Source organism: candidate division Zixibacteria bacterium HGW-Zixibacteria-1 (genome assembly GCA_002838945.1).
Lineage (GTDB): Bacteria > Zixibacteria > MSB-5A5 > GN15 > PGXB01 > PGXB01.
In genome coordinates this window covers 1-57,671 of sequence record PGXB01000014.1, presented here as the reverse complement: position 1 = coordinate 57,671, position 57,671 = coordinate 1, and the positions used below count along the sequence as shown (strand labels likewise).

Here is a 57,671-nt window from a genome sequence, read left to right as displayed (position 1 = left end):
GCATGCCCCAGCCGTAAGTGTTATTGGGAAGCGGCTCGGGGTCGGGCGCGGCGCTCGCCCCGGCGATAAGCGCCTGCTTGATCTCATCGACCGTGGCATCGGGAGCATACTGGCGCAAAATCGCCACTGCCCCCGCAACGTGCGGCGCGGCCATCGATGTGCCATTGGCGCGAGACATAAACTGTGAACCGATCGATGACCAGATACTGTCGCCGGGAGCAGCCAGATTCGGTTTGATCATGTCAATCGAAAGCGGATTGCAGTTCGACGGCCCGCGTGAAGAATAACGGGCGATAAGGCTGTCACCATAGTAAATCGAGCCGACCGCAAAGCAGTCGAGAGAATCATAGGCCAGGCAGGCCGGATTGGACATTGTCCGCGCATTCGGCCCGCTGTTACCGGCGGCAAAGATATTAACAACGCCGAGCGCCTCGACATTGTCGATCATCTCCCTGAAATAATCGCTGCAGCCCAGGTTCCGGTACTCCCAACTGTGATTGATTACATCCGGCACATCGCTGATCGTGTTCGGGTCGCCATCGGGATCGGCCGCCCACTCGAAAGCATCGATAACCGAAGCTCCGATCAAACTGATGACCGCCGCGGAGATCCATTTCGCCCCGGGAGCCACACCGATACTGTCTTTACTTAGATATAAATCAACCCCTGCCCCCACCATGATACCCATCGCATGCGTTCCATGGGTGGCATCAGGAAGATACGCGAAAACATGCGGAAATGGCTGCATGCCGATCGGATCGAACCAGGCGGCGGCCGAGTCGCCGTCAAGCCCTTTCCATTTATCCTTAAGAGCCGGGTGGCCGCCCTCGACACCGGTATCGAATGAACAAACAATCCTGCCCTCTCCGTTGTAACCCAGCGCCCAGGCGGAGTCGGCTCCGACCATCCTGATATTCGGCTCCGGCGCCGACGGCAGTAAATTCGGCTGAGAAGGGGAGATATAGGTTGGTCCGACAAGCTCTAATTGCGGCAGCTCATACATGACATCGACATCCGATCGGGAAGATATATTTTTCAATTTGGAAACTGAGAGCGAAACGGTGACGGCATTGACTATCCAGTGACCTTTAATATTTTCCGCCAGATCCGACTGCTCGAGCTGTTCCAGGGCGGCCAGTAATCCGGTCTGTGTGAACGATGCTTCACCTTTAAGCCGTTCGACTCCGGCCAGATGCCGGGCTTTGAAAGTATGATAATTGGATTGCAGGTCACTCTTAATGTTTGTTTTGGAAACCGGCTGTTTGAGCGTTATGATAACCGGAATTTTATCGTAGGCGCCCGCCCCGGATATTTTCGCCGCCAGCTCCGGCGCCATTTGACCGGATAATACCGGGCGATGCACTATTATCATCACGATAAACACCATTGACAAAATCATCAATTTCTTCATACTATTCATACACCCTGCTTATGTTGCCATTTAATTATGGTCATATTCGACAATAAGGCCGATTAAAGAATTTTTTCGCCATGCATTACTTTATTGTCTTCCAACGGGTTAAGTATAATAAAAAATTCCCAAAAGGCAAGCAGAATTGATATCAATTACATTTTTAATCGATTTTATACATTTTGATGCCGTTCGAATACTAAACCGGGTTTTAAAAATCCAACTTTATTGTTATATTATCAAAGTATTTACGTCAATTATATAAACGGGAGAAAATAAATGATGCCTGCAAAAATAACGATTTTAGCCATAACCATTCTGATTGTCGGATTAGTCGGGCCCGCCGCGGCCGGCTGGAAATTTTATGATTCTGAGAATAACGATCTGATCGACAATTATATTAACACGCTTCATGCCGATACTTCGGGCTCCATCTGGATCGGAAGCAACGGCAGCGGTGTCGAAAAATTCGACGGCACTCACCACGAGCCATATACTCAATTAATCGGGTTAATTAGTAACACCATTAACGATATTACTTCCGACTCATCGGGAACATTATGGTTCGCCTCTTTTTACGGCTTTTGCAGCTTTGACGGTTTAATTACCTGGACCCAATACGTTCAGGGGGTCGGTCTGGAGCATGTCGATATCAAAACCATGGTTGTCGATGATTCCGGTTTCATGTGGCTGGGGACATTCGGCGCCGGCGTTCTCAAATATGACGGCGATACCACTCTCGCCCATTACACGGTGGACAGCGGCCTGGCCGACAACAGTACACTGTCATCGCTAATTGATGCCGACGGCAACGTCTGGTTCGCGACACGGGGGGGAGTCTCAAAAATCGATCACGACGGCATCTGGACCTCGTACACTCAGGATAACAGCGGCCTGAAGGGCGACCTTGTTTATGCGATGGTTCAGGATCCTTCCGGATATTTCTGGTTAGGCACCGACTCCGGGCTGAGCCGTTTTGATGGCGCCGCCGACTGGGTCAATTACACCGAAGCGGATGATGGTCTCGCGCCCGGAGCAGTGATGGCTGTCGCTGTTGACAGCCTGGGAAATATCTGGGCCGGTCATGCCTGGACCCAAGCGTTTGAAGTATGGATATCGGTCTTCGACGGCGCCGACTGGACAACCTACAACCGCTACAATGGTGTCGGGAGCAATGCCAATGTCACCGATATCGCCGTCGATACCTCGGGAAGAGTCTGGATCTCCACTTTTGGTGACGGGTTGACATCATTCGAACATGAGGCATCCGATGTCACCGATGACAGTCACGGTAATCTGCCGGCCACTTATAAGCTTTCGCAGAATTATCCCAATCCGTTCAATGCTTCGACAAAAATCAAATACTCGCTTTCATCCCGCGCCCATGTGGATATATCGATTTACAATATACTCGGGCAAAACATTAGACGATTGGTTAACAGCGAATATGCCGCCGGAGAATATTCAGTCATCTGGGACGGCACCGACCGTAACGGCAATCCGGCGCCATCGGGCATATATTTCTATGAATTGAAGACCGGCGATTTCAAGGAAGCCCGGAAGATGGTGCTGATGAAGTAGTTTTATCCTGTTTTAAAATAATTCTGTCTATATTAAAAAAAGGACGGGTTGAAAACCCGTCCCTGCTGTAATCCATAGAAAGTTTTCTAAAACTCGAAGGTTAACCCGATCTGGGCCGTCATCATGTCGGTCTTGGACTTGCTGATATCATAGTAAGCCTGCCCATCCTCGACAACGATCGACCCTTCTTTCAGATATTCGGCTTCGCCGCCGATCAAATACCGCAGACGAAGATCCATCATCAATCGCCACAATTTGCCGTGGGTCGGATCGCCGGAATATAAATTTATCATGACACCGCCCCCGGCGCCATAGCTGAAAACGGCGTCATCCAAATTGGTCGAACTGGCGATATCCTCACCATCGCCGATATCTTCGATGGTTGTTTCGGTGAAAAGGTAATTTAATCCGATCAGCCCTTCTCCATACGGGCGAATCGGGCCGGTTTTCGGCTGGACCCGGAACAAAAGATGCCCCAGGATAAGATTGTTATCGGTGGTCACATCCACAAAAACATTGGGGATAGTAGAGCTGAACGGTTCCCGGTGTGTTTCATGGCCGTAAACCATAAAACCCATCGAGGCGCCGATTCCAAAAAATGAATTGCCTGGGGTATAGAGAAATTCGCCGCCGATCCCGACGCCGGTTTTGTCAAGCTCATCCTTGAAATCGCCCTGCGGGAAACCCAGAAGCAGGTTGACTCCACCCTGAAAATTCGTGAATGCCCCGGCCGGAGCCGCCGACATAAGAAACGCCCCCACCATCATCAGACAAGCCAATTTGATTACTTTCATACCGACCCTTCCTCTCTTAAATAAACCATCTTTAGTTCAAAATGTAACGCGTCATATTAATAAATCAATAAGAGAGACGAAAGAAATAAAATATTGTTTCAGCCGTTTCCTGCCGCCGGTGACTGGAAGCAAAAATACCGAAAAAAAAGGCCGGTAATCAACCGGCCCCTTTAATTTCTTCAATTAAAACTCCAGTCGAGCCAGAATCCGTAATAACCGCGGACGGCTGTAGTTATTCGGATCATTCAGCCTGAGCGCATATTTCTCGGCGAAGGTAAGACCGGAGTTGTCATAAATGTTTTCATCCGTAGCCTGCAAATCATAGTCAATCGTCTGGTCATAGGCGTCATAATCAGCCCTGCCGGTGGCGTCATACACATCAAGAAAATTATCCCGGTCGAGTAGATTGAGCACCTCGAAACAGAGCGACATTGATGCTCCCCTGAAATCGGCAACCCGCGCCGACAGGGCCAGATTCACCTCGAAGAAGTGACGCGCCTTCTCGGAGAAAAACGGCGATACCGGTGTTACCTGAGCATCGCCGAACGAAACCTCGTCATAAGGAGCCATTTTGGTATAGCGCAGGCCGCTCTTATAATCAAACGATATATTCAGACCAAGGCGGGAGAGAATCTTTGCATATAAGCGGTCGTGATCAAGATTGAGGTTTCCAGGGTGGAGCCCGAAAGTTCCGCCCAGTTTATAAGTATCGAATTCGATTGATGAAGCAGGAATACTGGCTGGGTTGCTCCATGCAATATTGTAATCATGATAATATCTTAAGACTATATCCCTGTCCCATTTGCGCCACACAACTTCGCCATACAGGGCGGTATTGATAAAATGTTTTCCCGAATACTGATAGCTTAGTACCAGCGCATTCTCGGTTCCCTTCACGTCCCGATTTTCCAGCATATCATATGAGTACGGTATCGCGGAAAAATGATAAAAACCATAAAATCCATCCGACCTTCTGTACTGATAAGACAAAGATAAAGAATTATCATGAGTTGTGAATCTTAATCCAGATTCAAGTTGAGTATGCTTTATCGAACTTAGGTTGGCATTGGGGAATGGATAATATGAACCCGCTGAAATTCGACTTTCCAGAAATTCAAAACCGACATAAAGACTGTCATAGGAAGGATATTCATAGGTTCTGACCGCGTTGGCGAACAAATCAAGAGAATTCCGCAAAGAATACCCGCCCGAAAATCTGAATCCCACATCGGTGTTTACCTCAGTTTCTTTCATATCCACCGCTTCCAGGTCATAATCATCTATACCGTCGGGATCAAGCGGATTAAGAGGATCGCGGAAGACCAGCGCACCGGGGTCGAACCTGTAATAATCGACAGTGCCTTTTACAAAATATTTCCGATCGATTATTTTTGCACCAATTGAAAGATTCAGCTTCTTTGGATGGGGAATATCGGCGAAGTAGTTATTCTCAGTGGTCTCATCGCCCAGCGAGTCAAACCCGATGACGTCAACGAGTGAAGCACTATATCCCTGTGTTGCATCCAGGCTCACGTATTTTCTGAAGGTTGAGACTGAATATTGAACATCCGACCATACTTCAATATTGTCTGAAAATTGCTTTTTCAACTGCACAAAAGCTTTCTTTTCACGAGTCTGATATCTGCTGTAAACACTATAATAATGCGACTCATCGAGAGTGTCGGTAATTTCTTCCATATCATCCCAGGCATAGAACAGATAGTGGGGATCATAGCTTGGATTCGAGATTGTCCGATCATACGCCGTTAAATTGTCGAAAAATTTGCCGTCGCCTTTTCTGCTTTCGTCGCCGGAAATTCCGACTCTGACATTCATGAAAAGATCTTTCATCAGCCAGCCGCTCACCGACAAATCGCCGCCATAAGCATTCAATTCCTCACGAGGCGAGTGCACATAATCAAAATAATAGGCATGCTCATAGTAGTCCCGCTTGATCGACTTGTAATAAATGCTGACATCAGATTTGAAGCGCGTCAGAATATTAAACCCGATCCCGCCCAGCAGCTCGACATTTTCGGCGCCGTTATGCGGCAGCCGGCAGTCAACATTCCATTTCGGGTCGGCGTCACCCAGATTGTCAAAACTGAGGGCGCCAAAGGCCGAGCCGACTCCCCTCGGAAGTTCATGCCGCGCCACCACCCGGTAGTACCTTTGATCCCTGGTTCCGTACGTATATTCACCGCCCATTTTCTCCGGGCCGAGATAATTGTTGATCAGGCTGATATTTTCATCGCCGTATCCCGCAAACGGGTCGCTGATATTGACCAGCGCCAGGTCCGGCATTGTTTTCGAGTTGGGCGCAAAAACCCGCCCCTGTGTTTCTTCCGCGATATTCAGTCCTTCATATGAATACCGCACACTGTCGCGGCCCGCCGGGGCCAGTATCCCGAGACCGTCCGACAACTCACCCGGCATGCTGTTAATCTCATTTCGGTCAAAGGTCAAAATATGGCCGCCTTGATCAGCGAAACCATCGTTGTGCAGAAGATATTTTCCGTCGCTATTCCGAATAATAATTTTGCTGGTCAGTCCGGGCAAGACCTCCGCCTTAACGGAAACAGCCCCGCGATCATCCGGAAAAGCCAGTTGAATATCATAGTGGCCGGGATAAATATCCCAGAATATCATCTCTCGATTTTTATCGAAATATCGAACCATCGGCTCGCCTTCAAGCTGGATACTCATCCGCGAGAAATCTTCCGTAATCGATTTATCCAGATATATCGCCATGTTTCCGAATTCCGCCGCACCGGCGATCATAGCCGGCTCCGATATCATAATAATGATAAAAATCAACGACAGCTTTTTCATCTGAAAACCTCCATCCGGCCTTGATAATACGGCAAAAGGTACTCAAGAAATATTACAAATGCAAACAATATTCGAGGAACGAGTAAATCGGGCTCCTTATGCCGCCTTCCTATGTGGAAATTAATATGGATTTTAACTAAAACTTGTACTCGAAGCCGGCCACCGGCAGGAAGCTGAGTTGATGATTGAAGTGTGTTCTTTCTTCCGCCTTGCTCCAGTCATAAGTGGCCACATTTTTCCGGTTATAAAGATTCCATATGCTCAGGTACATCCTTAGATTGGAATGCGTGAAATTGAATCTGTGGTCGATGCGAACCGACATGCCATGATAATCGGGCAGCCTCTCGCCGTTAATATTATTGCGATCCAGTATGCCGTCGCCCTGCTGCACCGATGCCGATGAATCGTATGGCGTATATGGCCGCCCTCCGGCAAATTCCCAGCGTATTTTGAACTCCCAATTATCATCCGGGCGATAACCGCCCTCCGCCGTAAGGTTCACCCTGTTATCGTTGACGCGGTTGCGCCAGATATCATCAAGACCGCGATATCTGGCTTCGTAATAGGTCCCTCCAAGCAGCCCGTACAATTTCCCGGAAAATTTTTTCTGAAGAACAACCTCGATCCCGCGGCTGGCCGCCCGGCTGCCACCGACCAGTTCCCGGTGACTCAGGAAAAACCCGTAATATTCCAGAACCTCATCAATAAGAAATATCATCGGTTGATTGACATCGATCGGGAAATTGCGGTACTGCTTCTCATAATACTCGACCGTCAGGCGCGTATCATCGGCAAGAATTTGATTGATCCCGATGATATAGTGGTGCGAGCGCAGATCGCCGATATCATCGGCGTTATCGTACTGGCCGAGGAATATCATCGGCAGGTTCTGATAATAAGTTCCAAATGCCCCGGTCAGGGCCGTTCTTTCCGACAGCCTGTATGAAAACGAAAGGCGGGGGGACCAGTGATGATCCATATTGTAGGAGAAATAATCCGATCGAACCCCGACCGTAGTGTTCAGTCTTTCGCTTATTCTGAAAGTGGAACTGAAGAAATACCCGACACTAAATGTTTCTTCGACGGTCTTTATGTATGTCTCGGGAAGACTCATCAAATAATTATCGCGCATTGCCGCGAAATAATAATCTATGTCGGCATGATTTAATCCCAGGCTAAGACCGAAATCCAGTAATATCGATTCGCTGACCCTCAGGTGCTGCGAATTTTTCAGCTGATAATAATCTTCCAGCGACTCTGTAGTGAAATGCAGTGAATCGTTTTCATACCATCTGCTGAGGAAGTCATACTTCATATGGGTCCTCGATAAGATGAGATCCGAATAGCCGTTCTGATTCCAGAGATACCTCCAGCTCAACCCCATATCGAACTCCGAGTCGGCGGCATCACCATAATTGGAGCCGCCGAGGACATCGGCGTCATCTCTGGCAACCGACACATCACTTGAACCGGCAATAGCCAGGGCGCTCAACTTATTGTTCGGCGATAAATCATAGGTTAACTTTGTTTGAATGTCCCAGTGCTTGGGCGCCATATCTATATCAAGGATATCCATAAGAAGATCAAGAAAACCGCGTCGTGCCGCCACCAGCCAGGCGCCTTGACCATGATGCAGTGGCCCCTCCGCAATCAGTCCGCAGCCGCCCAGATCCAGGACCGCCTTGCCGTCGAACTCTTCGCGATTACCCTCACGATACTTTATATCCATATAGGATGACAAGCGGTTTTCGTACCACGCCGGAAAGCCGCCGGTGTAAAAATTGAGTTCTTCGAAAAGATCGATATTCAGCAGCCCGATTATCCCCCCGGGCGCCCCATAGGATGCATAATGATTGACATTGGGAATCGGAACCCCGTCAACCAGAAAACCGTTTTCTATGGGGTTGCCCCCGCGGACGATAAGATTGTTGAACCGGTCATCAAAGCTGGACACGCTCGGCAGGGTGCTGATGACACGGGTAACGTCGGAGGCAAAGCCGGGGGACCGCTCTATTTCGACCTTTGAAAAATTGATCGCGCCGACCGGATTACGGTCCAGGGCGGGAAAATAACCCGAGGTTACCCTGATTTTTCGTCCCGGCACGGCGGCCGCCTTCAACTCCGGATAAACATATGTAATCCGGTCAGGTTTGATATTTATATCGGTTTTCATTACCGGAGTATAGCCGATATGGGTGATCCGAAGGCTGTATTTCCCGACCGGCAGATTCGCGAAAGTGAAAAAACCGGCCGTGTCCGTGACGGTTCCGAAATCGGAATCAATTATATAAATATTGGCTCCGACCAGGGCCGCCCTGACATCGGCATCGACTACCCGCCCTTTGATTGTACCGTGCAATGAGGCCCTGTTGGAAGCATCCGGATAAACCCGGGGGGCCGTTAATATTTGTAGGAGTATTAAAATAACAAAAGAAGATAAATCACAGGAGCATTTAAATATCCTGCATATTTTTCGCAATCATTCACCTTCGGGTTGAATCAGATTCAGCATCTTTTGCGCAGCCTCGGGATTGCGCACCACCAGGCTGTCATACACCTTTTCCGCCTCTTCCGTCATATTATTGTACATTAAAGCCGCCCCCAGAAACACCTGAGTATCAATGTCGCCGGGTCTTATCTTGGCCGCCTCCCTGAACTGTACCAGCGCCTCGGGAAATTTTTCCTGAATAACATAGAGAACACCCAGCCGCTGATGCGCTTCAAAGTAATCGGGGTAAAGCTCCAGCGCCTTTTTGTATATCACTTCCGCCTCATCGCGTTTCTTGAGCCGGTCCTTGGCCTGCGCCTGATAAAAAAGATAACGGGGCTGTTTCGGTGAACGCTCGGCCGCGATATCAAAAAACTGCTCCGCTTTGACATAGTCTTTCCGGGTCAGGTAAATGTTGCCCATTAGGAAATGCGCCTCCGTATCGGTCGTATCCAGTTCGATCATCTTCTCGAGAGCCTTCCGGGCCTCATCGTGCCGCCCGGATGTCAGGCAGATGGAACCGAGATTATGAAGAAAATCAAGATTGGTTCCTTCCATTGACACCGCTCGACGATAATTGCTTATTGCTTTAACCGTATCGCCGATGCTGGAATAGGTGATTCCCAGGCTGTTGAAGATCTCCGGGTCGGTCGAGTCCTGCGCCAGGGCCTTTTTCAGATATTCCAGCGATCTGGCATAATCCTTTTTCATCGAGTAAAGAACCCCCAGATTTCTGAGAGCATTGACATTCAATGAATCAAAATCGAGCGCCCGGTGAAAAAGCTCCAGCGCCCGGGGATAATCATTGGCCCCGAAAGCGCCGCCCGCTTTTTTCAAATAAACACTGAGACTGTCCTCGGCATTGCCGATTGATGCCATAATTACCAGGAATATGACTACTTTAACCAATGATGTGCGCAATTTTATTCTCCCGAAAAAGACTTTTTATATTATACCCTTAAGATTATCGGCTGTGGCAAAGAAAGTCAAGTAATTGCTTGGCCGCCCCCAAAATATAAATACGAACGCCCATCCATCCGGATGGGCGTCGTCAAGGTGATCCTTGAGAGAGGTAATTCCGCTTCGTCCCATGAAACGGAATACTATTTTTATATCAGTTGTCGCCGGTGCCGTTCCTCAGATTACTCAGGGCAAACGATAAATATTCCAGCTCCATGGACATGTTCTCGTTTCTCAGAAAAACATCGTCCGGGACCTTCAGATTGACCGAGGCAAAATTCAAAATGCCCTTAATACCTGCCTTGATAACATCATCGACAATATACTGGGCAACTGTCGCCGGAACCGCCACGACGACTATTTCAATGCTATTATCCTTAAGGTCTTTTTCCAGATTCTTTATATCAGAAACGATGATTCCCTTGTGATTCGAACCGATTTTGCGCTGATCGTTATCGAAAATCAACTTTATATTAAAGCCCTGTCTCTGAAATTCCTTGTATCCCACGAGAGCCGATCCAATATTACCGACACCGATCAAAGCCACGTTCCAGCCCCGGTTCAGACCGAGAATTTCCGCAATCTGCTTTTTAAGTTCGGAGACCGGATAGCCCAGACCACGGGTACCGAAAGAGCCAAAAAACGATAAATCTTTTCGTACCTGCGCCGGAGTCAGCTTCTTTCGCTTGGCCAGTTCTTTAGATGATACCGTTTCATAATTCTCCTTTTCGAGAATCGATAAAACCCGATAATACAAGGACAGCCTGCGTATGGTTGATTCCGATATTTTTTTCTTCTTCGATTCAGATATCACAATATAACCTCTTGTTCGACATCATGCCCCAAAATCAGCATGTGAATCAATTCACAAATGTTAAATTAGGCAGACTTGCCGATTATGTCAAGTGAAAAATATCACTAATATAAAATTAGATTCACAACTCAAAATTAATATATATTGTATTTATCTACTATAATATGCCAATATATGGTATTATTTGATACTAAAAAAATTAAATTGTTTTCGCAATCAAATTATTAGCCGCGGAATGTTTCCGTTTATTCGGCTGATAATCTCATAATTTACGGTTTTGGCCCAGTCGGCAATCTGATCTGCCGTTACTTTCTCTTTCTGATCGCTGCCCAATAACACGACCTCATCCTCAAGCCGGACACCTTTGATATCGGTAATATCGACCATGGCCAGATTCATACAGATTCTTCCGCGAACCGGCGCCCTTTTGCCTTTTATCAGAACATAGGCAAGATTGGACAGTGAACGGTCATATCCCTCATAATACCCGATCGGCAAAATCGCCAGACGGGTTTTCGAGGTGGTTCGGTAAGTACACCCATAACCGATAAACGCATCGGAAGGCACCTCCTTTATCTGAATAATGCGCGTCTTCCACGTCAGGATCGGCGATAAAATATTATTGGAGCCTCCCTGCAGACGGTAGGAGAGATAAGTTTCTTTGGATGGCCAGAGACCGTAAAAGGCGATTCCGGGACGGACCAGCTCGAATTTCGTATCATCGAAGAGCAACAGCGCCGCCGAGCAGGCGGTATGACGATACACCGGTTTCAAACCGTGCGCCCTGATGGCCGATACCAGCCGATTGAATTGTTTCAACTGGTTATTGGCATACTCATGGTTGGTTGTATCTTCGATATTGGCAAAGTGCGTCGAGACACCTTTCAAATTCAGTCCCGGATGTTTCTTGATAATCTCGATTATTCCGGGCAGCCGGCTTTCCTCCACGCCCTGACGGTTGGTGCCGGTTTCCACTTTGAGATGAATGTCGATTGTCTTTTCGACCCGCTTTGCCAGCCGTCCCAGGCGATTGATTGTCTCGGCATTGTAAACGGTCGGCTCCAGATTCAGGTCGACGACCGCTTCAAGATCGGATAGTGCAATATATCCGACAACCAGGATGTGGCGTTTCCACCCGAAGGCACGCGAGGCCGCGGCTTCATCGAGCGAATGAACCGCGATATATTCGACATCTTCCGCTTCCAGCAGCGAAATAATTTCCTTCAAGCCATGACCATAGGCATTGGCCTTGACCGCAACCGCTATCTTTCTTTTTCCGGACAGGCGCCTGATGGTGGCAATGTTTTTTCTTAAGGCTTTGGAATCGAGTTCAATCCAGGTGAGATATCGTTTATTCATAAGGTTTAATAAAATCTTTCAAATGATGCGCCGCAAATAAAAAAAGGCCCGTTGATACGGGCCCTTTCAAATATTCTCTGTCAACCAAGCCCGGCCATCATCTTCTTTATAATTTCGACATGCGTCTGCTCGAATTTCGACAAATAGTCAAAAGTATCTTTGGCTTCTTTGGTCTCGGCCTTTTTGGCCATGGCCGAGAAATGATCCCTCGCCTCATATTCCAGGCGAAGTGCTATCTCAAGAACGGCCCGTTTGTCAGCCGCCTTTTTGACTTCATTTATCAACGGCCGGTGCTTTTCGGCCATTTCTTCGCCGATTTCGGGCAGCCCTTCTTCCTTAAGAATATCAGCCGTGCTGATCCATTTCTCGGAGCGGATCAGCGAATCATACTGGCGCTCGAGAACATGAAAATGCCTTTTTTCCTCCAGAGCCAGCTGTTTAAGGGCTGCCTTGAATTCGGCGACGTCTGCTCTTTTGGCCGCTTCGGTATAAAAAACATAGCTGGCAACTTCGGATTGAATGCCGGTCGTCAATGCTCCCAGGATATCAGGATGAACAGCCATTATTTCTCCTCTTTATATAAATAAAATCAGTTTTGCCTACATTTCATAATGCAGATTCTCATCCAATTCGGCCTGCAGTCTCTCCTCATGCTTCTTTTCTTCTTTGGCAAGAAAAAGAAACATCTCTTTGGTCGCCTTATTTTCGAAAAGATCGGCATGGTTTTTATAGAATTCGTGGGCCTCGCGTTCGCGTTTGATGGCGATTCGTATAGCTTCCTGGGGATCCGTGGTCTTGTCAATCATCTTAAATACTCCTTAAAATTACTCCTTGCAGTCTGTCTAATTAAATCGCATCGGCCCAAAATGTCAAGTTTTTGACCTGGAAAATGATACGATTATGGGCCGTGAATCACAAGCGGTATATTTTTTATTGATATTATACCGCCGGACGGCATATAATAGACCGGAGGTAAGTTGGCGGAATGTTCGACCATATCAGGGAAAATCTCGAAAAAATAAATAAAAATATCTCCGAAGCCGCCCGACGCAGCGGCCGAAAACCCGAAGAGATTACTCTGGTGGCCGTATCCAAAACCTATCCGGCCGAAGCTATCACGGCCGCGGTCGGATTCGGAATTGCCGATGTCGGTGAATCGCGCGTACAGGAAGCCGAGCCAAAAATACAGAGTCTCGGGAAGATTGCGCGATGGCATATGATCGGACATTTACAGACCAACAAGGCCAAGAAGGCTGTGGCCGTTTTTGATTTTATCCAGTCGGTTGATTCGCTGAAACTGGCCGAAGAAATCAACCGCCAGGCCGGTGAAATTAATCGAAAAATCGACTGCCTTATCGAAATCAACTCGGCCGGGGAGAGTTCCAAATCGGGCCTTGCCCCGGAAATGGCCGCGGAATTAATTGAAAAGGCGGGAAAACTGGAGAATATCATCCTGCGGGGAATAATGACCATCGGCCCGCTGACCGACGATAGACAACTAATTCGCAATGCTTTTCGTAAAACAAGAAGGCTGTTCGAGGATGGGCGAAAATCGGCCGGAAATCAATTCGACACACTCTCGATGGGGATGTCGGATGATTATGAAATCGCCATCGAGGAGGGTTCGAATATGGTCAGAATCGGAACCGCCATTTTCGGCAGTAGAAATAAGTAAAATGGGATTGATTAAAAGTGAGGTATATCAGGTGAGAATGAATATTAAATTAGAAAAATATAAAATTGCCATTGAAATGATGAAACATGAAAATAGTATATTATGGCAAACCTATTCCATATTTACAGCCGCAAATTTGATCTTATTGGGTATGTTTCTAAAAGAAATCATAATAACCCCATTTTTTTCTTGTCAGCCAAATTTATTTATCATAAGTATTGTGGGATTAATTTTCTCAGCAGTCTGGATGTTCCTAGTATTTAGACAAGTCAAGTATTTCGAATTAAGAATGGCACAAGCACGAAATGCTGAACCGCCCGGTTGGAATATACTTGTAAATACTGGGCAAAGATTCTCCAAAGGGGAACAAGTGACTATTGGTAGAGAGAATTATCGGTTGGGGCTTTTAGCTGGAATATGGAAAAGGCTAAAATTGAAATGGGCCCTTCCCATAATTGTGGTTATAATATTCCTCTGCGCAATTTTTCTTTATGGCCCATGGTGGCCAAATAAGCCGCGGAAAATTCAAAATGAGATTAAACTAGTTTGTCCTTTTGGGGATGGGATTTCTGAATCCCGTTTCATGCGGGAAATCTATCACTGTAGTCATACTAATAAGAAAGTGGACAACAACTTATCGGGCTATCATTATATGATTACTATGTTATATTAAAGCAAGTTTTTTCCTTTTATGCCGATTAAAAATATATATAGAAATTAAATGCATTTTCAATAAACGAGGCTAATCATGGAAACCACACCTAATGAGATGAGAAATCATCAGTTTGCTTCCTCTATGCGCGGCTATAATAAGGCCGAGGTCGATGCCTTTGTGCAGGGCGCGGCCGATGCTCTGGAAGCGGCGCGGGCCGATTTGCAGAAGCTCAAGGAAGACAAAATATCAATGGCGGCCAGGCTTGAAAATCTGGTAAAACTCGAGGATTCGATCAAAAATGCTGTGGTCGAGGCCCAGAAAACCGCCGACCAGATACGCACCAACGCCCGGAAAGAGGCGGAACTGATTATTACCGAGGGCAAGCAAAACTATAATCGAGCCGTCGCTGAACAGCATCATAAAATGGCCGAGCTGGAAGCCAAAGTGCACGAAATGGACTACACGAAACGAAGTTTTTATGCCAAACTGCGCGCCGAAATCCTGGCTCACCTGAAACTGGTAGATTCGATCGTCCCCCCTGCAAAAACTGAAAAAGAACCAAAACCGGCGGCCAGGGAGACATCGACTTATGAAACAAGAACGGAACAGCAGGAACCTCCTCAAATGGAACAACCGGCGCCGGAACCACCGCCGATTGAAATGAAAGAGGAAGAGATTGAAAGTGTCGTCGACCATTTCGGCGAATCATCGGAAGAACTCAAGGAGGAAGTGAAGAATGGACAATCTCAGGGAAATGATTTCTGAGGCAGCGGCATTTATAAGAACCAAAGTCGACATCATACCACAAATAGGAATTATTCTCGGCACCGGTCTGGGCTCATTGGCCGATGGAATCGAAATCGCCGCCACCGTCAATTATCAGGATATACCACATTTCCCGGTTTCAACAGTGGAATCGCACGCCGGAAGACTCTTATTTGGACATCTTCGCAACAAGCCGGTGGTCGCCATGCAGGGCCGGTTTCATTATTATGAAGGTTACTCCTTGAAACAGGTGACTTTCCCGGTACGGGTCATGAAAGAGCTCGGTATCGAGACTCTCATCGTCTCCAACGCCTGCGGCGGTCTTAATCCCCAGTTCAATCGCGGCGATATTATGATCATTACCGATCATATTAACCTGCTCGGCAACAACCCGCTGATCGGGCCCAACGACGATTCGATCGGCGACCGGTTTCCCGATATGTACAATTGTTATGACAAGGATCTTGTTAAACTGGCCGAAAATATCGCTCTCGAGCAGAAACTCCCGGTCAGAAAAGGGGTCTATGTCGCTGTCGCCGGACCCAATCTGGAAACCGCCGCCGAGTACCGTTTCCTGAGAATTCTGGCGGCCGACGTGGTCGGCATGTCAACCGTCCCGGAAGTGATCGCCGCCCGCCACCAGCACACCAAAGTCCTGGCCTTTTCGATTATTACCGATATGGGCCTGCCCGATGCGCTGGGGCCGTGCTCGCTGGATGAAATCATCGCCACCGCCAACAGTGCCGAACCCAAACTCCGCGAACTGATCGCCGGCTGCGTGGAAAAAATGTAGTTAATAATATTCAGTACTATTAAAAAGGCGCGGCCAACCGCGCCTTTTTTATAATCCATTTTGCAACTTGACAATTATTATCAATAAAGATAGTTTCTTCTCAATTAATCAGGACAAATAATCGTATAATTATTATAGTCTATCTTGTCCAGTACTTTTCATCATTGATTTTGCATCGCGGACAATACCAAAACATCTAAGCTCATGGCTTTCATTATCTGGCTTTGGTCAGAAGGAATAGCATGGTTGAACTAATTGAAACGCCTGCTTCGATTGAAGGGGGTGATATGGAAAAAATATAACAGCATGACGGAGTCTCTCTAGCTCATTAATTTAAGGAGGAAAGAATAATGCAACGCAAAAAAATCCTTTTTTCAGTGAACCTTCCGGCCGCCCTGATGACACTCGCCGTTTTCCTGATTCTCGGCTGTGCCCCGGTGATTTATAACTTTACACCTGAACAAGGGAAGGCCGGAACCGAAGTGGAAATCAACGGGAAACGTTTCGGCGATACGGTTGCCAAGAATGAAGTCACCTTTGAAGGGGTGAGTGTACCCGCGTCAGATATACTCTTTGCTTCAAAAAATAAGCTCAGGGTTAAGGTCCCGCCCGGCGCAAAGACCGGATTTATCTTGGTCAGGACTTCGAGAGGAAGCGATGAAAGTGATAAAAATTTCATTATCCCCGGTGATGCATCCTGGACCTTTATGGTGTATATGGCCGCCGACAATGATCTTGAGGGGGCGGCGATGGATGATTTCCTGGAAATGTCGTCTGTAAAAAATTCGGATTCAATCAATATTATAACGCAATTGGACCGGGCGTCCGGTTACAACCAGGCTTATGGTGACTGGACTGATACCAGACGCTTTGCAATTCGGAATGGCAACACCCCATCAATCGCGCCGGTGCAGAACCTTGGTGAAGCAAACATGGGTGACCCGGCGGTGCTTCAGGATTTTGTCGAGTGGGGTATTACCAACTATCCGGCCGCACATTATGCTCTTGTAATTTGGAATCATGGCGACGGCTGGAAGGCCATGAAGCAACGACTGGACAGCCTGTCAATTACAGCCAAGTCCGTTGCCAACCCTGACTGCGGAGTGGCGCGCGCCATTGCGATCGATGTGGATGCCAATGACAGGCTGTACATGAAAGAAGTGCAAACGGCGCTTTTGGGAGCCAAGCAACGACTGTCAGAACGATTTAATACTCAGGTCAAACTCGATCTGGTGGGTTTTGATGCCTGCCTAATGGGTATGATCGAAAATGCCTATGCCCTCAGGGACATCACCAATTATATGGTCGGCTCCGAAGAAGTGGAGCCGTGGGACGGTTGGCCTTATGATTTAATTCTTCCCAGATTGGTGCAGGACCCTTCGACCACACCGCGCAAACTTGCCGAATATATTGTCGATGATTATGCTGCATCGTATGCCGGCCAGGGCGGGATCACTCAGGCTGCTGTCGATATTTCAAAGGTCACTGATCTTACAACTAAACTGAATTTATTCACAGCTGCCGCCAATGCCGAATGGAATCTCATGGCTGATGCCAGAGACAATGCCCAGCAGTTTCATCCATCATGGTCCAATTCCTGCTGGGGAACCGATCTCTGCGGTTTCATAAAAAATGTCAAAAATAATGTTGCATCCCAAAGTATAAAGGATGCGGCCGAGGCGGTTCATCAAGCAGTTCAAAACTTTGTTATCAATTCCAAGTGCAGCGGGAATATGCCAGACGTTCATGGAACAGCTATTTACTTTCCGCCGGACCAGGCGGCTTATAACAATGACCCTGACCACACTGCATACCAGGATGCCAATACCTTTATGCCTGTTGATTTCGTCAAGTATAACAATTGGGATAATTGGCTGCAAAATTTTTACGCCAACATCCCTCAATAGAAAACTCCAGAATAAAGGATAACAGACAATGTTGCGTTACATAAAAGCGAAGGATTCTGCAACGGATACGGTCTATTATACCGGTTGGCTGCCACCCATGTATGATTTCAGAGACTACCATCCCGAAGCGGAGGAAATTATCAAGCTAACCAAGACAATTAAAATTACGCCCGGAATTAAAGCGCCCGCGATACCGGATAAAGTAGATCTCCGGCAGTGGTGCTCAGGCGTTGAAGATCAGGAGGATCTCGGCTCCTGCAGTGCCCATGCTGCAGTCGGCATGGTTGAGTATTTTGAAAATCGGGCCTTTGGCAAGCATATTGAGGGGTCACGGCTTTTTGTTTATAAAACCACTCGCAATCTCATGGGTGTACTCGGTGATACCGGGGCCTGGTTGCGGACGGCTATGGGTGCACTGGCCCATTGTGGTTTGCCCAACGAAAGGTACTGGCCATACACTACCAAGCTGGTGGCCAATCAGCCCGGCGAGAGAACATTTGATGACGAGCCATCGCAGTTTGTTTATGCCATTGCCGACAATTACGAGGCCTTGAAATATTTCTGTCATGATCCTTTGGGGAAAAATATCCCTAAAGACAAGGTCCTTAAAACAATCAAGACATTTCTCGCTGCCAAGATTCCATCAATGTTTGGTTTTTTCGGTTACCAGTCGTTTGGTCATTCCGACGTTAAAGGGGGTGTTCCAATACCTTGCACCGGGGAATGGCAAATCTGGGGTCACGCCGTCTTGGCAGTCGGCTATGATGATAACCTGGTCATAAAAAACACCATTTGTAATAAAAAGAGCAAGGGAGCCTTTTTATTCAAAAATTCGTGGGGGGCATCCTGGGGCGACAAAGGTTATGGCTGGTTGCCATATGAATATGTCTTAAATGGAGATGCCCTTGATTTCTGGTCGCTTATTAGTATGAAGTGGCTTGAAACCAAAAATTTTAACATATAATTGTATTTGAAAATCTCAGGCGGCGGACAACCCGCCGCCTGAGATCATTTGAAACCAACGATCCTTGCTGTTTCGTTTCTGTCATTTATAAAAATGAATGTTTGACAGAAGCACACGATTTATTATCTTACCCTCCACATGGACTCAATTGATGAAATCATCCGCCAGCAGGTTGACCTGGTCCTGATGGAAGATATCGGGCAGGGCGATATTACCACGACCGCCTGTATCGAACCGACCCTCGTCAAGGCCGAGATTATGGCCAAATCCGAAGGCGTCGTCTCCGGCTTGATGGTCGTCGAGATGGTCTTTCAGTCGCGCGATAAAAATGTCCAAATCGAGATCGTCAAGACCGATGGCGAGACTTTTGCCAGGGGCGACAGGATTATCGGTATCGAGGGCGACAGCCGCGCCATTCTGACCGGCGAACGAACCGCCCTGAACTTTCTGGGACATCTGTCCGGTATCGCCACCCTGACCGCGAAATTCGTGGAGGCTGTCAGGGGTACCGGAGCCACCATTCTGGATACCCGGAAAACCACCCCGGGGCTTCGTCTCCTCGATAAATACGCCGTGGCCTGCGGCGGCGCCTCCAACCATCGTTTCGGCCTCTATGATATGGCCCTGATCAAAGATAATCATATTGCCGCCGCCGGATCCATTACCAAAGCGGTCGAAAAAATGCGCGCCTTTCTGAAATCCGACGAATACAAAAAACAATATCTTATTAAGCCAGAACACATCGAAATCGAAGTCGAAGTGGAAAATGAGTCGCAGCTCAGGGAAGCCATCGCCGGCAAAGTCAAAAGGCTTTTGCTCGACAATCAATCGACAGAACAGCTTGCCGAATTGGTTAAAATCGCCCGTTCCCTTGATGCCGGCGTCAAGCTTGAAGCCTCCGGCAATGTCAATCTCGCCAATGTCAGGAAGGTCGCGGAAACCGGCGTGGATTTTATCTCCATCGGCACCCTGACTCATTCGGCGCCGTCATCGGATTTTTCGCTGAAATTTCTGCCGCAATAAGACTATTTTTTATGACTAAAGACCAATTTGAAGCTCTCGCTGAAAAAATAATTGAGAAAATTCGCGCCCGGCCGAAACACCGTTTCGATCCGGTGAAGCTGGCCAAAGGTTATAAAGTCACCCGGGAAGATATAATCAGCGGTCTGGGCCTGCTCCAGCAATGGGGCTATAAATTCAAAGCGGATCAGAACGGTTTTTTCAGTTTTTTATCGGCGCCTGACAAGCTCCTTGCCCGGGAAATTGCCCACCGCCTTAAAACGAAAATAATCGGCTGCAAAATACATAGCTGGCAATCGGTTCAATCAACCAATACTCTCGCCGGTCAACTGGCGGCGATCGGCGCACCGGAGGGGACCGTCGTTGTGGCCGAACAGCAGACTCGTGGGCGGGGCCGATTCGGACGGACCTGGCATTCACCGGCCGGGCTAAGTGTATATTGTTCAATAATTCTCCGGCCGAAAATTCCTCCGACGCTGGCTCCAGGTATATCGCTGATCACTGCCGTGGCCGTCGCCGACACAATCGCTTCCTACGGGGATATCGACGTTAAGATAAAATGGCCCAATGATATTCTGATCTCGGGCAAAAAAACGGCCGGTATCCTGACCGAACTTTCGGCCGAAATCGGCCGCACCAATTTCGTCATTGTGGGCGTTGGCATTAACATTAACCACAAAATTTCCGATTTCCCGGAGCCGCTCAGAAAAAGCGCCACAGCCGTCAGAATCGGCCTCAAAAGAGAGATTAGAAGGGTCGATTTTCTTAAGAATTTTATGGCTAAATTCGAAAAAGAGTACCTCGGCTTCAAAAAACGCGGATTGGCCGCTTCCAGAAAAAGAATCTTGAAGTACTCTTCTTTGATAAATTCTTCAATCACTCTGAAAATAGGTCGCAAGACTTTATCAGGCAACGTATTAGATATAGATGGCAGTGGCCGTCTGGTGGTTGAGACGGCCGAAGGAATCAGACAATTCTCCGCCGGAGAAGTTACAATGCATGAATCCGGGAGTTAATTTTTAACGAGAAATGTGAAAAATTTCACTTGGCTTTTTTGAAAATCACATTATATTGTCAATGTGATATGATCGGGATAGAGGATAAAAAATGTATTCTCAGAAAGTAATTGAACATTTTCAAAATCCGCAGAATGTCGGTGAGATCGAAAACGCCGATGGTGTCGGAACGGTAGGAAATCCGTCATGCGGCGATATTATGAAAATGTACATAAAAGTCGAAAATAATATTATTGTCGACATAAAATTTAAGACCTTCGGATGCGGCGCCGCTATTGCCACCAGTTCGATCACGACGGCCATCGTCAAGGGCAAAACGATTGAAGAAGCCGAGAGGCTGACCAGGAATGAAGTGGCCGATGCTCTCGGCGGCCTGCCGCCGATCAAAATGCATTGCTCCAATCTGGCGACCGATGCTCTTCGGGCGGCGATCGAAAATTATCGGGCTAACCAAAACGGAAATAAGATGTGATGCGTACCACATTCACCGCATTAAGCCTGTTCTTGATTGCGGTGCTATTATTGGGTTGCATCAAGCGTGTCGAACAAAAGGCCAAAATTGATTTTTCCCGTTATTTCCCCCTGAACAACGGCGATTATTTCCTGTATTCCGGCCCCATGGGCAGGTGTGAAGTCTCTTCCAATCAGAGCAATCTGTTCACCATAACATATTATGATTCTTCCGGGAATATCAGCCGGTGGCAGGATTTTCAATTGAATCATGACACCGTCCTGCTGAACAATATCATTGACCGATCCGATTCCGGATTTTACGTACATTTCATCCCTTCGCTTCCTTTTGGCCCGTGGTCCAATCTGGTCGGCGATACGATGCTGGTCGAGGCGGTTGAAATCAGAAATGATTCAGCCAATTCACATATAAGGATCATGGTCGGATATGAAATCCTGGGGATTAATTCGATCTCGACTCCGGCCGGGAAATTTGATAACTGCATCGAAGTCGGAATGACCTATTCAACTTCGGAGAATCCATCGACGTCGTTTTTTCAAAGAACGAGCGTCTTTTGGTTTGCCAGAAATGTGGGGCTCGTTAAATATGAGACGTTAAACGGCTCCGGCATGCTGCTGGAGGCAATGATTGATGGGATTAAGTTCCCGTGAGGTCTGGAGGGACCTGTAATGGATATTACCAAAGATACCAGCATCGGCGATATTATCGCAAACATACCGGGCGCTGCCTCCGTTATAAAGAAGTATTTTCATGGCGGATGTTATGGCTGTCCATCGATGAAAATGGAAACCCTCGAAATGGGAGCCGAACTTCATGGTCATGACGTTAATAAGATAATCGCCGAGCTAAAACAATTAGCCTGAGACTTATTGATTCTGAAATCGAAAAACAAGACTGATAGATAATGCCTGAGCTTCCCGAGGTCGAGACCGTTGTTCGCGGTTTGCAGCAGACAATTTTGAACAAAACCATTGATTCGGTATTCATAAACTCTCCCAAAATCGACAGCGACAATCCACGCGGATGGCTCGATATTCTCCGAAATAAAACATTTATTAACATTCACCGCCGGGGCAAAAACATCCTCATCGATCTTTCTGATAATTACACCCTGTGGGTGCATCTGAAAATGACCGGCCATCTTTACTACATGTCGGATAAAACCGAAATCGATAAGCATGATCTTTTGATATTCAAACTGAAAGACAACCGTCATCATCTGCGTTTCAACGACTACCGAAGGTTCGGCCGGGTGCGCCTGTTCAAAACCGACCAGGTGATGAGCCAAAAAGGATTAATCGAACTCGGCCCCGAGCCGCTGGAAATCAGCCGGGATGATTTCATTCAATTATTCAAATCCACCCGGCGCATGATCAAACCGGCTGTGCTGGATCAAACCTTTATCGCCGGACTGGGCAACATCTATGCCGATGAAACCCTTTACCTCGGCCGGATCCACCCGCGCCGCCTGACCGATAGTATTGCCGATACGAAACTGACTGAGTTACACGGCCATACTGTCAAGATCCTGAAAAAAGCCATCAACCTGATGGGCACTTCGGTTGACACCTATGCCGGTGTCAACGGACAGCCGGGCGGATTCCAGAAATATCTCAACGTTTACGGGCGTGAGGGAGAGCCATGTAAACGCTGCGGCGCCTCGATCAGAAGAGAAAAAATCGGTTCCCGCTCGGCCCATTTCTGCCCCCGCTGCCAGAGAAATCGTTAATTCTTAAGTCTGTTCTTCCGTATTAATCTTAAAACCTGTATATTTTTGTATATATAGCAGGAAATCTATATTGATAATGATGAGGAAAATATGGGCAAATCACTGACACATAAAATCATCGAACAACATCTCATCTCCGGCGAAATAAAATCGGGCACCGAAATCACCATTGATATCGATCATGTCCTGGTTCAAGACATCACCGGCACCCAGGTCTTTCTGCATTTCGAAGCCATCGGCCTCGAGCGCATCGGCGCCAAAGTGGCCGTATGCTACGCCGATCACAATGTCCTGCAGATCAAGGCAGAAAATATGGAGGATCATTTGTATCTCCAGTCGGCGGCGAAGAAATTCGGCGTCTGGTTCTCCAAACCGGCCAATGGTATCGGCCACCAGATTCATCAGGAGCATTTCGCCGTTCCCGGCACCACTGCGGTCGGCGCCGACAGCCACACGCCGCACAACGGCGGCATGGGTGTCCTGGCCATCGGTGCCGGCGGTCTCGATGTCGCCGTGGCTCTGGGCGGCGGCGGATACAGTTTTGTCATGCCCAAAGTCGTCAATGTGCATCTGACCGGTGAATTGAAACCATGGTCAACCGCCAAGGATGTCATTCTCGAGATGCTTCGCCGTATCACCGTGCGCGGCGGTTTCGGCAAAATTTTCGAATACTCCGGGCCCGGCATCAAAACACTTAACGTGCAACAGCGCGTAACTATCACCAACATGGGAACCGAGATGGGTGCAACCACATCGATTTTCCCGTCCGATGAAATCACTAAACATTATTTCGAAGTTACCGGGCGGCCGAATGACTGGAAAGAAATGCTGCCCGATGACGACGCCGAGTACGACGAGCGTATCGAGCTGGACCTGTCGAAAATCGTGCCGCTCGTGGCGCAGCCATCGCTTCCTGACAAGGTTGTCCCGGTGCGCGATATTGCCGGCGTGGCAATCGAGCAGGTGATGGTCGGATCATGCACCAACGGCGCCTATGCCGACCTGAAGGCGGTGGCGAAAATCATGAAGGGCCGCCAGGTGCATCCCGATGTCAATTTCTTCATCCATGCCGCCAGCCGGATGGCGCTCGAGCAATTGGCCGAGGAAGGCTATCTTGAGGATCTTCTCAAGGCCGGTGTCAATGTCGCCGAACCGACCTGCGGCGCCTGTATCGGCTCCGGCCATGTCCCTGCGCCCGGCGCCCGCTCGCTGCGGGCGGTCAATCGCAACTTCCGCGGCCGTTCCGGATTCAAGGATGACCTGGTCTATCTGGCCAGCCCGGAAACCGCCGCCGCGACCGCTATTACCGGCGTTCTGACCGATCCTTCCACCCTCGGCATGGAAGCGCCGCCCTCGGAACTTCCACCCAAAATCCGCCAGGATAATCCCAACCTGATTCCGCCCGCGTCGGAAGCGGATGCCAAAAAACTCAAAATCAGGCGCGGCGATAATATTGTCCCGGCCGATCCGAAAGATGTTTTGCATGATACCATCAGCGGCGAAGTGCTGATTAAGGTCGAGGATGACATATCCACCGACCATATCATGCCCGCCGCGGCCGAGATTCTGGCCTACCGCTCGAATATTCCCAAAATCAGCGAATATGTTTATTACCGTCTCGACCCCACCTTCTCGGCCAGGGCCAAAGCCAAAGGGGGCGGATTTATTGTCGGCGGTGAGAATTACGGGCAGGGTTCCTCGCGCGAGCATGCCGCGCTGGCCCCGATGTATCTCGGTGTCAAAGGCGTCATTGCCAAATCATTCGCACGGATTCATCATTCCAACCTCGTCAATTTCGGTCTCCTGCCGCTGACCTTCAAGAACAAGGACGACTACGATTTTATCGAGAAAGGTGATGAACTGGTCATCAAAGACTGTCTTGCCTCGGTCGATAAAGCGACTTTCACCATTCAGAACACGACCCGGGGGTATAATATCGAGACTGAAGCGAAATTGACCGACCGCCAGAAGGAATTATTGAAGCTGGGCGGCCTTCTGACCTACACCCGCAAACGCGGCATGGCGAAGCGGAAGTAGCCAGCATGGCGACAGTCCCCAAAAGCAAGCGGCGGGTCCAAAAAAGACCCGCCGAATATAAACTCAGTCAATCAATAACTATTACATTTTTATTAAATACTCCATAATATAATTTAACTATATCTATTTAATTGATTGACAACATATCATGAAAAAGCAATATTAATCAAAATCGCAACTCGAATTATTAATATTTTTTATGAAACAAGCAATAAAAGCTAGAATGCTCCTATTTTGCCTAGTCATTACTTTTATATACCCCAGCATCATTAAGAGTTCTATAACAGAAGGATTTCTAAACAATAGATATGATATTAAAATAAAAAATATTATTGATCTTATTCTCGAAATAGAGATAGAACCTATTTCAACAGAAAAAATAGTCGTCTCGGCGTTAATTGAACAAAAAGCAAATGAAGATAGTAGTTTTATTATAAAATACAAAGTGCTATTAATTCCTGATGCATCAATTTTAGAAAAAAATCAAAATAAAACATATGCTTTCAAATTTTTTAAAGTTTATTCCCACTTGCTTATCGAATTAACAATAAGGTCCTTATATAAATATGACCTTTTCCCAAACGTATGGTTGTCACCATTTAGGGATTTTGAAATTGTATTTCAAGAAATTGACCCGAATTATCAAGAAATTAACCCAATCCAAGATATCGCATGTTATAGGAATGCTGTTCTTGAATTATATAATAAATCTGATACCACTCGTGATACTCTGAGTTTTGAGGCTCAATATATTTCCTTAATTGATTATAAAAATATTATCGATTCTGCAGAAAATATCTTATTTGGTTATACGACTGATGTTTTTAGCGGCACCTCATTAAAGCTTGATGATTCAGTGATAATAAATCTCGCCGGAATTGAGAATATAGGAGAAGATAGTATAATAATGCATCGAGCCAGATCTTTTTTAGAGGCCAATATTCTGGAAGAATTTATTTTAATTAAAATTGATACGTTAGCATCCCGGATTACAGGTTCCAATTTAGGATATATTTACAAAGACGATCGATGTATGAATGAAGGTTTACTGTCAGCCGGGCTTGCAAGAGTTACTTCAGAATATGAATTCGAAGAAAAAAGAAAATATAAAGAAACCGAGATAATCGCAAAAAAGAAGGGAATCGGCGTATGGAGTAAATGACTTATCATATATTAACAATTTATTTTAATGTAAATTCAACTCATTCCTTTCTAAAAATCATACACTATCAATGAATCAATAGAATAGTCCGGCGCTTTACCTGTAGATTACTTTTTTGATTTCGCTTTTCCTATCTCACGGGCAGAGCGGCTCAGGGCCGCCTTTATACAGGTAATTGATAATATAGGTCACATCCAGAATATTGATGGCGAGATTGCCGTTGGCGTCCCCGGCCTCCATCGGAGTCGGGGTCGAGCCGCCTTTATAGATATAATTTATCAGGTAGGTGGCGTCAAGAATATTAATCGCACCGTTGTAATTGGCGTCGCCGCACATATAACTGAGTGCCAGGGCGCCGTCAAACTGATTGGCCTGAATCATCAGGAAAGTCGTATCAAATGAGGTGAACCCCGGCCTGTTTACGATAATCTGCTGCAGACCTCCGCCGACATTGGGAATCGAAAAGTTCCCGCTCGCATCAGTCGTGTCCGCGACACCATCGGTAACAGAAGTCACGATCGTACCCTCAGGACCGGACAGGACTCCGTTATGCGTTACCGTTCCATATAACTCAAAGGCATTCGCCACCGTTACCGCCATCGAATCGACTGTACTGTTGCCGACAAAATCTGTCGCCCGGGCATACACAACATATTCACCATTGTGGAAATATGGTGTCTCCCAGCAATGGGCCGAGTCGGTCACTTCCACGCTGCCGTCGCCATCGGTATTGGTCAGGTAAAAGAGCAACTCCGGTATTACATACGGATTGGCGTAATCGCCGTAATAGACAATACTGCGGTATGTCGCCATCCAGCCGTCGTTATATGATCCGACCGGCTCATCAAAAATGACCGTAGTCGTCCAGGGGATGGAGGAATCCCCTTCGATTTTGTATTCCAGTTTATATGGCGCGGTGCCAAAAGTATAATTATAACAATTATCGAATGCCCGGCAGATGATATCGATATACCCAGAGGCCGGCTGACCTTCTTCATACAGCGTATCGGCGATGTCATCATAGAAAGCAAAAAGCTGATCGCCGACGGCGTTCCCGAAATACGGGTAGTCCACATCAGCGACACCGTCAAGATACTCAAGCGGATTACCGGTGAAATCATAGTCATAAAAACCGTTGGCCCACGCCGCAGCATTACCGGCATAACGAATTTTGGCCAGGTGCACATGCTCCGGCGTTGACGGATCCGGCCAGCCGCCGATTATAACCCCCAGCGATTCGCCGACCTCCACATATTTGCCGACCCAGACGCCAAAATAATTCTTGTTGAGATGTGCATACAGCCAGCCGTCGCATTCCGCGTCATTGGCCGAGTCGGCAATCGCTACACGCCAGTGACGGTCGCTGTTGAATATGGTATAGACCGCCTTGACATACCCGGCCTTGATGGCATAAACGGGCGTCCCCTGGGCATCAGCAATATCGATCGCATTGTGAACATACATACCATCGGGCATGCCCTGAATATGGCCGTAGGTCGCCGAGACAATATGCCAGCTGCTGTCCGGCCAGATCGGCCAGGGAAGCGCCTGCGCGCAGGCAAAAGTCGCTGTAATCATGATAATGATTATGGCAATACGAGATAAGTTTTTCATTGCAATATTCTCAATCATGTTAAATTTCCGGGCAGACCGGTTCCGGCCCGTCCTTATAAAGGTAATTAATCAGGTATGTTACATCAAGAATATTTATGGCGCCGTTACCGTTGACGTCGCCCGCCTCAATCGGTATTGGTATCGGACCTCCTTTATAAATGTAATTTATTAAGAATGTGGCATCGAGGATATTAATCGCGGCATTATAATTGGCGTCGCCGCACATATAATCCAGAAGCAGCGTTGTATTAAGTTCATAATTTTGATCCATCGATATGGTCGTGTCAAATGAAGTAAATCCCGGCCTCTGCACCGTAATCAACTGCTCAAAGATGCCGACATTGGATATCGCATAATGCCCCGATTCATCGGTCGTGTCGCACGCCCCGTTTTCCACCGCCGTCACGATTGTCCCTGCCGGCGAGGAACTTCCCTGAAGAGTTATCGTGCCGGACAGTTCGAAGTAATTGCCCAGAGTCACCAACATCGAATCAACCGTTACATTATTTCCCAGATCGGTCGCCCGCGCATAAACCCAGTAATCGCCGTTTCGAAAATTCATGGTATGCCAGCAGCAAAGCTTATCCTCGACTTCCACTATCCCGTCACCGTCCGTGTTGGTAAGATTGAAAAACATCGCCTGGCTGTCGGCTGTAAAGCTGGTATTGCAGACGCCGTCGTTCTGGTAAATAATCGATTTATAAGTGCACATATAGCCGTTGTATGAACCCATCGGTTCATTAAAACAGACCGATGTCATCCAGGGAATCGAGGAATCACCTTCGATTTTATACTCCAGCTTATATGGAACTGATTTCCACTGGTAGAAATTGACGTAGTCATAGGCGCTGCAGATGATATTGACGTCACCCGAGAGCGGCTCACCCTCCGCGAAATACTCGGGGTACCCCTCGCTGCAGAATCCAAACAATTGACTGCCCACGGCAAGGTCCAGGACCGGAGGATCGGGATCATAGATGTTCTCCATATATAGCAGCGGGTTGTCGATAAACTCCCAATCCCAGAATCCATTGGACCAGGCATATTGATCGCCCGAGAAACGGATCCTGGAAAAATGAAGATGCCTGACAATATTCGGATCCGACCATCCCACCACCTGTGCTATCAGCGTGCCCGCTTCCACCCACTGACCCGGCATGACATAAATGTTGTACCGGTCGACATGGGCATACATCCATCCGTCGCACTCCTCGGTTCCGGATGAATCGGCGATGGCAATCCGCCAATTGCTCGGGCTGTCATACAGGGTAATAATCGCCTTGACATAACCGGATTCGACGGCATAAACCGGGGTCCCCTGGGGCACGGCGATATCGATGCCCGTGTGCAGGTATATTTCATTCTGCACCAGGCCATAGGTGGCCGAGACCTGCTGATTGGTGCTGTCCGGCCAGACCGGCCAGTCGAGTGCCGAAGCATTGACCGCCGAGAAAAGCAGAACAGCCAGAAGCATGATTCGTTTTACAGCCATGATAATTCTCCCGCATCAATTAAGGTTATGGATAGTGAGAATCTCACAGCAGGGATTGCCCCTCTTCATGGCACAGGGCCACAACGCTCAATGCCTTACTGTGAAGTCTATTTGTCTTTTATGGTGGCGGAAGGTACTTGTTCTGCCAGTAAATATACCAAAAAAGGCGATATTTACCAGAACAAATTCGACTATGACCGCAAAAATATTAGACAAAATCAAGCATTTCATCTATTTTTCGGATGGAATTTTATTCGCGTGAGAAAAAAACGGCTATTTTTCCGCCGAGGGAGTATCCCCGCTGAGTTCTTCGACCAGTTTAGCTTCCATTTCCGGATGCAGCTGCAGTTCAAACATTTTCAACAGGGCCAGAAACACCGCCGCGATAAACGGCCCGAGAACCACCCCGAGCAAACCGAACATGGTGATACCGCCCATGATCGAGAAAAACAGCATCAGCGTATGTGTCTGTGTTTTTCCCTTGAATAAAACCGGACGGAGGAAATTGTCGATCTGACTGACCACCACCACTCCGATCACGATCAGGAGAATACCTTTTATCGGCGACCCGCCGATAAACATAATTATCCCGGCCGGAATATAGACCAGAAACGGCCCCAATATCGGGACAAACGCCAATAGCGCCATCACCGAGCCCCACAGCACCGCCGATGATATCCCCATTATCCAGAAGAGCATCCCCCCGAGAAAACCCTGGATAAGTGCAATCACCACGCCGCCGTACATCATCCCTTCGATCACGTCACGGAGGTGCGAATACATCAGCGTCACTTTCTCCGCTTCCAGCGGCGTGATCCGCTTGAGGAAACAGACAATCTTGTCACCGTCACGGAAGAAAAAGAACATGGCGAAAAGCATCAGGATAAAATAGGTGAGGGTCAGGGTTATATTGGCGATGGCATTGGTCGCCTGCGCGCCGATAGCGCGCGTGACGGTTGCCACGGCGTTCTTGACAATCGCCTCGATATCGATATTGGCCAGCTCCGGATAATCGGCCAGCTTATTCTTGATGGCTTCCCAGAAGGGAATGTTGGGCGAGAGAATGGAATTGAGTTCGCCGCTCTGATAGGCATCGTTCAGCATCTGCACCGCCGCCGCCGCTTCGCTGACCAGCGAGGCCAGGATGTACAGCGCCGGCCCGATGATGAGCAGACAGACGATGATGCAGGTTAGAAGCGAGGCCATCCCGGGGGTTTTGACTTTCCGGCGCAGTAAGGTGTAGAGCGGATAAAAAACGATGGTCAGAATCCCGGCCCAGGCGATCGGCGTGAAAAACGGAATCATGATCCGGTAAAAGAGATAGAAGAAAGCGGCGGCAATCAGGAAGAATAATGCATTGGTGACATACTCACGTTTCATGAATCACTTAAGCCTTTCCCTGGCACTGTTGAGATTCGGTTCCCTCGACCATTGATAATTACATAAAGAAGATACCATAATATTTATATCGGTTCAAGCAAAAAGCAGTTGAGCCCTTATAAGTCGAAGTCTTAAAATCGATTACAATAATAATATTAGATCCCGGCAGGGCCGGGGTGCCCCACCAGCCATGGCGGGCTGTGGGTTAATCACTTAGAAGCTCCTGAAGGAATAGTAGGGCAGAACCCGAAATCCCGCCAATGCGGGACGTAGTGGTTCTGCCTATTCTTCTGACAACCTCCATTTTATGGGCGGCCCGCCCACATTTGCTCTTCCTATGTTCTTGTGGTGTCGGGTCTCCGTCGAAGACCCTGAATAAAATGAAGGGCACCCGACACCACACTAATATTCCCCTTGCCATTTCCCCAAAACACTTTATCTTTCATGCGTGGATTTCCACACCTTTGAATGACACCTCGGCAATTTCCACAATGAAAATCGGTCCGACGTGGCCCGGAGACTCCGTTCACTGCCGGGACTTACAATAAGGAGGGTCATTTATGACAGAATCAATTCACAAGAAATCATCTCAAAAGACAAATGCCATTTTATTGGCATTTGTCCTATTATATGCTATATTATCTTATATTCACAATACCAAATATAGCGGTATATTCATCGGCAATGGCGCCTCTATGTCACCTCCATTTTTCATAATAGAGACGTTAATTTTTGCAATTTCATATATAACTGTAATATTGTTTATAACACGGTCAGCTTGGCAAAGCACTAACTTGGGGATACCATATAATAAGGAATCTTGGTTTGTGGTTGCATTTATCATTTTGTCGGCGCTATATCTCGCTATTTTTGCCGAAGGAATCAGAATCAATAATATTTTTTGGGCATTACTCGTAACAGTTAATCTCATGAGCTACGAACTCATATTCCGGGCTATTCTAATAAATAGATTGATAGATATCATTGGTAGCCAGAGGTATGCTGTATTTTTTTCAATTTTCATAAGCAGTATAGTATATTCTATTGTTTTGGCTCCAATAATTTCGCTAACAAGTATTACAGTGGCAAAAATATTGATTTTGGGTTATTTGTACTATAGGGTTCAATCAATTCTGCTTTTTGTATTTTTTATGGCTTTATTAGTAACGCCTGCAGAATATGCATTTTGGATTAGCCTTTGGACAATTATTATGTATTTAACTTTGGCATATGTTGCTAAAAGCCTATTGCCTATTAAGCGAGACTTCTGATTTGTAGAAAAAGAAACTGATTATAAATTCCTGGATATGCATGACAGTAATGACATTATTTGTCCCATTTTTAATCAAACATAAGAGGTCCCTATGCTGGAAAGACCATCTTCTGGTAGTAGTCTCAAGATAAACGTTTACAGTTTTATCTTGATTCTCCTTTATGCCATTTATGCCTTCCTGGGTGTTAATCCGCTGAGGATCAATGCATCAATTCCAAATCTGGAATCACCAAATTATCCGAATTTTGTAATGATTCTTGTGGCAATAATAATTATAGCTGTAATGTTATATGGTATAATCAAGGCAAAATGGTCATCAATAAAGTGCGGTTTCAACATCGACAGGCCATTTTGGATAATATTTGCCATATTTGTAATCTTGATGATAATGTTTGTCGTGGAGGTTCCTCAGACAATCTCATTTAGGATATTTCTTGAATTAATCCCGATATTCTTGTTCATAACGGGAAGCGAGATAATTCTTCGCGTTCTTCTAATAAACAGCATTCTAAATTCGATCAGTAATAATGAATGGGCGCGTGTGGCGGCAATAAGTCTCAGCGGAATATTATTTGCAGTTGTCCATTCCCCAATGGAAGAGATAACCTTTTCGAGGACGGGCCTAGATCTGTTTCTTTTATCACTTCCTCTGTCATGGATCTACATTAAATATGGCTCCTTAGCTGTAATAGTCTTTATAGATATGATCCTTTACGCAAAGACAGACTATGCAATGGTTATGGCTATAATTGTACTTGCATTTTATTTTCCGATAGTGTTTATCGGGCGGTATTTTGAAAAAAAACCAATAACAACGGCAGGTATGGGTTAATAAATTTTGATCACCCTTAAAAACATAACATATAAATATCCCCAAAAAGCCAAGTAGATCTGGTTCCGTATGAGCCAAAAGACGATTGTGAAACCCGACGATTATGCAACATTGTTCAATTCATACATCACCAATTAATTCTTCTCATCATGTCGGGTTTCTCGCCTATTCGCTGGCGCTCATACGCTCGGAACACCGACCTATCATTAATATTTGGCCCGACGTGGTCCGGAGCTCCGCTCCGGGTTTCTTAAACCATGTCTCGTGAATACAAAACTTAACCCTTTATTTAAATTAATTACAAAAACCGCATCAATTCGCTGTTAATCGGGTCACCGGGAGCTCTTATAGAGGACCTTTTCTTTTCAAAAAGGATATAGCTATGTCTGCGTCTAAAAAACAAATCGCCGCCAACCGGCAAAATGCCCAAAAATCCACCGGGCCCAAAACCGATCAGGGTAAAGCCGTCGCCGCCCGAAACGCCGTCAAACACGGTCTCCATTCCCGCCATATCCTCATCGATGCCCCCCGCCTCAAAGAGGACCCCGCCGAATTCGAGGCCCTCCTCGAAGAACTCCACGCCGAACTCGAGCCGCAAACCATCTTCCAGGAATACCTCGTTCGTAAAATCGCCCTTTGCCTCTGGCGCTCCCGCCGCGCCGTCATCGCCGAAACCGCCAAAATCAACGACCAGATCCGTGATATCGATTCCGATTTCGAAACCAAAAGACTGATTATGCGTTTCCTCGACAGCAATCATAAAGATCCGGATGAGCAGCCCGAAGATCGGGAAACTTTCTTTGCCAACCAGGTCGGCCTCCGCTCCATTCCTTCAAACAGCCGCGACATCATGCACTATGAGATGCGCCTTGACCGCCAGATATTCCGCGCCTATCGCCTCCTTGAGCTCCTGCAGTTGCGCGACCACCTTAATGCAACGTCTCCTGCCATAATTGATAAAGACGGGGATGACAACCATGGCTCCTGACATTATCATGACGGCTTCATCATTCAAAAAACCCTTTATTAAAGTAGATAAGGACCCTTGCGGTCCTGACAATTATGGAAATAGCCTTTTAAATCGTCAGGAGCGCAAGGCTCCTGACCTACAAAATGCTGTCCGCCTTCATCATGCGCGGACAGGGCACTGCCCTGCCCCTGCGTACTTTGAATGTGATCACAATATTTTGAAAAGCCAGAACTATCCGATCCGCACCATCTGTCATTCCCACATATCCCAGCCACTAATCAAGCAGAATGTTGTGATATAGCAGACCAAAGGCCAAAAGGCGCTTTCGCGCCCAAAATCACTACCAAAATGAAGTCGAAACTTTAAAAATGGGAAAACGAACCCAATTTCGAGTAATTGAATGAAAATAAATATAGTACAAGGAAATTTTCGCCAAAAACGCTGCAAAAACGATAGTAATTTGATGGTGATTTGCTACGCAATGCCATACGTAATCCTGTTTTTCGTCGTTGCGAGGAGTGAAGCCGAGCCATTCGGCGAGGATGAGCGACGTGGCAATCACGTTGCTTCTATCTCCAGGTCAGCTTTATCGGACAAAGCGGCGTGATTGCCACGCTTCGATTTGCGCCTGCGGCGCATCTCTCCGCTCGCAACGACGGGTAGGGATTGAACGGGCGACCGGGGGCCGGGTGTGGATAAAATCTTGACGAAACCGATATAATTGCTATATTATAAATGACTGGAAAATAGTAAGTTAGATATAACATAACCTTTTTTAAGGTGGGCTATGAATAAATTTATCTCGGTGCCGCTGTTTATCCTCACGACTTTGTTGTTAATCAGCCCGGCTTTCGCCGCTGAAAACCTTCAGGAAGAACTTCAAGCCATACAAAAAGAAATCGATACCGACGGCTATTACTGGACGGCGGCTATAAATCCGGTTATCACCGACTACACCCCCGAACAGCGACGCAACATGGCCGGCCTGAAATTGCCCGATAACTGGGAAGAGATCTGGAGCGCGCATCTGAAGCCGGGCTCATTGAAGCTTGCGGTCGAAGATCTCCCGTCAACGTTCAACTGGGAAGATTCGGGCAAGGTGACCGGCGTTCGCAACCAGGGCGGCTGCGGTTCCTGCTGGATTTTTGCCGCGGTCGGCGCCCTTGAGGCAATTTACAAAATTCAGCGGCAGGTCGATGTCGATCTCTCCGAACAGCAGATTTTGTCGTGCGTGTCCGGCGGCTGGGGATGCAGCGGCGGATGGATGGACTACGCCTACACGCATTTCCGCGACTATGGTTCGATACTGGAAGCATACATGCCGTATGCGGCCAATGATCAGGTGCCATGCACCGAGGGTCAGTACCCCGTCTATGCCACCTGCAACTCATGGACCGCGATTCCCAATAATGTCAGCGCCATCAAGACGGCGGTCATGACCGCGCCGGTGGCGGTGGCCTTTTTCGTGTATGATAATTTCAACTGGTATGACCAGGGATGTTACGATCATGCCGATGACTCGGCGGGGGTCAATCATGCCGTACTGATTGTCGGCTGGGATGACAATATGTGCGGCGGTGTGGGCGCCTGGCGTGTCAAGAACAGCTGGGGGGCCAACTGGGGTGATGACGGTTATTTCTGGATCAAGTATGGCTCCTGCAATTTCGGCACCGCCGCGGCTCTGCTCGATATCGATAATGTGGCTTTCACGACCGACAAGCTCCTTCCGGCGGGGGACAAGCTGTGCGCCCCCGGGGAATACCAGTTCCAGTTTGCGGCGGCCGAAGGGACCCCGCCGTACAGTTTCTACCGGCAGGTCGGGTTCCTTCCCGACGGCCTGACGCTCGAGACGGACGGGCTTCTGCACGGTTTCCCGACCCGGGCCAAATCATGCACTTTCGGTATCAGGGTCGAGGATTCATCCGACCCGTTCGTCAAGTATTTGAAATATTTCACGGTGGTGATAAACGACGGCATCGCCGGCGATGCCGACTGCAACTGCAATTATAATCTTCTGGATGCGACTTACCTGATAAAATATCTATATAAGAGCGATCCGGCCCCGACTTGCGAGATGGGCGATGATGTCAATTGTGATGGGTCCTGCAACCTGCTCGATGTGACGCATCTGGTTAATTTCCTGTATAAGAACGGCCCCGAGCCGGGCCCCATGCAGTAGTTTATCGTCTTATCAAAAAATGACTTATAATCCTCGACCTGGTCGGGGATTTTTTTAATCTTACCTCTTTACAAAGCCGGCATAATGATTATATTTTCGTACACCGTTTGACTTTGCCACCGTGATTTGCCACAGGAAATTAACGAATTGTCGATTATTCGGGTTTTGAATGATCTTTAATTAGCGGGAGTTTTTATGGCCAGTACTGCAACAACCAACTACAAATCATTTTTAATCAAGGCGGCGATCATCTGCGTTACCATTGCCGCCGGCGTTTATCTGGGGATGTTTATCGCCGTCCGGTCCGGTCTGACCGGTTCGGGCAACCAGACAATCCCGCAGGATAAGATGCATAACAGCACCAATCTGGAAATCGGGGATCAGTTTCCCGATCTGCAGATTGCCGATAATGACGGGAACGCGATCAATATCGGCAGTCTTCTTGATGGTCAGAAAGCCATTATTGCGTTTGTCGCCGAAGGGTGCAAACCATGTCATGATCTGATGGAATATTTCAGGACGTCGGAGATAATCGGGGAGAAGCAATATCGGGTGATTATTCTAAGCCAGGAACCGGAAGCATTTACGCCGTTGACCGACTTGCCGGTTTATGCGGTCACTTCGGACATGATGGATGCCCTGCACATTCAGGGGATGCCGACCATGATCGGTGTTGACGGCACCAAGGGGCACAATATCGTGAAATTCGCCACAGGTGGTTTCGGCTATGAATTTACGGAGAGTATTCTGAATGAATATTTTTGATCCCCGGCAGAAGAACAAGGAGGTTTGACATGAAAAAAGTTCTGTGCGTTCTATCGATTTTCTTATTGGCCTGTGCTATGGGTACGGGGCTGTCGATTGTGACCGCGGACAATGCCAATGCCAGCCTTATATCCTGCTTCGGGCCGCAGTCTTATTATATATTCAGTTGTGATACCGGACCCAAATGCCCCAATCCGAACTGGCCGTACTATGTTTATCATTGCGACGACCAGCTTGGCTGCGGCTGTCAGTGGGAGTGGTGTCACTCCGACTGGCAGGGCAACTGCGACTAACTAATTTACCACCTTAAAGGAAAGATATGCCGGGGTAAGGGTCGCCGTCAGGCGGCCTTTTTATATAATTAGAGGTAGAATGAATGCTCTAAATGTACAAATGTTGACAAAACAAATAATATAATCTAATTTGAGAATGTTAAAACAAATCCAATTTATATTTGCTCGGATCAGACCATTATGAAAAAGAATACTGTCATTATATTGGGAACCCGTCATCTTTCCGGTATAGAATATCCGGAATACCACACCAGATTAAAGAGCATAGTGCTGGAAATTGAACCGGATATAATCTGTGCGGAGTTGTCACCGGAGCAACTCGAGGGCTACACAACCTGTGATTCCAAACCGGAACAACGGGATGTGATCATTCCACTTGCGAAGGATTCAAGAATTACTATTGTCCCGATACAGCCGCCTACAGAAGAAGGCTTGGCCAGAGAGAGGGCAAAGGCGGCTATTATAGATGAAATATTGACCGATGACAAGTCCAGAGCAATCTGGGAATTCATTGATAAATACACTAATTATTTGGGCGGTTTTTGGCGTGAGCAGATGATTTATCCTGAATGCATAGAGAATTCGCAATTGTCGGAATTCCACTCAATGAATGAGGCTCTGGATATGACCATCAAGCATTATTTTCCCAAACTCCATGAATATTATATTTCGGGGAATGAGTATTTTCTGAAAAAGATCAATCAAGTAATTGACCGAAATACAGAAAAGAGAATTCTTATCGTCGTAGGGATGGGTCATAAGTATTGGTTATGGAATAGGCTTATTAAGATAAAGAGTATAGATTTGCACGATTTGAATTCTTATCGACGAATAAGGAAAGCTAGTAATTCAAGCTCGGAATAGAGTCATCGGACGAATGAGAAACCCGACAAGATTATGATCCAACAAATGTCCGGGTTTCTCGTTTATTCGCCAAGGCTCATGCGCTCGGAACGCCGACCTACCGACTTTTCCAGTGATAATAATTTTGTGCTCGGCTGGTCCAGAAAAAGATCGACTGCGGCGGGTTTGAGAACCCGCCGATCATTTATAGGGATGGCAACTAACAAAATGGCAGGAGTCCGGAGACTCCTTCCCTACCCTTAAATCGAATATGATTTCGAATAACGATATTGCCTTATGATTTCTCCACAAATAATCCACATTCGGGGAATATTTCACTTTACTTTACTCTTTCGTTGGCTTAATTTATCAGGTTATAGAAAATCATTTTTTTGAAAAAACTTAACGTATAGATGTAAGCTTATGAAATTCGACCAGTTAAATGAGTTCAAAATTCCCGATGCAGAAGCCAAAATTCTCAAATTCTGGGAAGATAACAAGGTGTTCGAGAAGTCGATGGAAGCGGTTCAGGACCGCCCGCATTTTGTCTTCTATGAAGGCCCGCCGACCGCCAATGGCAAACCGGGGATTCATCATGTCCTGTCACGAACCATCAAGGACATGGTCTGCCGCTATAAGTCGATGAAAGGCTTCCGGGTGGACCGCAAGGGCGGATGGGACACACACGGCCTGCCGGTCGAAATCGAGGTCCAGAAACGGCTCGGATTCGAAAACAAATCGGATATTTTCAAATATGGTATCGATAAATTCACGCAGCAGTGTAAAGAATCGGTGTTCAAGTATATTGATGACTGGAACACACTTACGCGCAAGATGGGTTACTGGCTCGATCTGGATAACGCTTACATCACCCTGGCCGATAATTATGTCGAGACAGTCTGGTGGATTTTGAAGAACTATTTCGACCGGGATTTGATATACAAGGGATATAAGACAGTGCCGTTCTGCCCGAGCTGCGAGACCGGTCTGTCGAGCCATGAGGTTGCCCAGGGTTATGCCGAAGTGGCCGACCCTTCGGTGTTTGTCAAAGTCAAAGCAGTCGATGAAGATTATTACTTCCTTGTCTGGACCACGACGCCATGGACGTTGCCGTCAAATGCCGCCCTATGTATGCACCCAAACGCCAACTATGTACTGGTGAATTATAAGGGTGAGAAGCTGGTCCTGGCCGAGGCTCTGGCCCCCTCAACCCTGCATGATGAATATGAGGTTTTGGAGAGGAAGCGGGGCTCAAATTTCGCGAATAAAAAATACATTCCGTTGTTCGACACATTTAAGGATATGTCGGACAAGGCCTTTTATGTCATCAACGGCGATTTCGTGACGCTCGAAGACGGCACCGGAATTGTCCATATCGCGCCGGGATACGGCGCCGATGACTACGAAATCGGTCAAAAATATGGCCTTCCGGTTCTTCAGGCGGTCGCCCCCAACGGCCATTTTGTACCCGGTTCAGGTAAGTATGAAGGGAAGTTTATCAAAAAGGCCGACCCGTTTATAATTGAAGATTTGAAGACTGAGGGCAAGCTGTTTAAGGTGGCAGAGTATGTTCACAACTACCCGTTCTGCTGGCGCTGTGATTCGCCCTTGATCTATATCACCCGGCACAGCTGGTATATCCGGACGACTCAGTTTAAGGAACAGCTTCTTAAAAATAGCAACGCCATCCACTGGTATCCGGATGAAATCCGCACCGGCCGGATGCTGGAATGGCTGGAAAACAATGTCGATTGGGCCCTTTCGCGCGAACGTTTCTGGGGCACGCCGCTTCCGATTTGGATCTGCGACAATGAGTCATGCGGCCATATGACAGCGGTCGGTTCACTCGAACAGATTCGCCGGGACGGTATCGACGTGCCGGATACTATCGACGTTCATAAGCCGGGTATTGACGCCATCAAGCTTAAGTGCGAGAAATGCGGCGGCGCCATGACACGCGTGCCGGAAGTTATCGACACCTGGTTCGATTCCGGGTCGATGCCTTATGCCCAGTGGCATTATCCCTTTGAGAATAAGGATGTTTTCGAAATAAAGTACCCGTGTGAGTTTATCTCCGAGGCGATCGATCAGACCCGTGGCTGGTTCTACACACTCCTGGCCATCTCGACCATGCTTTTCGACAAAGAGCCGTTCCGGAATGTCCTTGTCCATTCGCATGTCCTTGACAAGGAAGGCAAGAAGATGTCGAAAAGTAAGGGCAATGTGGTCGATCCTCTGTATATTTTCTCGCAATACGGGGCCGATCCGCTGCGCTGGCTGTTCATCAATGGTTCCAATCCCTGGCTGGCCAAGAAATTCGACGAGAAGCAGCTTGACGAGGTCATCCGAAAGTTTTTCGATACGCTGAAAAACAGCTTTAGCTTCTTTGCGCTCTACTCCAATATCGATGATATCGCGGAAAGGGCCAATAAGGAGTCTAATTCGGTTTCGGAATTTCTGGGACAGTTTGCCGGCCCGCCCGAACGGATCGATCAATGGATCATATCGCGCTATAACACCCTTGTCAAAAATGTCGGCGAGCGGCTAGATAATTATGACATTACGCCGCCGACCCGCCAGATTACCGATTTTGTTATCGATGACCTGTCCAACTGGTATATCAGGTTAAACCGGCGTCGGTTCTGGGCTCCGGAGAATGATCCGTCCAAAATGCGCGCCTATCTGACTCTTTACGAGATCCTGTGCGGTGTGGCCAGGCTGATCGCCCCGGCAGCTCCGTTTATGTCTGAATTCCTCTGGCAGGAGCTTACGGCGCCGAATAAGAAGGATGGACGGATCTCGGTTCACATGCAGGATTACCCCGATTTTGATGAAGGCGTTATCAATTCCGAGCTCGAGGAATCGATGGCTCTGGCCCAGAAAATCGTCTCGATCGGACGCGCCGCGCGCAACCGGGTCAATATCAAGGTCAGGCAGCCGCTGGCCGGGGTTCTGGTGAATATTCCCGGAATCGGTAAATTCGATAAGGTTAAGACGGAATTTCGGATAATAAAGGATGAGTTGAATGTCAAGGAGATAGAGGACTTATCGGATATTTCCTCGGTGGTTTCTTATAAGGGCAAGCTCAATTTTGCCAAAGCCGGCCCGCGATTGGGCTCGGCGGTGAAGCAGATCGCGACCAGGGTGACCGGACTGGCGAGTGATGACCTTGAAAAGTTCATAAAGACCGAGAGCCTTGAAATCACTATTGACGGAACCTCGTATCAATTGACCAAAGAAGAAGTTGACATTGAGAAGCTGGAAAAAGAAGGTTTTGCGGTCGAAAGCGACGATGGAATAACAGTTGCGCTCAAAACAGAAATTGACGATATTCTGCGCGACGAAGGGTTCGCCAGAGAGATCGTCAACAAAATCCAGAACATGAGAAAGTCTTCTGGATTTGAGGTGACCGATCGTATTAAAATAATGGTCAGGACCGAAGAGCCTCTTGCGGCCGCAGTAAGAAAGCATGACGCATTTATTTGCGGAGAAACGCTGGCTGATGAAATTGCGCTTGTCGATTCGATTTCGTCTGAAAATGGCGGAAAAAACTGGAACATAAATGGTATTAAGGCGGATATAGTAGTCATAAGGATATAGAATTGGGAGCACCCATGAAAAAAGACGAATTGGAAAAGTATGAAAAGCTCCTCTTGAAGAAAAGAGAGGAACTGGCGGAGCAGCTCAAGCGCAGCAAGGAAATACGCGATGCCACGACCAAGGATGCCACCGGTGATCTCTCGAGCTATTCATATCATATGGCCGATCAGGGAACTGATAACATGGAGCGCGAGAAGGCCTTCATGTTTGCCTCGAAGTTGGGACGCCTGTTGTACCACATCGATGAAGCCCTGAGACGGCTTCGCAAAGGCGACTTCGGAAAATGCCAAACCTGCGGCAAACAAATTCAGAAGGCCCGGCTGGAAGCGGTTCCGCATGCCAGGCTCTGCCTTGAGTGTAAAGAAAGTGAAGAGGAGGCCAAGACTGGCCGGCGTTAGTAAACGACATCTGCTTATCCCGTTACTTACTCTGGCGGTAGTGGTTATAGCCGACCAGTTGACTAAGTTGTATGCACTTGGCCGTCTCATTGAAGGCCAGCCCTGGCAGGTTCTCGGTACTTTTTTCCAACTAAAGCTGATTTTTAATAAGGGTGGCGCCCTTGGGACCGATTTCGGAAGCGGTATCTTCTATTTGGTCTCGTCACTTCTCATTCTTTTGATCGTTATTTATTTCATTTACATCAATCGCCACAATCTGTTGATTTCGTTGCCCATGGCGGCCGTCGCGGGCGGCGCAGTCGGCAACATCATAGATCGTATTCGGTTCGGCAAGGTGGTCGATTTCCTTGACTTCGATTTTTTCGATATAAACATGTTCGGTTTGCATTTCGACCGCTGGTGGGTGTTTAACATTGCCGATGCATCAATAACCATCGGTGTTATCATTCTGCTGATCTTTCTTCTTTTTCTCAATCAAACAGAACCGGCCGTAAGACCGGAAACAGATAGAAATAATGATGAAATCCCAAAAGATTTCACTCAATAATTGGACTATTCGGTGATATCAGCATTTATAGATAATAAGTACCTCAAAGCAATAAGGTGAAGCTATGATAGATAAAAACAAAGTGATGGAAGCCCTTGGCACGGTCAAGGATCCTGAATTAAATCGGTCTTTGACCGAACTGAATATGATTAAAGCGGTGGATATCGACGGCGGCAAAGTTACGGTCGAAGTCTCCCTGACGATACCGGGCTGCCCTCTGAAGAAAAAAATCAGTGAAGATGTCAGCGGCGCCCTGGCCGAAATCGCCGGCGTGGAGCAGGTTGAAGTTAAGATGGGGACGATGACACCGGAACAGCGAAAGGATTTGGCGAAGAGAATTTACGGCAAGGATCATAAAGCTGACGCGGCGTCTCACGGCAAGGAAGCGCCGGTGGCCGGCGATTTTGCCGATCGCGTTATTTGTGTCGCTTCGGGCAAGGGCGGAGTAGGTAAATCGACCGTTACAGGCAATCTGGCCGGGGCCCTGAAAAGGCTCGGCTATAAAGTGGGCGTTCTTGATGCCGATGTCTATGGTTTTTCGATCCCGAGGATATTCGGGGTGAGCGGTCAGCCGACCACAATTGATGATCATATCGTACCTATTACCAAGGATGGCATACAGATAATATCAATCGGCTTTTTTGTGGACGAAAACACACCGGTCATCTGGCGCGGTCCGCTTCTGCATAAAACCATCAATCAATTTATTTCCGATGTCCTGTGGGACAAACTCGATTTCCTTCTTATTGATCTTCCTCCAGGGACAGGTGATGTCACCATATCGATTGCACAGGCGCTCCCCAAATCAGAAATGCTTGTCATCACGACACCGCAGCCGCTGGCGTCGCATACTGCCGGACGGGTTGCCAAGATGGCCGAGCAGACTAAGTTATCGGTGCTCGGCGTTATAGAAAACATGGCTTATTACGAGACTAATGGCCGGCGGGAGTACATTTTCGGTAAGGACGGGGGTAAGGATTTGGCCAAATATCTGAAAGTTCCGTTCATCGGTGAAATTCCGATCAGAATCGAGATACGCGAGGCTGCCGATTCGGGACAACTGATTGCACTATCAGAGAGCAAAGAATTATCGGGGTACTACCTGGAACTGGCATCGAAGGTTGCCTCGACTAAACCATAGTACTACCTGTTCTCCAAGAGGGCATTACAACTTTTAATAAAATTTTTTTTGTCGAAAAAAATTATTGCAATAAAAAGCAAATACAAAGCCCTTCCATAATCGGATGTCTCACAGATAATTTTGTCTGGAATAATTTATTGCGAAATATTATGGTGATATTCCCGGAGAGTCGCTATATTCTATTAAGCTAGGTCAGGCCTGCCTGAAATCACAAAATAGTAAAAAAATGTGAATAACTTTCTTCTCTTGTCATTGCTTATTGTGATGCAAGCGCTTATTGGTATTAATTTTTTGTCAATTGTGGCCTAAGTGTGGATAAATCCACGATGAAGAGAGAATCCTGAACTTTAAATTGCCCTGTCGGACATGTGGTCGTCGGGGCGAGAAACCTGATTACTTAAGAAATGAAACTGATCTCATCAAGCATGTATTCATTGAACCCAAAACATTATTTTTGCAACCACATAAAATGCTGTACTTTTCTCTCATCGGCAGGGGCGTCCTCCGGCGCCCGCAGCCAAAATATAATCCATCAATTCATAGAAGCGTTCCCGGTCTTGCAAACAATGAAGGTTAAACCGCAAAAGTCTCAGTACCTGTTGATGCCATATACATTACAACTTTCAACAATTTTTTTGAGGTCGATAAATTATTCTCGTTATAAATTGACAAATTCGGGGTTTTTTGATAATCTCTTGAAATTAAACGAGTTAAAATATCTTTTAAAATTAAGCTTCGAACCCTTGACGTCATAATTATTGTACCTTTATTTGGAGTTTATTAGAAGTTATTGAATAAGAGCATGTTAACAAATTATGGATAACTGTTTTCAGCGCTGATTTTTTTGCCAGAGGAAACCTTACCGCCATGACAAACAAAGCTTTATGCGCCATAACATGGATCGTAAATTCAAACATGCTTTTTTCACACCTATATATTATTCCTAGACAAAAGTGATTTCACAGGATCAAAATCCTTGAATTCTCTTAGAATGGGGGGAGGAATGACGATTACCAATATTTCGGAATACCAGAAAATGTGGGAGAACTGTCTGGACTACATGTCGCTTCGCGTCAAGAAACATTCCTTTAGTACATGGTTCAAGTATACCAGGGGTGCATACGATTCAAACGCATCATCAATTATTGTAACAGTACCCAATCAATTTGTCGCCGACTGGCTCTCCGACCGATACTCCGATCTTATTTCCGAAGCTATCCGGGAAGTTGCCGGAAAAAGTATTGACTTCATTTTTGAAATCAGTAATCCGTCGGATTTTGACTCACAGACCGAGATTAACTTCAATCCTGTCAGAACGCCGGCGCCCGCACCGCAAAATTCACGGCTGGATTATCCGCTGAATGAACGTTTTCGATTCGATAATTTTGTCGTCGGAAAATTCAACCAATTCGGGCATGCCGCCGCCGTTGCGGTCGCGGAGGCTCCGGGGAAAACACCATATAATCCGCTGTTGATATACGGTGGAACCGGGCTCGGCAAGACGCATCTTGTACAGGCCGTCGGGCATTTTGCCCAGGAGCAATCGCCCAACAAGAAAATTGTTTATGCCACATCCGAAAAATTCACCTCCGACTTCATTAATGCCGTTTCCACCGGGAAGATAACCGACTTCACATCATTGTATCGTTCGGCTGATATTCTGTTGATCGATGACGTTCAGTTCTTTTCCGGAAAAGAATCAACCCAGGAGCAATTCTTTCACACCTTCAATGATCTCTTTCACTCCGGAAAGCAAGTGGTCCTCACTTCGGACCGTCATCCGCGGGATATTAAAGGTCTCGAAGAAAGGCTGCTGTCACGGTTTTCATCCGGCCTGGTGGCTGACTTGCAGCCGCCCGATCTTGAGTCGAGAATTGCCATTCTCAGAAAACATACCGACCAGGAAAAGGTCCTGATTCCTGAGGATGTTCTTTATTTTATCGCCGACAATGTCACCAGCAACGTTCGCGAACTGGAAGGGTGTTTGACCAAACTGCTGGCCTATGCTTCGCTGGAAAAGACTGAAATAGACCGCCACTTTGCCGAACGTGTTCTCGGAAAAGAGATTGTCCGCCCCAAAAGAGAAATTTCCATCACGGAAATTCAGAAGAAAACGGCGGAGATTTTCAGGACAGATCCGGCCATGATGACGGCCAAGAAAAAAACATCCCAAATAGCTCTGGCCCGCCAGGTAGCCATGTATCTTTCAAGAAAGCTGACCGCTTTTTCGCTGAAAAGTGTCGGTGAGGCTTTCGGCGGGCGCGATCATTCCACAGTCATTCATGCCTGCGAAATGATCGCCAAAAGAATTGAAAACGACTACGATTTCAGAGAAAAAATAAATAATCTCGAGGCGGCCCTGCTGGCTTAAGGCTGTCAATAAGCGGTGGTTTAACCGGTGTTCGAAATGTTGAGAAATTTAAGTTGTGGAAAAGAGACAAGATTAAAAACTTTTGTTGACATCCTATACTCAAAGAGGCTATCCTTTTCAGGAGTAGATAAGTTTTTGAAAACGAACACCTAAGACGGATGAAAACAGAATTATTAACATACCAACAGGCATTATTATTATTATATATTATATATATATAGAAAGAATAATATCTATTAGTTGTGTATAACAATGTCGGAGGAAATCATAAATGAAGTTCAACCTATCTAAATCGAGGCTGAGCGGATATCTTCAATCTGTATTGCAGGTAGTTCCAACTAAATCGACTTTACCGATTTTATCGAATGTCATTTTCGAGGCTCTTGAGGATAAGTTAAAAATTTCGGCAACCGATCTTGAGGTGTCAATAACGGCGACTTTCGATTGTGCCGTGGCCAAAAAAGGAATTGCGGTCCTTCCGGGTAGAATATTATTCGATATCATCAAGGAATTGCCCGAATCGGAAATAACATTTGAAGGAACTGCCAGTCGAGTCGAGATCAAAGTTCCCAATGGTTCCTACAAAATAGCCTGTGCCACCGCTGAAGATTTCCCTAAACTACCGGTTGTTAATACCAAGAAGCAGATAAAAATTGAAGGTTCCGATTTTGTCACGATGATCAAAAAGACGACCTTTGCCTGTTCACTGGATGAAACGCGGCCGGCGCTCAATGGTGTTCTCTGGTCCACGAAAGGTGACATGATGACCATGGTGGCCACCGACGGTCATCGCCTGGCCAAGATCTCTATGGAGAATTCCAAACTCAAAGGTGTTTCCGAAGATATTATTATTCCGCCCAAGGTTCTGAATATTATCCCGAAGTTCATCAGTGAGTCCGACGGTGAGATCGGCGTTATTTTCGGCGAAAACAATATCATTTTCAACCTGGATGATATTATCCTGACCTCACGTCTTATCGAGGGACCATATCCGAATTATGAGCAGGTTATCCCCTCCGAGACCGACAAAACAATGTCAATTTCCAAAGATGAACTTTCAGGAGCGGTCAGGCGCATTGCGATATTGTCCAACTCTTTGACGCACCAGGTCAAATTCTCTTTGAAGGGAAACGCTCTGACGATCTCAACGACCAACGCCGATGTCGGTGGCGAAGGCAAGGAAACGATTCCGTGTGAGTATGCCGGCGAGGCTCTTGAACTTGGCTATAACGCCACTTATGTGAGCGAAATTCTCGGCAAAATGGACAGTGACGAAGTAATATTCGGTCTGTCGAATGCGGTTTCCGCGGGCGTTATCTATTCACCCGATATCCCGAAGGAACAGTTTCTCTGTCTGATTATGCCGTTAAGGCTTGCTGACTGATGCTTGTAAAAAGTATCGAATTAAACTTCTTTAGAAATCTTGGCACCACCCGAATTGAATTTTCGGATGGTGTCAATGTTTTTTACGGCAAAAACGGCGCCGGCAAGACCAATCTTCTCGAAGCGGTCTTTGTGCTGATGCTGGCCCGCTCGCCGCGAGGGGTCACCGATTCGGTGATGCTGACCGAGGGCGCCGAATACTATCGTCTCGAAGGGGAGATCGATCTGTCGGGACGGATGCATGAACTGGCCGTGGCCTATCAATCGGGCGGACGAAAAAAAATAACCATCGACAAAATATCCGCGCGGGCATCCGAGCTTTTCGAAACCTGCACCGTCGTATCAACTGCGCCGGAAGATATCGAGCTGCTTTCCGGGCCGCCGTCGAATCGCCGCGAGTTCGTGAATATTTATCTCTCGCAGGCATCGAAAAAATATATGGCCGACCTGATCGATTATCAGAAAGTGCTGGCCCAGAAAAATGCTTACCTGAAGCAGGAAAACAATGCCGGTGAAACACCGTATGATGATCTCCTGATAAAGTACGGCTGTAATATCATGCTGGCGAGAAAGGCATATCTTGATGCCATCGCCGAGAGCGCCGCAAAAAATTATGCGGTGATATCGCGCGGACAAAATCTCAGCCTGGAATATAAGCCGTCAGTCAGAATCGATAATGACGACTGGAGCGAGACGGGCATACAGGATCATTTCGCCGCCAAACTTAGGCGTTATCACGAGCGCGAGAGAGCCATGCAAACGGCAATGGTTGGCCCGCATCGCGACGATATCGATTTCAGCATCAGAAATCTCCCGGCCCGCTCCCATGGCTCGCAGGGGGAGCTGCGAACCTCGGCGGTGTCGCTCAAGCTGGCGGTATTCGATTATCTCAGGAAAGTGCGCGGTGTGAAACCGGTGCTTCTGCTGGATGAAATTTTCGCGGAGCTTGATCCCGGCCGCAAGGAAATGCTGGTGGAGTTGTTCGGCGAGTTCGGGCAGATTTTTCTGACTTCAGCCTCCGAGATACCGGCAACGCTGCTGGCCCGGGCGCGGCGGTTCAAAATCGAAAATGGGGATGTTTTCCCGGAATAAAATGGCTATATTGGGGCTATGCCGAAGCTCAAAGTCATCAACATCGAAAAGTCCTTTGCGGATAAGCAGATTCTTCACAATATAAATCTCGATACCAACGACGGTGAGCTGGTGGTGGTGCTGGGGCCCTCCGGATGCGGCAAATCGACCCTTCTGCGGATTATCGCCGGGCTCGAAACGCCCGACACGGGTGAGATCTGGATCGGTTCCAACCGCGCCGACCGCCTGCCGCCGCGCAAACGCAACGTGGCGCTGGTTTTTCAGAATTACGCTCTCTATTCGCATATGACAGTCGAGCAGAACCTGGCTTTCCCGCTCAAGATCGCCAAAATGGATCGCAAGGAGATCAAGGATCGAGTGCTGGCCACGGCGACGCTGTTGGGGCTCTCGGACCGGCTGGATGACCATCCGGCCAAGCTGTCCGGCGGGCAGAGGCAGCGCGTGGCGCTGGGGCGGGCCATTATCCGCAAGCCGGATCTGTTTTTGCTCGATGAGCCGCTGTCAAATCTCGATGCCGACCTGCGGACACGGATGCGCCGCGAGCTGGTCGAGCTGCAGAAAAATCTGGGAGTGACGACGGTTTATGTCACCCATGACCAGACCGAAGCGCTGACCATGGCCGACCGGCTGGTGGTCATCAAGGATGGGCATGTCAGGCAGATCGGGACGGTCGATGAGGTGTACAACAGGCCGGCCGATACTTTTGTAGCCTCGTTTATCGGGTCACCAAAAATCAACCTGGTCGAGGGATGGATTACCGAAGGGCAGATCAAGCCGTTTCGGATATCGCAGGTGTTCGTGCCGTCCGATTATGCCTCGCAGGAGATTATTGTCGGTATCCGCCCCGAGGATATCATGATCGACCCCGAAGGAAGATACCACGCCACCATCAGGACGGTGGAGTATCTCGGCGACCGCTCGATAATCACCGCCCGGTATATCGACCGGGATATCACGCTGGTGGCCGAACCGGGCAAATTCAAGCCGGACGACAACATCAAATTTTCCATCATCCCCGACAAAGTTCATCTGTTCAGCAAAGAGACGGGCGAGAGTTTGGCGAGAAGGTATTGATTGCAGTTAACGCCGTTTTTCCAGTAATTGAATTTTTAAGTTCTAAGTAAGGCAGGATCCGATATTCCGCATATTGCGGAATGAGTGATCCTGCCTATTCATTGGATTAAAGTTCAGAGACAATTTTTATTTGTTTAAAATCTGCACGAATAGATTCAAGTGCTCCATAAAGCTGTCCTCCGAGTGCGAAGATTGTATCTTGGGAACAATTGTCATGGCAGATTACAGCAGCAAGAAATTGTGCTATTCCAAGGATTCCGTCCTGAGGTATTGTAGACAATGCCTTATCATACACCGGTAATAGAGAATTTATTTCTTCCTGATCGTGGTTATCCAAATAGTCTTGGATGCATCGGTTCATCTGTAAAGCTATATCTATGCCATACTTTTTAATAACCGCCATAGATAGAACGGTGATATGAGCCGCTCTTATGTTTTTCAAATAACTACTATCTGATGCCATTACCACTGCATTGTCCGGCCAAGATTGCTTAAGTTGTAGCCAAAGTGTTGTTTGTTGTGAGCTAAAAAGAAGATCAAGGCGAGTCTTACAATACTCATTTACGGAAATTTTTCGCTTAAAAATCATATTATGTCTCCCAGTCCTATATTCAGGCTTAAAAACAGGGCACGCCTTGCCTCTTAGGTAAAATATGATGTTTTGAGAAAATGGCAAGGGGAAAATGGGTGTGGTGTCGGGTGCCCTTCATGTCATTCAGGATCTGCGACTGAGACCCGTCACCACTTTAGGATAAAAAATAGGCAGGATCGCTGGTCCCGTCTGCGACAGGACTGCGGATCATGCCCTACTGAAGACTGCATCTGACAGCATGGGAATTCAAAATACAAATCATCATCACTTCACGCGTTTGGAGAAGCGGATCCAGGAGAGGGTGAAGAGGGCCACCGCGAATATGCACATGGCCAGAATTTCCGGATAGAGAATGTCGAACGAGGCGCCTTTCATCATAATGGCCCGGATAATGGTCATAAAATAGCGCAATGGATTAAGATGCGTCAGGTACTGCACCGATTGGGGCATGTTCGATATCGGGGTGAAAAAGCCAGCCGTCAGGATGGCGAAAATCGAGAAGAACCAGGCGAAAAACATCGCCTGCTGCTGGGTTTTGGTCATGGTCGAGATAAACATGCCGATCCCGAGTGTCGCCAGAATATAAATAAACGACAAGCCATAAAGCAGCAGCCATGATCCGGCAAAAGGAATGTGGAACCAGATGATGCCGATCAGCAGGGCCAGCGACATTTCCATATAAGCGAGAATGGCATACGGAATTATTTTGCCGAGAATGAAGGCCGGGGTGGTGATCGGCGTCACCATAAGCTGCTCGAGCGTGCCGATCTCGCGCTCGCGAACGATGGCCATGGAAGTCATCGAAACCGTAATCATGGTAATCAACGTGGCGACAATTCCGGGAACCATGAAGAACACCGATTCGCTCTCCGGATTGTAGAGCCGCTTTTCTTTTATTTTGACCGGCATTTTAAAACCGGTAACTTTTTCATTGAAATTGCGCGTGATAACGCCGGCATAACCAAGCGCCACCGCCGCTGAGTTGGCATTGGTACCATCGACGACATATCCCACCTTCACCGGTTTGAAATTAGTAATACTCTCGGAGAAATCACTCGGAATGATCAGGATCGAGCGGAATTTGTTTTTAAGAAATTCAATATCCGAATCGGTCAGGTTCAACTCCGACGAGCCGATATTGAAGTAATCCCCGGCGGACAACGAGCGGATATATTCGCGCGACAACTCGGAGCGGTCGAAATCATAAACGGCCATATCAATATTTTTGACATCGGTGGTGATGGCATAACCGAGCAACAGGAGCTGGACGATCGGCATGACAAAGATGACACGAAGCATCATGCGGTCACGAAAAACCTGGTGGAACTCTTTTCTGATGAGAGCTATAATCGTTCTATACATGTCATCAACCTATTTTCAGCTTGAAGCGTTTAACGGCAATGGCCAAAAGGCCGATGGTCATGGCGATCAGGAAAGCGGCTTCGACCCAGAGAACCTGTATCGACGAACCCTTGAGCATGACACCCCGGATGATCTGGATGAAATATCTGGCCGGTATGAAATGCGTCAACACCTGCAGCACGATCGGCATATTTTTTATTTCAAAGATGAAGCCGGACAGCATCACCGACGGCATGACAGTCAACAACAGGGCAACAAGCATCGCCAGTTGCTGAGTCTTAACCACGGTTGAGATGACGATACCGAGTGACAAAGCGGCGGCGATATAAATAAGCCCGAACAGGAGCAGGGTAGACCCGATAAACGGCACGCCGAAGTGAAAGACCGCAAAAGCGAGAATGAGAAAACCGTCAATTAAGGCCAGGGCAATATACGGAATCACCTTGCCGATAATTATCTGTCTCGGTGTCACCGGCGCGGTGAGAAGCTGTTCCATGGTGCCGGTTTCTTTTTCGCGGGCGATGGTTATCGAGGTCAACAGAGCGGAGATCATCATCAGGATAACGGCGATCAATCCCGGAACGAAGAAATGGGATGATTTCAGGTCGGGGTTGTAGAGCACCTGCTGGGAGATGGTCACGCCCGGTATTTCGAAATTTGGGGGCAATTTGCTTTTGACATACTCACCCAGGATAATATTGGAATAACTCGAAATGGCCGCGGCGGTGTTGGCATCGGCGCCGTCCACCACCAACCCAAGTTCAAACTCGTCTTTGTTATGAATCGCTTCGGCAAAGCCGGACCTGATGGTCAGGACGGCGCCGACATTACCCGTTTTTAGAACGCGCTCGGGGTCGGAGATATCGGGCTGATGTAACGATGGTACAAAATATCCCGAATTGAAAAAATCGGCGCCAAGCTCGCGGGATTCCAGGGTCCGATCGAAATCGATCACAGCCAGTTTGATATTCTTGATGTCGAGATTGATGGCATAACCATACAGGAACGTCATCAATATCGGCATCAGGATGGCAATGACCAGTGAGCGCACGTCACGCAGGATATGGCGAACTTCTTTGGAGGCGATGTTATAAATTTTGTGCATCGGCATCTCTTTCGGTGATCAATTTGATAAACAGTTCCTGGAGATCGGGCTGGTTGTATTTTTGCACCAGTTTTTCCGGGTTGCCGATCTCGATAATTTTGCCGCGATGCATGATGGATATTCTCCGACAGAACTCAGCCTCATCCATATAGTGAGTGGTAACGAACAATGTCGTTCCCTGGTCGGCCAGACGATACAATATTTCCCAGAAACGCCGCCTGAAAACCGGATCGACCCCGCCGGTCGGCTCATCGAGAAAAAGAATCTGCGGGCGGTGCAGAAGCGCCGCCGCCAGGGCCAGCCGCTGGCGCCATCCCAGGGGAAGTGAAGCGCAGGAGCGATCGATAAATTCCGAAAGCGTCAGATATTCCGCCAGTTCATCGATTCGATTTTTAATATCGCGATGATTAAGGCCGTAAACCGATCCGTAAAAAGTAAGATTCTCGCGGCCGGTAAGATCACAGTACAATGAAAACCTCTGCGACATATAGCCGATGCTTCGTTTTATTTTTTCGCTCTCTTTATATATATCCAGGCCGGCCACCGTGCCGCCTCCCGATGTCGGCAGCAGCAGGCCGCAGAGCATCCTGATGGCAGTCGTTTTGCCGGCGCCGTTGGCTCCCAGAAAACCGAAGATTTCGCCTTTTTCGACATCGAGGCTGATGGAATCGACAGCAGTGAAACTGCCGAATTTCCGCGTAAGATTATTTATGGTGACGGCATATTCCATCGGTCATTTGCCTATCTGCTGAATAAAAACATCTTCCAGATCGGGATCGATTTCTTCCAGCATGTCCGGCTCGATACCGACGTTATGAAGCCGATCATGGAAACTGTTAATGGGTGTGTCGGCGGAAGTGTAGAGATGTATGGTGGAACCGAACCGCCGCGAAGAGAGACCCTCGATTTGCTCGAGCTGCGCCATACTTTTCGCCGACGGGAAAAAATCGGCCCGATAGACATTACCGTCAAAGTGCGCCACCAGCTCCTGCGGAGTGCCTTCGGTAAGTTTGCGTCCCTGATAAATAAATATGGCCCGGTCGGCCAGCGCCACCTCATCCATGTACGGCGTGGAGACCATGATCGAAGCACCCTCAGCCTGAAGCTTCTTAAGAATATCCCAGAACTGACGGCGGGAGAGCGGATCAACGCCGGTGGTCGGTTCATCGAGCAGCAGTATTTTCGGATCATGGATAAGGTTGCAGCTCAGGGCCAGTTTTTGTTTCATGCCTCCCGACAGGGCGGATGCCCTCCGTTTGGCGAACGGCCCGAGCCCGGAAAATTTATACAGGGCATCTTTTTTTTGATCGAACCGTTTACGATTGAAGCCGAACAACCCGGCATAGAAAACAAGATTTTCCTCGACCGAAAGATCGGGATAGAGCGAGAACTGCTGCGGCATGTATCCAAGAATATCTTTGATCCTGTCAAATTCGGTTTTATGCATCCGGCCGCCGATGGTAATATCGCCGGTTTCGAAATCGATCAGATTACAGAGGCTTCGGAAGATAGTCGTTTTGCCGGCGCCGTCGGGACCAACCAGGGCCAGCAGTTCGCCCTGACCGACGGTCAACGAGAAATCATCGACCGCCTTAAGGTCGCCGTATTTTTTCGACAGATTATGTACTTCTATGGCATTCATGGTATCGTCACGGAGACCGGCATCCCGATTTTAAGTCTTTCATCCGGGTTGGGGATGGTAATCTTAACGGCATAGACCAGATCGGCGCGGGCCTCTTTGGTCTGGACATTTTTGGGTGTAAATTCGGCCGACGAAGCGATCCAGGTGACAGAGCCGTGCATGATTTCGCCGTTATCTTCCGGGTCGATATCGGCCTGTCCGCCCAGTTTGATTTTGCTCAAATCGGAGGGAGGAAGGTACACTTTTACCCAGACCGTATCGAGGCGCGAGATCTTTATAAACGGCGCCCCCATCCCGACCAGCTCGCCGGCATCGATAAATTTATCGGCGACAATTCCGGTCAGAGGAGAGGTGGGGAAACAATCGGTCATTTGCTTGTCGAGCAGAGCAATTTCGGCCTCTATTTTTTTCAAGTCGGCGCGGGCGGCATTGACCGCGGCATCGGCCTGCTTTTTCGCCAGCCCGGCAAGATTATAGGTATTTTCCGCCTTATCGTATTGCTGTTGATTGACCGAGCCTGATTTTATCAGCGCCGTCATGCGCTCGAATTCCTTACCGGCCAGATCATAGTTGTAGACCGCCTGTTCGCGGTTCAACGAAGCCATCTGCATCTGCGTCATGGCTGCTTGGTGCATGGCGGACGCCTGGTTCAAGCGTAATGAGACGGTGGTGGTATCGATCATGCCAATCGTGTCGCCGATTTTTATTTTATCCCCTTCCTGGTAATACAGCGCTTCGAGCTTTCCGGCGGTTTCGGCCGAGACTATGATCTCGGTCGATTCGATCAATCCCGAGCCGCCGGGCAGAACGTTGTTCTCGCCGCATGATGCAATCACCAGACTGATCAATATTGAAAATATTATGGGGCCGGTTTTCATTTTATAATCCTCCATATATTTTTTCGGAACCAATGGCGTAGAGATGCTCGGTTCGAGCAATGTGGTAATTTATTATCGAGGCCCGGTACTGCTGCTCACTCGAAGTAAGTTCGGCCTCGATTTCGAGCAGACGGTTGACCGTCAGAAGTCCGGCTTTTTGCTTGTTGTCGGCCAGACGGTACTTCTTGCGGACGATGTCATATTCTATTTCGGAGGTGCCAACGGTCTGATAGGCCAGTTTGATTTTTTCCAGGGTGGTCTCGGCCATGATGGTCAGCGATCGCTCCAGGTCATGCCGCTGCATGCGGGCCGATGAAGCCGCCTGACGCGCGGCGTTGGCGGTGTGCGAAGTTCTCCCGCCAAGATTCAGGTTCCAGTTGAGGGCCAGCCCGGCAATCCAGTAATGATCCCACTCGCCATTGAAATAATCGCGATTCGGTTTGCCATAGGAATATCCGGCAAAACCGCTGACCGACGGGAAATACTCAGAACTGTTCAGGCGCGTGGTCTGCTCGGCGGCGCGGATTTTACTGTCGAGCATCTTCAGCTCAGCCCGGTTCGATTTGTCCGATGTGGGTACATTCTGCTCGGCACCGGGCGGCGTAATTGTTTCGGTCAGATCCAGTTCGGTTTCACCCGGTAATCCCAGCAAATTCGCCAGGTTTATCATGGCGGTGGCGACGGCCGACTGTTTTTCCGAAGCGGCCAAAGATACCTGTTGATACGCCAGCTCCGCCTCAAGAATATCGATTGAGTCGGCCAGGCCGCTTTGATAGAGATTATGAACGTTGCTGCGGATAATGTCGACTCGTTTGAGCGATGCCTCCGCCGATGAAGCCACGGCCCCGGCCAGCATGGCACTCAGATATGCCTTGCGGCTGCCATAAGCCGAGTTCAATCGTTCCGCCTCGAGTGCAAAGCTCCCGGCATGCAGATTCTCGGAATTGATTTTGATGTTCGACGAAATCTTTCCACCGGTGAAAAGCGGGACGTTCAACTTGAGATCGGCCTGATAACTGTTCTTCGAGCCGAAATCGCGGCTGCCCATAAGGGGGAATGTTACTGTCGGGATATTGTCCACAAAGCTGGAGCGGGCATCGAGATTGAGTGACGGAAACCGCAGCGATTTGGCCGCTTTGTACTGGTACATGGCGGCGAGTGAATCATACTTCGATGATTCGATATTGTACGAATTCCGCGCCGCCATTTGGATGGCATCGGACAGGGAAAGCGAAACCGCGGCAGGCACCTCACCGCCGAACAGGGTCAGGGATACCAGAAGTAATATAATGACGCTATTATTTCGCAAGAAGGCCGTGCAGGAAAAGATCCGGCACTTCCTTTTTGCGTTTTTGCAAAAATCGCTCTTCATTTTTTATCTCCCACATTTGATTTACAATGGGTGATGCTATAAAATAAAAAATATTCATACCCATGAAGGAAATGATGGCATGTGTGCTGTCCACATCGCGGAACAAGCCGCTTTTCTTTCCCTGATCGATGATGGCCTTCATTTTCTTATGCACTTCCTGCTCCGAAAAGACGGTGGCAAAGGCCTCCTTGAGGCGCCCGCCGCCAACGGCCAGCTCGCGCAGAAAGATGGCCCGAAAATCGCCGGAGCGATAAAACATATCCTGATAAAACGAAGCTATCTTCTCGAGCATCTCCATCGGGTCGCGCGATTCTGCCGAAGCTTTACCCAGAAACGCGGCAATATTGGAAACAACCGCTTTGATGACTTCCTGATACAGCTTTTCCTTGGAGCCGAAGTGGTAATATATCATGGCCTTATTGACACCGGATTTGGCGGCGATACGATCGACCCTTGCCCCGGCGAGCCCGTGGCGGGCGAACTCGGCGCGGGCGGCGATCAGGATTTTTTCCGCCGATATTTCGCCCCGCCCCTTGCGATCCGCTGATATTTTATCTTTCTTCATAATAAAACCAACCATTTAGTTTAACTAACCAATTAGTTAATAAATTATGCGACTTTGTCAAGCGGTTTTTTAAAGAAGCATTAAAAAAATTCAAGATTATCATGTAATCTGGTGATTGATTGTGGCTTGCAGGGGCGGGCTTGAAACCCGCCGTGTTCTTCACTAAAACTATTTTAGTGGTAGGTTTCGACAATTTCATGACTTGTCAAAGATCCTGAGCTTCGAAGGAATTTCCCGATGTCAATCGGGGAATTGTGACCTAAACCATAAATTTTCTCTTTGCCATTCCCTCTAAACATCATATTTTATATAAGTGGGATACCACATCTTAGAATGACAGCTCGGCATAAGTCCATAGGCAAGAAAGTATCTAAAATAGTAGATACCGTCTTAACTGTCAAGGGCATAGTTAGGATTAAAGGGTAAATTGTTTTTCAACATTGCCCGGATCATCATCAGTAGTTTTTTCATAAC

General features: G+C 47.7%; 52 protein-coding genes (1 of these 52 running past the window's edge). 31 read left to right on the top strand and 21 right to left on the bottom strand.

All coding sequences use genetic code 11. The annotated features are described in order from the left end of the window. A protein-coding gene (locus CVT49_07370; protein ID PKK83701.1) for a hypothetical protein crosses the window boundary here: on the bottom strand, positions 1-1,420 show its start. It extends 1,577 nt beyond the left edge of the window; the window shows 1,420 of its 2,997 coding nt (coding positions 1-1,420); the start codon lies at positions 1,418-1,420; the stop codon falls past the left edge of the window. 270 nt (positions 1,421-1,690) lie between these two features. Between CVT49_07370 and CVT49_07365 the strand changes: the two genes are divergently transcribed. Continuing rightward, positions 1,691-2,992 carry a hypothetical protein gene (locus CVT49_07365; protein ID PKK83700.1) on the top strand — a complete coding sequence of 434 codons (1,302 nt, stop codon included), beginning with the start codon at positions 1,691-1,693 and terminating at the stop codon, positions 2,990-2,992. An 86-nt stretch (positions 2,993-3,078) separates the two neighbouring features. On the opposite strand, the gene CVT49_07360 is transcribed toward CVT49_07365, so the two are convergent. From CVT49_07360 to CVT49_07325, 8 genes are all read right to left on the bottom strand, one after another. Next, complete coding sequence (locus CVT49_07360; protein PKK83699.1) at positions 3,079-3,786, bottom strand: hypothetical protein; 708 nt, start codon at positions 3,784-3,786, stop codon at positions 3,079-3,081. 183 nt (positions 3,787-3,969) lie between these two features. Then, positions 3,970-6,618 (bottom strand): hypothetical protein, encoded by a 2,649-nt coding sequence (locus tag CVT49_07355; protein ID PKK83698.1) that lies wholly within the window; start codon positions 6,616-6,618, stop codon positions 3,970-3,972. A 136-nt stretch (positions 6,619-6,754) separates the two neighbouring features. After that, complete coding sequence (locus CVT49_07350; protein ID PKK83697.1) at positions 6,755-9,097, bottom strand: hypothetical protein; 2,343 nt, start codon at positions 9,095-9,097, stop codon at positions 6,755-6,757. After that, the gene (locus tag CVT49_07345) at positions 9,098-10,027 is read right to left on the bottom strand and encodes a hypothetical protein (protein ID PKK83696.1); all 930 of its coding nucleotides are present in this window, start codon (positions 10,025-10,027) and stop codon (positions 9,098-9,100) included. It abuts the gene before it with no gap. Positions 10,028-10,220: 193 nt separating this feature from the next. Continuing rightward, positions 10,221-10,877 carry a redox-sensing transcriptional repressor Rex gene (locus CVT49_07340; protein PKK83719.1) on the bottom strand — a complete coding sequence of 219 codons (657 nt, stop codon included), beginning with the start codon at positions 10,875-10,877 and terminating at the stop codon, positions 10,221-10,223. A gap of 219 nt (positions 10,878-11,096) precedes the next feature. Continuing rightward, positions 11,097-12,239 (bottom strand): alanine racemase, encoded by a 1,143-nt coding sequence (gene alr / locus CVT49_07335; GenBank protein ID PKK83695.1) that lies wholly within the window; start codon positions 12,237-12,239, stop codon positions 11,097-11,099. A gap of 80 nt (positions 12,240-12,319) precedes the next feature. Then, positions 12,320-12,802: a hypothetical protein gene (locus CVT49_07330; protein PKK83694.1), complete on the bottom strand. Its 483-nt coding sequence runs from the start codon at positions 12,800-12,802 to the stop codon at positions 12,320-12,322. Positions 12,803-12,838: 36 nt separating this feature from the next. Further along, positions 12,839-13,045: a hypothetical protein gene (locus CVT49_07325; GenBank protein ID PKK83693.1), complete on the bottom strand. Its 207-nt coding sequence runs from the start codon at positions 13,043-13,045 to the stop codon at positions 12,839-12,841. 179 nt (positions 13,046-13,224) lie between these two features. On the opposite strand from CVT49_07325, the gene CVT49_07320 reads away from it, so the two are divergent. The 14 genes from CVT49_07320 to CVT49_07255 all read left to right on the top strand — a co-directional run bounded on the left by CVT49_07320 (position 13,225) and on the right by CVT49_07255 (position 26,434). After that, positions 13,225-13,914, top strand: a complete 690-nt coding sequence (locus tag CVT49_07320) for a YggS family pyridoxal phosphate-dependent enzyme (GenBank protein ID PKK83692.1) — start codon at positions 13,225-13,227, stop codon at positions 13,912-13,914. Between the two features lies 1 nt (position 13,915). After that, entirely contained in the window at positions 13,916-14,587 is a 672-nt protein-coding gene (locus tag CVT49_07315; protein ID PKK83691.1) for a hypothetical protein, read from the top strand. Positions 14,588-14,662: 75 nt separating this feature from the next. Beyond that, complete coding sequence (locus tag CVT49_07310) at positions 14,663-15,334, top strand: hypothetical protein (GenBank protein PKK83690.1); 672 nt, start codon at positions 14,663-14,665, stop codon at positions 15,332-15,334. Next, positions 15,306-16,127, top strand: coding sequence for a purine-nucleoside phosphorylase (locus CVT49_07305; GenBank protein ID PKK83689.1), 822 nt, complete (start codon positions 15,306-15,308; stop codon positions 16,125-16,127). Before CVT49_07310 ends, CVT49_07305 begins: the two co-directional genes overlap by 29 nt. A gap of 350 nt (positions 16,128-16,477) precedes the next feature. Next, on the top strand, positions 16,478-18,034 hold the full coding sequence (locus CVT49_07300) for a hypothetical protein (protein PKK83688.1): 1,557 nt from the start codon (positions 16,478-16,480) through the stop codon (positions 18,032-18,034). A gap of 28 nt (positions 18,035-18,062) precedes the next feature. Beyond that, the gene (locus CVT49_07295; GenBank protein PKK83687.1) at positions 18,063-18,998 is read left to right on the top strand and encodes a cysteine protease; all 936 of its coding nucleotides are present in this window, start codon (positions 18,063-18,065) and stop codon (positions 18,996-18,998) included. A gap of 138 nt (positions 18,999-19,136) precedes the next feature. Then, positions 19,137-20,021 (top strand): nicotinate-nucleotide diphosphorylase (carboxylating), encoded by an 885-nt coding sequence (gene nadC / locus CVT49_07290; protein ID PKK83686.1) that lies wholly within the window; start codon positions 19,137-19,139, stop codon positions 20,019-20,021. 11 nt (positions 20,022-20,032) lie between these two features. Further along, complete coding sequence (locus tag CVT49_07285) at positions 20,033-21,034, top strand: biotin--[acetyl-CoA-carboxylase] ligase (protein PKK83685.1); 1,002 nt, start codon at positions 20,033-20,035, stop codon at positions 21,032-21,034. Positions 21,035-21,125: 91 nt separating this feature from the next. Further along, on the top strand, positions 21,126-21,506 hold the full coding sequence (nifU, locus tag CVT49_07280; protein ID PKK83684.1) for a Fe-S cluster assembly scaffold protein NifU: 381 nt from the start codon (positions 21,126-21,128) through the stop codon (positions 21,504-21,506). Next, positions 21,506-22,156: a hypothetical protein gene (locus CVT49_07275; GenBank protein ID PKK83683.1), complete on the top strand. Its 651-nt coding sequence runs from the start codon at positions 21,506-21,508 to the stop codon at positions 22,154-22,156. The genes nifU and CVT49_07275 overlap by 1 nt, the downstream gene beginning before the upstream one ends. Positions 22,157-22,174: 18 nt before the next feature. Next, positions 22,175-22,369, top strand: a complete 195-nt coding sequence (locus tag CVT49_07270; GenBank protein PKK83682.1) for a disulfide oxidoreductase — start codon at positions 22,175-22,177, stop codon at positions 22,367-22,369. 41 nt (positions 22,370-22,410) lie between these two features. After that, complete coding sequence (locus tag CVT49_07265) at positions 22,411-23,235, top strand: DNA-formamidopyrimidine glycosylase (protein ID PKK83681.1); 825 nt, start codon at positions 22,411-22,413, stop codon at positions 23,233-23,235. Between the two features lie 90 nt (positions 23,236-23,325). Then, positions 23,326-25,272, top strand: a complete 1,947-nt coding sequence (locus CVT49_07260) for an aconitate hydratase (protein ID PKK83680.1) — start codon at positions 23,326-23,328, stop codon at positions 25,270-25,272. 199 nt (positions 25,273-25,471) lie between these two features. Continuing rightward, entirely contained in the window at positions 25,472-26,434 is a 963-nt protein-coding gene (locus CVT49_07255; protein ID PKK83679.1) for a hypothetical protein, read from the top strand. A gap of 135 nt (positions 26,435-26,569) precedes the next feature. Here the strand turns inward: CVT49_07255 and CVT49_07250 are convergent, their stop codons facing one another. Beyond that, positions 26,570-28,066, bottom strand: coding sequence for a hypothetical protein (locus CVT49_07250; protein PKK83678.1), 1,497 nt, complete (start codon positions 28,064-28,066; stop codon positions 26,570-26,572). 1 nt (position 28,067) lies between these two features. Beyond that, the gene (locus CVT49_07245) at positions 28,068-29,540 is read right to left on the bottom strand and encodes a hypothetical protein (protein PKK83677.1); all 1,473 of its coding nucleotides are present in this window, start codon (positions 29,538-29,540) and stop codon (positions 28,068-28,070) included. On the opposite strand from CVT49_07245, the gene CVT49_07240 reads away from it, so the two are divergent. Continuing rightward, complete coding sequence (locus CVT49_07240; protein PKK83676.1) at positions 29,539-29,802, top strand: hypothetical protein; 264 nt, start codon at positions 29,539-29,541, stop codon at positions 29,800-29,802. The two genes, CVT49_07245 and CVT49_07240, sit on opposite strands and share 2 nt — an antisense overlap. An 11-nt stretch (positions 29,803-29,813) precedes the next feature. Here CVT49_07240 and CVT49_07235 read toward each other — a convergent pair whose 3' ends face one another. Further along, positions 29,814-30,920, bottom strand: coding sequence for a hypothetical protein (locus CVT49_07235; GenBank protein PKK83675.1), 1,107 nt, complete (start codon positions 30,918-30,920; stop codon positions 29,814-29,816). 560 nt (positions 30,921-31,480) lie between these two features. Here CVT49_07235 and CVT49_07230 point away from each other — a divergent pair. Both CVT49_07230 and CVT49_07225 read left to right on the top strand, forming a co-directional pair. Beyond that, positions 31,481-32,191 carry a hypothetical protein gene (locus tag CVT49_07230; GenBank protein ID PKK83674.1) on the top strand — a complete coding sequence of 237 codons (711 nt, stop codon included), beginning with the start codon at positions 31,481-31,483 and terminating at the stop codon, positions 32,189-32,191. A 93-nt stretch (positions 32,192-32,284) separates the two neighbouring features. Then, positions 32,285-33,025: a hypothetical protein gene (locus tag CVT49_07225; protein PKK83673.1), complete on the top strand. Its 741-nt coding sequence runs from the start codon at positions 32,285-32,287 to the stop codon at positions 33,023-33,025. 298 nt (positions 33,026-33,323) lie between these two features. Here the strand turns inward: CVT49_07225 and CVT49_07220 are convergent, their stop codons facing one another. Continuing rightward, positions 33,324-33,785, bottom strand: a complete 462-nt coding sequence (locus CVT49_07220; protein ID PKK83672.1) for a hypothetical protein — start codon at positions 33,783-33,785, stop codon at positions 33,324-33,326. 217 nt (positions 33,786-34,002) lie between these two features. On the opposite strand from CVT49_07220, the gene CVT49_07215 reads away from it, so the two are divergent. From CVT49_07215 to CVT49_07155, 13 genes are all read left to right on the top strand, one after another. Beyond that, on the top strand, positions 34,003-34,296 hold the full coding sequence (locus CVT49_07215; protein ID PKK83671.1) for a hypothetical protein: 294 nt from the start codon (positions 34,003-34,005) through the stop codon (positions 34,294-34,296). A 486-nt stretch (positions 34,297-34,782) separates the two neighbouring features. Further along, positions 34,783-36,174 (top strand): hypothetical protein, encoded by a 1,392-nt coding sequence (locus CVT49_07210; GenBank protein PKK83670.1) that lies wholly within the window; start codon positions 34,783-34,785, stop codon positions 36,172-36,174. A gap of 195 nt (positions 36,175-36,369) precedes the next feature. After that, positions 36,370-36,939, top strand: a complete 570-nt coding sequence (locus tag CVT49_07205; protein PKK83669.1) for a hypothetical protein — start codon at positions 36,370-36,372, stop codon at positions 36,937-36,939. Positions 36,940-36,968: 29 nt separating this feature from the next. Further along, on the top strand, positions 36,969-37,232 hold the full coding sequence (locus CVT49_07200) for a hypothetical protein (GenBank protein PKK83668.1): 264 nt from the start codon (positions 36,969-36,971) through the stop codon (positions 37,230-37,232). A 180-nt stretch (positions 37,233-37,412) separates the two neighbouring features. Beyond that, positions 37,413-38,096, top strand: coding sequence for a hypothetical protein (locus CVT49_07195; protein ID PKK83667.1), 684 nt, complete (start codon positions 37,413-37,415; stop codon positions 38,094-38,096). Positions 38,097-38,498: 402 nt separating this feature from the next. Further along, the gene (locus tag CVT49_07190) at positions 38,499-41,675 is read left to right on the top strand and encodes an isoleucine--tRNA ligase (protein PKK83666.1); all 3,177 of its coding nucleotides are present in this window, start codon (positions 38,499-38,501) and stop codon (positions 41,673-41,675) included. Between the two features lie 14 nt (positions 41,676-41,689). Next, positions 41,690-42,073, top strand: coding sequence for a transcriptional regulator (locus tag CVT49_07185; GenBank protein ID PKK83665.1), 384 nt, complete (start codon positions 41,690-41,692; stop codon positions 42,071-42,073). Beyond that, positions 42,012-42,620, top strand: coding sequence for a signal peptidase II (lspA, locus tag CVT49_07180; protein PKK83664.1), 609 nt, complete (start codon positions 42,012-42,014; stop codon positions 42,618-42,620). Before CVT49_07185 ends, lspA begins: the two co-directional genes overlap by 62 nt. A gap of 64 nt (positions 42,621-42,684) precedes the next feature. Continuing rightward, positions 42,685-43,761 carry an MRP family ATP-binding protein gene (locus tag CVT49_07175; protein ID PKK83663.1) on the top strand — a complete coding sequence of 359 codons (1,077 nt, stop codon included), beginning with the start codon at positions 42,685-42,687 and terminating at the stop codon, positions 43,759-43,761. A gap of 991 nt (positions 43,762-44,752) precedes the next feature. Beyond that, positions 44,753-46,132 (top strand): chromosomal replication initiator protein DnaA, encoded by a 1,380-nt coding sequence (locus CVT49_07170; GenBank protein ID PKK83662.1) that lies wholly within the window; start codon positions 44,753-44,755, stop codon positions 46,130-46,132. Positions 46,133-46,403: 271 nt separating this feature from the next. Beyond that, positions 46,404-47,516 carry a DNA polymerase III subunit beta gene (gene dnaN, locus CVT49_07165; GenBank protein PKK83661.1) on the top strand — a complete coding sequence of 371 codons (1,113 nt, stop codon included), beginning with the start codon at positions 46,404-46,406 and terminating at the stop codon, positions 47,514-47,516. Continuing rightward, on the top strand, positions 47,516-48,607 hold the full coding sequence (locus tag CVT49_07160) for a hypothetical protein (GenBank protein ID PKK83660.1): 1,092 nt from the start codon (positions 47,516-47,518) through the stop codon (positions 48,605-48,607). The genes dnaN and CVT49_07160 overlap by 1 nt, the downstream gene beginning before the upstream one ends. A gap of 18 nt (positions 48,608-48,625) precedes the next feature. Further along, entirely contained in the window at positions 48,626-49,681 is a 1,056-nt protein-coding gene (locus CVT49_07155) for a hypothetical protein (GenBank protein ID PKK83659.1), read from the top strand. Positions 49,682-49,787: 106 nt separating this feature from the next. Here CVT49_07155 and CVT49_07150 read toward each other — a convergent pair whose 3' ends face one another. From CVT49_07150 to CVT49_07115, 8 genes are all read right to left on the bottom strand, one after another. Continuing rightward, positions 49,788-50,270, bottom strand: coding sequence for a hypothetical protein (locus CVT49_07150; GenBank protein PKK83658.1), 483 nt, complete (start codon positions 50,268-50,270; stop codon positions 49,788-49,790). A 267-nt stretch (positions 50,271-50,537) separates the two neighbouring features. After that, a complete protein-coding gene (locus CVT49_07145) occupies positions 50,538-51,635 on the bottom strand; it encodes an ABC transporter permease (GenBank protein ID PKK83657.1) in 1,098 nt (365 codons plus the stop codon). A gap of 4 nt (positions 51,636-51,639) precedes the next feature. After that, a complete protein-coding gene (locus tag CVT49_07140) occupies positions 51,640-52,746 on the bottom strand; it encodes an ABC transporter permease (protein ID PKK83656.1) in 1,107 nt (368 codons plus the stop codon). Beyond that, complete coding sequence (locus CVT49_07135; GenBank protein PKK83655.1) at positions 52,724-53,470, bottom strand: ABC transporter ATP-binding protein; 747 nt, start codon at positions 53,468-53,470, stop codon at positions 52,724-52,726. Before CVT49_07135 ends, CVT49_07140 begins: the two co-directional genes overlap by 23 nt. Before the next feature lie 3 nt (positions 53,471-53,473). Further along, the gene (locus tag CVT49_07130; GenBank protein ID PKK83654.1) at positions 53,474-54,382 is read right to left on the bottom strand and encodes a hypothetical protein; all 909 of its coding nucleotides are present in this window, start codon (positions 54,380-54,382) and stop codon (positions 53,474-53,476) included. Further along, the gene (locus CVT49_07125) at positions 54,379-55,275 is read right to left on the bottom strand and encodes a hypothetical protein (protein ID PKK83653.1); all 897 of its coding nucleotides are present in this window, start codon (positions 55,273-55,275) and stop codon (positions 54,379-54,381) included. Before CVT49_07125 ends, CVT49_07130 begins: the two co-directional genes overlap by 4 nt. Further along, positions 55,262-56,632: a hypothetical protein gene (locus CVT49_07120; GenBank protein ID PKK83652.1), complete on the bottom strand. Its 1,371-nt coding sequence runs from the start codon at positions 56,630-56,632 to the stop codon at positions 55,262-55,264. Before CVT49_07120 ends, CVT49_07125 begins: the two co-directional genes overlap by 14 nt. Beyond that, a complete protein-coding gene (locus tag CVT49_07115) occupies positions 56,559-57,197 on the bottom strand; it encodes a hypothetical protein (protein PKK83718.1) in 639 nt (212 codons plus the stop codon). The genes CVT49_07120 and CVT49_07115 overlap by 74 nt, the downstream gene beginning before the upstream one ends. Positions 57,198-57,671 lie beyond the last annotated feature (474 nt).

Coding starts and splice junctions, on each gene's coding strand:
- CVT49_07365 (PKK83700.1), top strand. CDS start 1,691: ATGATGCCTGCAAAAATAACGATTTTAGCCATAACCATTCTGATTGTC.
- CVT49_07360 (PKK83699.1), bottom strand. CDS start 3,786: ATGAAAGTAATCAAATTGGCTTGTCTGATGATGGTGGGGGCGTTTCTT.
- CVT49_07355 (PKK83698.1), bottom strand. CDS start 6,618: ATGAAAAAGCTGTCGTTGATTTTTATCATTATTATGATATCGGAGCCG.
- alr (PKK83695.1), bottom strand. CDS start 12,239: ATGAATAAACGATATCTCACCTGGATTGAACTCGATTCCAAAGCCTTA.
- CVT49_07330 (PKK83694.1), bottom strand. CDS start 12,802: ATGGCTGTTCATCCTGATATCCTGGGAGCATTGACGACCGGCATTCAA.
- CVT49_07325 (PKK83693.1), bottom strand. CDS start 13,045: ATGATTGACAAGACCACGGATCCCCAGGAAGCTATACGAATCGCCATC.
- CVT49_07320 (PKK83692.1), top strand. CDS start 13,225: ATGTTCGACCATATCAGGGAAAATCTCGAAAAAATAAATAAAAATATC.
- CVT49_07315 (PKK83691.1), top strand. CDS start 13,916: ATGGGATTGATTAAAAGTGAGGTATATCAGGTGAGAATGAATATTAAA.
- CVT49_07310 (PKK83690.1), top strand. CDS start 14,663: ATGGAAACCACACCTAATGAGATGAGAAATCATCAGTTTGCTTCCTCT.
- CVT49_07305 (PKK83689.1), top strand. CDS start 15,306: ATGGACAATCTCAGGGAAATGATTTCTGAGGCAGCGGCATTTATAAGA.
- CVT49_07300 (PKK83688.1), top strand. CDS start 16,478: ATGCAACGCAAAAAAATCCTTTTTTCAGTGAACCTTCCGGCCGCCCTG.
- CVT49_07295 (PKK83687.1), top strand. CDS start 18,063: ATGTTGCGTTACATAAAAGCGAAGGATTCTGCAACGGATACGGTCTAT.
- nadC (PKK83686.1), top strand. CDS start 19,137: ATGGACTCAATTGATGAAATCATCCGCCAGCAGGTTGACCTGGTCCTG.
- CVT49_07285 (PKK83685.1), top strand. CDS start 20,033: ATGACTAAAGACCAATTTGAAGCTCTCGCTGAAAAAATAATTGAGAAA.
- nifU (PKK83684.1), top strand. CDS start 21,126: ATGTATTCTCAGAAAGTAATTGAACATTTTCAAAATCCGCAGAATGTC.
- CVT49_07275 (PKK83683.1), top strand. CDS start 21,506: ATGCGTACCACATTCACCGCATTAAGCCTGTTCTTGATTGCGGTGCTA.
- CVT49_07270 (PKK83682.1), top strand. CDS start 22,175: ATGGATATTACCAAAGATACCAGCATCGGCGATATTATCGCAAACATA.
- CVT49_07265 (PKK83681.1), top strand. CDS start 22,411: ATGCCTGAGCTTCCCGAGGTCGAGACCGTTGTTCGCGGTTTGCAGCAG.
- CVT49_07260 (PKK83680.1), top strand. CDS start 23,326: ATGGGCAAATCACTGACACATAAAATCATCGAACAACATCTCATCTCC.
- CVT49_07255 (PKK83679.1), top strand. CDS start 25,472: ATGAAACAAGCAATAAAAGCTAGAATGCTCCTATTTTGCCTAGTCATT.
- CVT49_07250 (PKK83678.1), bottom strand. CDS start 28,066: ATGATTGAGAATATTGCAATGAAAAACTTATCTCGTATTGCCATAATC.
- CVT49_07240 (PKK83676.1), top strand. CDS start 29,539: ATGATAATTCTCCCGCATCAATTAAGGTTATGGATAGTGAGAATCTCA.
- CVT49_07245 (PKK83677.1), bottom strand. CDS start 29,540: ATGGCTGTAAAACGAATCATGCTTCTGGCTGTTCTGCTTTTCTCGGCG.
- CVT49_07235 (PKK83675.1), bottom strand. CDS start 30,920: ATGAAACGTGAGTATGTCACCAATGCATTATTCTTCCTGATTGCCGCC.
- CVT49_07230 (PKK83674.1), top strand. CDS start 31,481: ATGACAGAATCAATTCACAAGAAATCATCTCAAAAGACAAATGCCATT.
- CVT49_07225 (PKK83673.1), top strand. CDS start 32,285: ATGCTGGAAAGACCATCTTCTGGTAGTAGTCTCAAGATAAACGTTTAC.
- CVT49_07220 (PKK83672.1), bottom strand. CDS start 33,785: ATGATTGCTGTCGAGGAAACGCATAATCAGTCTTTTGGTTTCGAAATC.
- CVT49_07215 (PKK83671.1), top strand. CDS start 34,003: ATGGCTCCTGACATTATCATGACGGCTTCATCATTCAAAAAACCCTTT.
- CVT49_07210 (PKK83670.1), top strand. CDS start 34,783: ATGAATAAATTTATCTCGGTGCCGCTGTTTATCCTCACGACTTTGTTG.
- CVT49_07205 (PKK83669.1), top strand. CDS start 36,370: ATGGCCAGTACTGCAACAACCAACTACAAATCATTTTTAATCAAGGCG.
- CVT49_07200 (PKK83668.1), top strand. CDS start 36,969: ATGAAAAAAGTTCTGTGCGTTCTATCGATTTTCTTATTGGCCTGTGCT.
- CVT49_07195 (PKK83667.1), top strand. CDS start 37,413: ATGAAAAAGAATACTGTCATTATATTGGGAACCCGTCATCTTTCCGGT.
- CVT49_07190 (PKK83666.1), top strand. CDS start 38,499: ATGAAATTCGACCAGTTAAATGAGTTCAAAATTCCCGATGCAGAAGCC.
- CVT49_07185 (PKK83665.1), top strand. CDS start 41,690: ATGAAAAAAGACGAATTGGAAAAGTATGAAAAGCTCCTCTTGAAGAAA.
- lspA (PKK83664.1), top strand. CDS start 42,012: ATGCCAGGCTCTGCCTTGAGTGTAAAGAAAGTGAAGAGGAGGCCAAGA.
- CVT49_07175 (PKK83663.1), top strand. CDS start 42,685: ATGATAGATAAAAACAAAGTGATGGAAGCCCTTGGCACGGTCAAGGAT.
- CVT49_07170 (PKK83662.1), top strand. CDS start 44,753: ATGGGGGGAGGAATGACGATTACCAATATTTCGGAATACCAGAAAATG.
- dnaN (PKK83661.1), top strand. CDS start 46,404: ATGAAGTTCAACCTATCTAAATCGAGGCTGAGCGGATATCTTCAATCT.
- CVT49_07160 (PKK83660.1), top strand. CDS start 47,516: ATGCTTGTAAAAAGTATCGAATTAAACTTCTTTAGAAATCTTGGCACC.
- CVT49_07155 (PKK83659.1), top strand. CDS start 48,626: ATGCCGAAGCTCAAAGTCATCAACATCGAAAAGTCCTTTGCGGATAAG.
- CVT49_07150 (PKK83658.1), bottom strand. CDS start 50,270: ATGATTTTTAAGCGAAAAATTTCCGTAAATGAGTATTGTAAGACTCGC.
- CVT49_07145 (PKK83657.1), bottom strand. CDS start 51,635: ATGTATAGAACGATTATAGCTCTCATCAGAAAAGAGTTCCACCAGGTT.
- CVT49_07140 (PKK83656.1), bottom strand. CDS start 52,746: ATGCCGATGCACAAAATTTATAACATCGCCTCCAAAGAAGTTCGCCAT.
- CVT49_07135 (PKK83655.1), bottom strand. CDS start 53,470: ATGGAATATGCCGTCACCATAAATAATCTTACGCGGAAATTCGGCAGT.
- CVT49_07130 (PKK83654.1), bottom strand. CDS start 54,382: ATGAATGCCATAGAAGTACATAATCTGTCGAAAAAATACGGCGACCTT.
- CVT49_07125 (PKK83653.1), bottom strand. CDS start 55,275: ATGGAGGATTATAAAATGAAAACCGGCCCCATAATATTTTCAATATTG.
- CVT49_07120 (PKK83652.1), bottom strand. CDS start 56,632: ATGAAGAGCGATTTTTGCAAAAACGCAAAAAGGAAGTGCCGGATCTTT.
- CVT49_07115 (PKK83718.1), bottom strand. CDS start 57,197: ATGAAGAAAGATAAAATATCAGCGGATCGCAAGGGGCGGGGCGAAATA.